The sequence below is a fragment of the Pallidibacillus thermolactis genome, assembly GCF_025660415.1.
GTDB classification, from domain to species: Bacteria; Bacillota; Bacilli; order Bacillales; family Caldibacillaceae; genus Pallidibacillus; species Pallidibacillus thermolactis.
The window spans coordinates 1-52,548 of the sequence record NZ_JAOUSE010000016.1 but is presented as its reverse complement, the minus strand read 5'-3'; the positions used below and the strand labels follow the sequence as shown (position 1 = coordinate 52,548).

43 protein-coding genes and 3 riboswitches are annotated in these 52,548 nt (G+C 34.7%); of the genes, 14 read left to right on the top strand and 29 right to left on the bottom strand.

Going from position 1 to position 52,548, the window contains the following annotated elements; genetic code table 11:
- Nucleotides 1–272: 272 nt before the first annotated feature.
- Together OEV82_RS07325 and OEV82_RS07320 are read right to left on the bottom strand one after the other, a co-directional pair.
- A complete protein-coding gene (locus tag OEV82_RS07325) occupies nucleotides 273–1,754 on the bottom strand; it encodes a UDP-N-acetylmuramoyl-L-alanyl-D-glutamate--2,6-diaminopimelate ligase (RefSeq protein ID WP_263061469.1) in 1,482 nt (493 codons plus the stop codon).
- Between the two features lie 235 nt (nucleotides 1,755–1,989).
- Nucleotides 1,990–2,457 (bottom strand): NUDIX hydrolase, encoded by a 468-nt coding sequence (locus OEV82_RS07320; RefSeq protein WP_263061468.1) that lies wholly within the window; start codon nucleotides 2,455–2,457, stop codon nucleotides 1,990–1,992.
- Nucleotides 2,458–3,090: 633 nt separating this feature from the next.
- Between OEV82_RS07320 and OEV82_RS07315 the strand changes: the two genes are divergently transcribed.
- Nucleotides 3,091–3,459 carry a DUF4368 domain-containing protein gene (locus OEV82_RS07315; RefSeq protein WP_263061467.1) on the top strand — a complete coding sequence of 123 codons (369 nt, stop codon included), beginning with the start codon at nucleotides 3,091–3,093 and terminating at the stop codon, nucleotides 3,457–3,459.
- Between the two features lie 193 nt (nucleotides 3,460–3,652).
- On the opposite strand, the gene OEV82_RS07310 is transcribed toward OEV82_RS07315, so the two are convergent.
- The 5 genes from OEV82_RS07310 to OEV82_RS07290 form a co-directional block, all read right to left on the bottom strand.
- On the bottom strand, nucleotides 3,653–4,780 hold the full coding sequence (locus OEV82_RS07310; RefSeq protein WP_263061466.1) for a hypothetical protein: 1,128 nt from the start codon (nucleotides 4,778–4,780) through the stop codon (nucleotides 3,653–3,655).
- 141 nt (nucleotides 4,781–4,921) lie between these two features.
- Nucleotides 4,922–6,670, bottom strand: coding sequence for an ATP-dependent helicase (locus OEV82_RS07305; RefSeq protein WP_263061465.1), 1,749 nt, complete (start codon nucleotides 6,668–6,670; stop codon nucleotides 4,922–4,924).
- Entirely contained in the window at nucleotides 6,667–8,712 is a 2,046-nt protein-coding gene (locus tag OEV82_RS07300; protein ID WP_263061464.1) for an ATP-dependent nuclease, read from the bottom strand. The genes OEV82_RS07305 and OEV82_RS07300 overlap by 4 nt, the downstream gene beginning before the upstream one ends.
- Nucleotides 8,713–8,823: 111 nt before the next feature.
- Nucleotides 8,824–10,194 carry a 23S rRNA (uracil(1939)-C(5))-methyltransferase RlmD gene (gene rlmD, locus OEV82_RS07295; RefSeq protein WP_263061463.1) on the bottom strand — a complete coding sequence of 457 codons (1,371 nt, stop codon included), beginning with the start codon at nucleotides 10,192–10,194 and terminating at the stop codon, nucleotides 8,824–8,826.
- 167 nt (nucleotides 10,195–10,361) lie between these two features.
- Nucleotides 10,362–11,297 (bottom strand): diacylglycerol kinase, encoded by a 936-nt coding sequence (locus tag OEV82_RS07290; RefSeq protein WP_263061462.1) that lies wholly within the window; start codon nucleotides 11,295–11,297, stop codon nucleotides 10,362–10,364.
- A 325-nt stretch (nucleotides 11,298–11,622) separates the two neighbouring features.
- On the opposite strand from OEV82_RS07290, the gene OEV82_RS07285 reads away from it, so the two are divergent.
- The 3 genes from OEV82_RS07285 to OEV82_RS07275 all read left to right on the top strand — a co-directional run bounded on the left by OEV82_RS07285 (nucleotide 11,623) and on the right by OEV82_RS07275 (nucleotide 13,791).
- Nucleotides 11,623–11,862: a hypothetical protein gene (locus tag OEV82_RS07285; RefSeq protein WP_263061461.1), complete on the top strand. Its 240-nt coding sequence runs from the start codon at nucleotides 11,623–11,625 to the stop codon at nucleotides 11,860–11,862.
- Between the two features lie 65 nt (nucleotides 11,863–11,927).
- Nucleotides 11,928–12,176, top strand: a complete 249-nt coding sequence (locus OEV82_RS07280) for a hypothetical protein (RefSeq protein WP_407672750.1) — start codon at nucleotides 11,928–11,930, stop codon at nucleotides 12,174–12,176.
- A gap of 166 nt (nucleotides 12,177–12,342) precedes the next feature.
- Nucleotides 12,343–13,791 (top strand): NAD-dependent succinate-semialdehyde dehydrogenase, encoded by a 1,449-nt coding sequence (locus OEV82_RS07275; protein ID WP_317634304.1) that lies wholly within the window; start codon nucleotides 12,343–12,345, stop codon nucleotides 13,789–13,791.
- 95 nt (nucleotides 13,792–13,886) lie between these two features.
- Here the strand turns inward: OEV82_RS07275 and OEV82_RS07270 are convergent, their stop codons facing one another.
- From OEV82_RS07270 to OEV82_RS07230, 9 genes are all read right to left on the bottom strand, one after another.
- Nucleotides 13,887–14,711 carry an aldo/keto reductase gene (locus OEV82_RS07270; RefSeq protein WP_263061460.1) on the bottom strand — a complete coding sequence of 275 codons (825 nt, stop codon included), beginning with the start codon at nucleotides 14,709–14,711 and terminating at the stop codon, nucleotides 13,887–13,889.
- A 319-nt stretch (nucleotides 14,712–15,030) separates the two neighbouring features.
- The gene (locus OEV82_RS07265) at nucleotides 15,031–15,588 is read right to left on the bottom strand and encodes a thioredoxin family protein (protein WP_263061459.1); all 558 of its coding nucleotides are present in this window, start codon (nucleotides 15,586–15,588) and stop codon (nucleotides 15,031–15,033) included.
- A 13-nt stretch (nucleotides 15,589–15,601) separates the two neighbouring features.
- Nucleotides 15,602–16,342, bottom strand: a complete 741-nt coding sequence (locus tag OEV82_RS07260; RefSeq protein WP_263061458.1) for a Bax inhibitor-1/YccA family protein — start codon at nucleotides 16,340–16,342, stop codon at nucleotides 15,602–15,604.
- 177 nt (nucleotides 16,343–16,519) lie between these two features.
- Nucleotides 16,520–17,947, bottom strand: a complete 1,428-nt coding sequence (gene gatB / locus OEV82_RS07255) for an Asp-tRNA(Asn)/Glu-tRNA(Gln) amidotransferase subunit GatB (protein WP_173660090.1) — start codon at nucleotides 17,945–17,947, stop codon at nucleotides 16,520–16,522.
- Between the two features lie 12 nt (nucleotides 17,948–17,959).
- Nucleotides 17,960–19,417, bottom strand: a complete 1,458-nt coding sequence (gene gatA, locus OEV82_RS07250; RefSeq protein WP_263061457.1) for an Asp-tRNA(Asn)/Glu-tRNA(Gln) amidotransferase subunit GatA — start codon at nucleotides 19,415–19,417, stop codon at nucleotides 17,960–17,962.
- Nucleotides 19,418–19,429: 12 nt separating this feature from the next.
- A complete protein-coding gene (gene gatC / locus OEV82_RS07245; protein WP_173662425.1) occupies nucleotides 19,430–19,720 on the bottom strand; it encodes an Asp-tRNA(Asn)/Glu-tRNA(Gln) amidotransferase subunit GatC in 291 nt (96 codons plus the stop codon).
- 230 nt (nucleotides 19,721–19,950) lie between these two features.
- Nucleotides 19,951–20,427 (bottom strand): YueI family protein, encoded by a 477-nt coding sequence (locus OEV82_RS07240; RefSeq protein WP_263061456.1) that lies wholly within the window; start codon nucleotides 20,425–20,427, stop codon nucleotides 19,951–19,953.
- A gap of 201 nt (nucleotides 20,428–20,628) precedes the next feature.
- The gene (pruA, locus tag OEV82_RS07235; RefSeq protein WP_263061455.1) at nucleotides 20,629–22,176 is read right to left on the bottom strand and encodes an L-glutamate gamma-semialdehyde dehydrogenase; all 1,548 of its coding nucleotides are present in this window, start codon (nucleotides 22,174–22,176) and stop codon (nucleotides 20,629–20,631) included.
- Between the two features lie 166 nt (nucleotides 22,177–22,342).
- On the bottom strand, nucleotides 22,343–24,394 hold the full coding sequence (locus tag OEV82_RS07230; RefSeq protein ID WP_263061454.1) for a peptidoglycan D,D-transpeptidase FtsI family protein: 2,052 nt from the start codon (nucleotides 24,392–24,394) through the stop codon (nucleotides 22,343–22,345).
- Between the two features lie 295 nt (nucleotides 24,395–24,689).
- Nucleotides 24,690–24,791: riboswitch (purine riboswitch) on the top strand.
- Nucleotides 24,792–24,945: 154 nt separating this feature from the next.
- Here OEV82_RS07230 and purE point away from each other — a divergent pair.
- The 10 genes from purE (at nucleotide 24,946) to purD (ending at nucleotide 35,960) form a co-directional block, all read left to right on the top strand.
- On the top strand, nucleotides 24,946–25,434 hold the full coding sequence (gene purE, locus OEV82_RS07225; protein WP_173657869.1) for a 5-(carboxyamino)imidazole ribonucleotide mutase: 489 nt from the start codon (nucleotides 24,946–24,948) through the stop codon (nucleotides 25,432–25,434).
- Entirely contained in the window at nucleotides 25,418–26,548 is a 1,131-nt protein-coding gene (gene purK, locus OEV82_RS07220) for a 5-(carboxyamino)imidazole ribonucleotide synthase (RefSeq protein ID WP_173657868.1), read from the top strand. The genes purE and purK overlap by 17 nt, the downstream gene beginning before the upstream one ends.
- Before the next feature lie 270 nt (nucleotides 26,549–26,818).
- The gene (gene purS / locus OEV82_RS07215) at nucleotides 26,819–27,073 is read left to right on the top strand and encodes a phosphoribosylformylglycinamidine synthase subunit PurS (protein ID WP_173657867.1); all 255 of its coding nucleotides are present in this window, start codon (nucleotides 26,819–26,821) and stop codon (nucleotides 27,071–27,073) included.
- Entirely contained in the window at nucleotides 27,070–27,756 is a 687-nt protein-coding gene (purQ, locus tag OEV82_RS07210; protein WP_263061453.1) for a phosphoribosylformylglycinamidine synthase subunit PurQ, read from the top strand. Before purS ends, purQ begins: the two co-directional genes overlap by 4 nt.
- The gene (gene purL, locus OEV82_RS07205) at nucleotides 27,740–29,953 is read left to right on the top strand and encodes a phosphoribosylformylglycinamidine synthase subunit PurL (protein WP_263061452.1); all 2,214 of its coding nucleotides are present in this window, start codon (nucleotides 27,740–27,742) and stop codon (nucleotides 29,951–29,953) included. Before purQ ends, purL begins: the two co-directional genes overlap by 17 nt.
- A complete protein-coding gene (purF, locus tag OEV82_RS07200; protein WP_263061451.1) occupies nucleotides 29,938–31,368 on the top strand; it encodes an amidophosphoribosyltransferase in 1,431 nt (476 codons plus the stop codon). The genes purL and purF overlap by 16 nt, the downstream gene beginning before the upstream one ends.
- Before the next feature lie 35 nt (nucleotides 31,369–31,403).
- Nucleotides 31,404–32,447: a phosphoribosylformylglycinamidine cyclo-ligase gene (purM, locus tag OEV82_RS07195; protein WP_263061450.1), complete on the top strand. Its 1,044-nt coding sequence runs from the start codon at nucleotides 31,404–31,406 to the stop codon at nucleotides 32,445–32,447.
- Nucleotides 32,444–33,010 carry a phosphoribosylglycinamide formyltransferase gene (gene purN, locus OEV82_RS07190; protein ID WP_173657862.1) on the top strand — a complete coding sequence of 189 codons (567 nt, stop codon included), beginning with the start codon at nucleotides 32,444–32,446 and terminating at the stop codon, nucleotides 33,008–33,010. Before purM ends, purN begins: the two co-directional genes overlap by 4 nt.
- A gap of 36 nt (nucleotides 33,011–33,046) precedes the next feature.
- A complete protein-coding gene (purH, locus tag OEV82_RS07185; RefSeq protein ID WP_407672751.1) occupies nucleotides 33,047–34,582 on the top strand; it encodes a bifunctional phosphoribosylaminoimidazolecarboxamide formyltransferase/IMP cyclohydrolase in 1,536 nt (511 codons plus the stop codon).
- 106 nt (nucleotides 34,583–34,688) lie between these two features.
- On the top strand, nucleotides 34,689–35,960 hold the full coding sequence (gene purD / locus OEV82_RS07180; RefSeq protein WP_263061448.1) for a phosphoribosylamine--glycine ligase: 1,272 nt from the start codon (nucleotides 34,689–34,691) through the stop codon (nucleotides 35,958–35,960).
- Nucleotides 35,961–36,274: 314 nt separating this feature from the next.
- On the opposite strand, the gene OEV82_RS07175 is transcribed toward purD, so the two are convergent.
- The 13 genes from OEV82_RS07175 to OEV82_RS07115 form a co-directional block, all read right to left on the bottom strand.
- Nucleotides 36,275–37,402 carry a CamS family sex pheromone protein gene (locus OEV82_RS07175; protein ID WP_263061447.1) on the bottom strand — a complete coding sequence of 376 codons (1,128 nt, stop codon included), beginning with the start codon at nucleotides 37,400–37,402 and terminating at the stop codon, nucleotides 36,275–36,277.
- An 18-nt stretch (nucleotides 37,403–37,420) separates the two neighbouring features.
- Nucleotides 37,421–39,427 carry an NAD-dependent DNA ligase LigA gene (ligA, locus tag OEV82_RS07170; RefSeq protein ID WP_263061446.1) on the bottom strand — a complete coding sequence of 669 codons (2,007 nt, stop codon included), beginning with the start codon at nucleotides 39,425–39,427 and terminating at the stop codon, nucleotides 37,421–37,423.
- 149 nt (nucleotides 39,428–39,576) lie between these two features.
- The gene (gene pcrA, locus OEV82_RS07165) at nucleotides 39,577–41,805 is read right to left on the bottom strand and encodes a DNA helicase PcrA (protein WP_263061445.1); all 2,229 of its coding nucleotides are present in this window, start codon (nucleotides 41,803–41,805) and stop codon (nucleotides 39,577–39,579) included.
- Between the two features lie 63 nt (nucleotides 41,806–41,868).
- Nucleotides 41,869–42,576, bottom strand: coding sequence for a heptaprenylglyceryl phosphate synthase (gene pcrB, locus OEV82_RS07160; RefSeq protein WP_173657961.1), 708 nt, complete (start codon nucleotides 42,574–42,576; stop codon nucleotides 41,869–41,871).
- Between the two features lie 186 nt (nucleotides 42,577–42,762).
- Entirely contained in the window at nucleotides 42,763–43,092 is a 330-nt protein-coding gene (locus tag OEV82_RS07155; RefSeq protein ID WP_173657962.1) for a YerC/YecD family TrpR-related protein, read from the bottom strand.
- Nucleotides 43,093–43,161: 69 nt separating this feature from the next.
- Nucleotides 43,162–44,187, bottom strand: coding sequence for a DUF3048 domain-containing protein (locus OEV82_RS07150; protein WP_263061444.1), 1,026 nt, complete (start codon nucleotides 44,185–44,187; stop codon nucleotides 43,162–43,164).
- 47 nt (nucleotides 44,188–44,234) lie between these two features.
- On the bottom strand, nucleotides 44,235–45,980 hold the full coding sequence (locus OEV82_RS07145; RefSeq protein ID WP_263061443.1) for an adenine deaminase C-terminal domain-containing protein: 1,746 nt from the start codon (nucleotides 45,978–45,980) through the stop codon (nucleotides 44,235–44,237).
- Nucleotides 45,981–46,222: 242 nt separating this feature from the next.
- Nucleotides 46,223–46,435 carry an NETI motif-containing protein gene (locus OEV82_RS07140; RefSeq protein ID WP_173658928.1) on the bottom strand — a complete coding sequence of 71 codons (213 nt, stop codon included), beginning with the start codon at nucleotides 46,433–46,435 and terminating at the stop codon, nucleotides 46,223–46,225.
- A gap of 121 nt (nucleotides 46,436–46,556) precedes the next feature.
- A complete protein-coding gene (locus OEV82_RS07135; protein WP_173658926.1) occupies nucleotides 46,557–47,846 on the bottom strand; it encodes an NCS2 family permease in 1,290 nt (429 codons plus the stop codon).
- 147 nt (nucleotides 47,847–47,993) lie between these two features.
- A riboswitch (purine riboswitch) is annotated at nucleotides 47,994–48,095 on the bottom strand.
- A gap of 189 nt (nucleotides 48,096–48,284) precedes the next feature.
- Nucleotides 48,285–49,805 carry a glutamine-hydrolyzing GMP synthase gene (guaA, locus tag OEV82_RS07130; protein ID WP_263061471.1) on the bottom strand — a complete coding sequence of 507 codons (1,521 nt, stop codon included), beginning with the start codon at nucleotides 49,803–49,805 and terminating at the stop codon, nucleotides 48,285–48,287.
- Between the two features lie 225 nt (nucleotides 49,806–50,030).
- Nucleotides 50,031–50,132: riboswitch (purine riboswitch) on the bottom strand.
- Nucleotides 50,133–50,229: 97 nt separating this feature from the next.
- Nucleotides 50,230–50,370: a hypothetical protein gene (locus tag OEV82_RS07125; protein ID WP_263061442.1), complete on the bottom strand. Its 141-nt coding sequence runs from the start codon at nucleotides 50,368–50,370 to the stop codon at nucleotides 50,230–50,232.
- A 289-nt stretch (nucleotides 50,371–50,659) separates the two neighbouring features.
- A complete protein-coding gene (gene fumC, locus OEV82_RS07120) occupies nucleotides 50,660–52,048 on the bottom strand; it encodes a class II fumarate hydratase (RefSeq protein WP_173658924.1) in 1,389 nt (462 codons plus the stop codon).
- Nucleotides 52,049–52,397: 349 nt separating this feature from the next.
- Nucleotides 52,398–52,548: class II fructose-bisphosphate aldolase (locus tag OEV82_RS07115; protein WP_263061470.1), on the bottom strand; the 151-nt coding region annotated here is incomplete at its 5' end.

Here is a 52,548-nt window from a genome sequence, read left to right as displayed (position 1 = left end):
GTCAAGTGCTTTCCTTGACAACCTATCCTACATCTAAGATAATACCGGTGGCAAACAAGGAAATGATAGAATCCTATGGGCACTGGTAACCTGTTTTTTCAACATTAAACAGCGAAGAGCCTTATTGTTTCTATAAGATCCTCCTCTGGATGAAACTTATAAGTCTATTTATTTCCAGGAGTGGCGTGATGGTTCGAATGATTTGGAAATTAACTCAGCTTTCCTACCTTTTTATATCGCATTAATTAGAAGCTTCCTTAAGACGTTCTTATTTATGCCTTCTTCACTATAACCTTTCTAGCTACTTCTCTATCGTCAAAATGTATCGTTTTATCTTTAAGAATTTGATAAGTTTCATGACCCTTTCCAGCTATTATAACAACATCATTAGAGGAAGCCATATTGATAGCTTTAGTAATAGCATCCTCTCGATCAACTATTAATTCGTATTCTATTAAGCTTGACTTAATAATCCCACTTTCAATCTCTTTTATAATTTTAACTGGATTTTCAGAACGAGGATTATCGGAAGTAACTATCACCATATCGCTGTATTTACTAGCAATTTCGCCCATAATTGGTCGTTTTGTTTTATCTCTATCGCCACCACAACCAAAAACAGTAATTATTTTACCTTTTGAGAACTCTTTAACAGTTTTTAATACATTTTCTAATGCATCTGGTGTATGGGCATAATCAATAAGAACAAGATAATCTTGTCCTTCATCAACTACTTCCATCCTGCCTCTTACACTTTTAATTTTCGATAAGCTACTTTTAATATTTTGTAGCGGAACATCTTCTATAAGAGCCGCTGTAATACCAGCTAAAGCATTATAAACATTAAAATAACCAATTAATTGCAATTCAATGTCTATTTCACCTTTAAATGATTTTAGTAAAAATTGAATACCTTTTGGTGTTACCCTAATATTCTTTGCTGAAACATCAGCAGTATTATTTATACCATAGGTTATAACTTCCGCTGCAGTTGCTTTTTGAAAATAAGATGAATTAGGGTCATCTGCATTTAAGATAACATATTTTTTATCTAATGAGTTATACGTATTTCCAAGTCTTGTAAATAAATGGCTTTTTATAAATCTATATTCTTCAAAGTTACCATGGTAATCCAAATGGTCTTGAGTAAGATTTGTAAATATAGCAGTTCTAAAGTTAACACCTAACACTCTTTTCATGTCAAGACCTTGAGAAGATACTTCCATTACACAATATTCAGTGTTTAAATCCCTCATTTTTCGTAAATTATGTTGTAGTATAGGTGGCTCTTGAGTATTAATATCAGTAGGGTAAACTTTATGATCAATTACTACCCCATTATTTCCCATTACTCCTGTATTAAAGCCATAATCACTTAATATTCTTTCTATAATATAAGATGTTGTAGTTTTTCCGTTTGTACCAGTTATTCCTATTAGTTTCATTTCATGAGAAGGATAATTATAAAAATGTGTAGCAATGACAGCCAATGCATGTCTAGCATCTTTGACGAAAATTTTTGGCACATCTACTTTTACATCTCGTTCCAGCACAAGAGCTACTGCACCATTCTTTATTGCATCTTCTACAAATAGATGTCTGTCCTCAAGAAAGCCTTTAATACCCGGTACGCAGACAAATAAATTACCTGGTTTAATTTTTCTAGAATCCATTTGTAAACCAGTAATTTCAATATCTAAATTTCCTGTTGTTTCTTTTACCATAAAAAGGTCTGCAATTTCTTTTAACTTCAAAAAAATCCCTCCTACGTAATCTGTTGATTTTCTCCAATTGCTCTCTTTTTCTTAGAAATTATATCATATATAGTAATGCATTAATATTATTTCTTATGATTGACGCTCCATTAACATATTCTGTAACTTAATTAATAATATTTTCCGCCGAGTATTTACAAGTGTGTTTATGAAAAAACGGAATAAATATATTATGGTGAATTTGAATGCAATAATTATATAAATATAAATACTTTTATCTACATGATTTGTAAAATTTAGATAGAAATTCATCCAAAATAATCTTGTGGGTTTTAACAATATTTTTGGGTAAATCATCTGGAAAAAAGAAATTAAAATTAATGGATTCAGATTTATCTATGTTTAGTTCTCCTTTATACCCTTTGGTATAGTAGGCAATTGTAACGAGAAATAGTTCATCTCGAATCTCTGTTTTTATATAATGTTGAGGTCCTGAATAAACATTAATCAGATGCAACTTTTCAACTATTAAACCAGTCTCCTCATAAATTTCTCTCCTTGCTGTATCTTCAGTAGATTCTCCTAGTTCCATTAATCCTCCCGTTATTCCCCAAGCACGTCTTGGTTCCTTACGTTGCTGGAGTAGCAACCTCCCCATATCATCGACAATTATTGTAACCGAACCTACTAATATAATAGGTCTATGACCAACCATCTCTCTTAATTCATCAACATATCCCAATTATTTCTCCTCCTTTAAGGTACAATTAGTACTTCAACAATAATTAGTATAATTCCTTTTTGATAGACTTTAGTGTATGATAGCCACAAACGATAGACATAGTAGTAAAGATATTACGTCAAAGTAATATAGATATAAACGTTATTATTCACAGCCTAAATAAAGGAAGGTGGCTCAATCAGTAATTACATTACAATGTTACTTTTTAATATATAGATGAATATGTATACTACGAAAACCAAAAGAACTCGATAAAGTGTCTCAGAACACGTTTGTTCAATTAAAATAGCGTCCTAAGTACCCGGACTTGTACAATGTATTGCAGAAAGTAACAAAAAATGGACAACGATTACTTAGAGTAATGTCAGTCTGTAACTGCTAAACTATAATTAACAGTTTTTGCCAGATAAAATTAAACACTTTTCCCCAATAATAACCTACGCTAAAATTTGATTACAATACATTATGATTAGCTGGAGGAATAAGAAAGGTGGAAAAAGGACAGTAAAGGACGTGCTTTGGACAATATTATCATAGAACGTTTTTGGCGCAACATAAAGTATGAAGAAGTATATTTAAAAGACTATGAAAGCCCAAGGGAGACCATGGTATAAAAGCAAGAAATAATCCTGAATGATATCAAGAGTATTACTCAACAGATGGATGCAAAATATTGAAAAGCTCAAAAAACAGAAAGTGCAGTTAACCTCATTGCTTGCAGATAACAGTATTAATATTGAAGAATACCGCTTAACAATTGAAGAAATCAATAAAAAAATTAATGATTTGATGTCCGATAAACTGAAGCTAGAAAAATCTAAAGATCAATCCAAACGGGAACGAAAGAATATGAAAATACTAAAAAATGAATTAAAAGAATATATACATTTCAATAAATTAACCCCTGAGATGCTTCACCGTTTGGTTGATCGAATCGAAATAAAAGAAGACGGTTCACCGAAAATTTATTATCGGTTTGCAAATGATTTTTTAAATGCATAAAGTATATAGGAAAAGCCCGTTTCATTGATTTTCAAAAACGAGCTTTTCCAAAGAATTATTTTTTTATAAGCAACGCACAACACTCCACATGCCTTGAGTGGCGATCGCAGACATTTTGATGTAGCAGTGTTTGCCTGAAACCACATTTTATCCAGAAAAATTAAATTTACTGTCCACTAAAATATTTTTAAATCTAATTTTCATTTTCTTTGTTGTAAATGACTATTTTTCCATTAGATGCAAACGGATAAATTTTCATTTTCGTTTTATTAAATACAAGTTCATAAAATTTTTTGTCATCAAGAATTACATTGTATTTTCTATAACTTTTGTAATTTTCATCTATTGGTTCTGCAGCTTCAGCATATCCAACAAAATTTTCTCCAGCTTTAATTAATACAAAATCATAATCATAATTAAATACTTCTATATTATCGTTTCTCACTTCAGCATATAGTAATTCAATTTGACTTGGAGTTTTTGATATATCCGTTTCATCAATTTCAATATAGACAACAAGAAAATCTGCATTTTTTAAATCAATTTCTTCATTAGTTTGAGTTGAATTTTTTGCAATTTGTCCATAAATATTTACTTTATTAAATCGATATTTATGGTTAACTAAAACCAATTCATTCATAATTGCAGAACATACATTATCAATACAATCTGACATAAAAGTGCAAATATTATTACATTTATCATTTATTTTTACATCTTTAAATTTCAAACCATTTTTTTCAAAACTGTTTATAAAACCTATCATTTTATCGTCAAATAAATTAAATTCAAAAGTTGTAGGAATATCCATAATATGTTTTATTCTATTATTTGATTTCCTTAAATATGAGAATTCTGAAGCATTACTAATATTTTCAAAAGCTTTTTCTACACTCTGAAGCCCTACAATTCTATTACTTTTATTAAGAAAACCAAAATCAACCTTATCTTTAGGATACTGAGGATATATTAATGCGCAATTTACTAATTGTGCTAAAGAATCTAAAATATTATTTGCATACTGTATTATATCCTTAATGTACTTTGAAATTAAAAATGGTAAATCAGTTGTTAATCCTAGTATTTCAAATGAATTATCTAATATAGTTATAGAGGCACTACCTCTATCTCGCAATTCATTATTAATTCTTGAATGATACTCCTTGATTCTTCGGTCATATTCTTCTGTCAACTTGTTTATAAAATTCCTACAATATTTTAGTGTTTCAAAATTAAATAAAACGTTATCCAAAAATTGAATTGAATCAGCTACTTTCTTATTTATTAATTCTTTTTTTAACTCATAAAAATCAGTTTGCATCTCTAAAAGATCTCCTTATCTACTTATTTAGTTTGAAAAACTTACTATCCTAGATAAAAAATCGCTTTCGGCAACATTGCTCTCATATAAGAAAGGCTGGAATCAATTTCTAAAAAAATATTAATAAGTTTATATTTGAATTCAATTAAGTTGTGGAATGTCCGACAGATCTTCTATCCGAATACTATATTTTTCTTTTATAAACTTCTGTTCCTTCTCTAATAACTTAGGAACTACAATGAATAACAGACTTATCGCTCTACTCATACCAACATAATAAATCCGATGTTCCTCTTCATTTTCTAAATCAGGACTAATTAAAAATTCATCAGATTCCGAAATTAATAAAACATTTTCAAATTCATCACCTTTTGCTTTGTGAATAGTACGATGATGACTAATATCATCTTTATAATTTATACAAATCGCAATGTGCTTATATAAATTTCTATTATAAAAATCTTTAGCAGCTCCTTTTCTAAATCCAGCCATAGATTTAAAGTATGGTTTTAAAATATTATAAAAATCCATAATAGGTTTATCTTTATAATTACTATAGTTACGTAATAACTCTTGAAGTAATATAATAGAGTTGTTTATTTTTTCTTTATTTGAATAATCACTAAACAACTCTTTCATTTTTTCCAATGCATTTTTATAATCACCAATTCGTGCAAATTCAACGGATTCAACCGAGTTTAAAATTATTTTATATCTCTTTGGATCAGTATCCGCCTCTTTAAATATTGTTAATAAGTTTGTATTCATTCCATCTAAAGTAATCATTGACTTCATCGCATTAGCTGTAAGATTATCCCTAGACAATGTATGAATAATAATATCTTCCCCATATAATTGCTTTATTCTATTAAAAGCATCTATAGGTTTTCCAATAAATAATATAGGTACATCATTATCAATATTTTTATATTTATTTTGTACAATATCCATTCGAACACTATTTAATAAGTCAATAATTTGATTTGAACTACGTCTATTTTCAAGAATTTGATATTCAACCATGTTTTCCAATTGAAAATTATTAAATTCTTTTAGACTTGCCCCTTGAAAGGAATAAATGGATTGTGCAGGATCCCCTATAATACCAACAATTGTTTCTTCTTCAGCAATTAACTTAATAATTTTTGATTGAATTGGGTTAGTATCTTGAAATTCATCCAAGAAAAAATATGGAAATTTCGCTCTTAAAACTTTTAATATAAATGGATACTTTGTAACTAATACGTAACTAAAAAATAAAACATCATCATGATCAATTTTGCCTTTTGCCCAACTTAGTTTTTTATAGCTAAGTAAATCATCTTCTAAGATTTCTACCACTTTAATGATAGAACCTGCTTTATCTCTATTACCAACTAATTTTAAATTACCATCAACATCAAACTTATATTGTAAATTCGAAAGCCATGACCATAAAGAATTTTTCTTAACCTCAACAAATTGTAACTGACTGATTGAATTTGGATGCTTTAAATCCGATTTACGGCTATGATTTTCTAGCCATTTTTCAACAATTCTTCTTTGGGGCAATACTATATCATGACCATTAACTTTTTGAAAGTTTACTTCAAATTCATCAGCGATTAGAAATAGGTAGGGTTTTACAACATGCATATATAAAAAACTATGAATTGTCGATACTTCTACTCTGTTGGCTACGCTAGTACCTAACCTTTTCATAATAGTCTCTACCGCAATATTTGTGTATGTAATACATGCTATTTTCCGAGTCTTTTCTAATCGTACAGAATTTTTAACAGTATTTTTTATATGGTTAACTAACCAATGTGTTTTTCCTGCACCTGGCCCAGCTATAATTTTAAAATGTTGTTCTATAGGAATTTGATCATTTGATGTAATAGTAATCAATTTTCACACACCCACTCTATAGCTTCTTTTATATAGTCTGGAACTACAAAATTCACATATTCTTTCGTACCTTTTTTTGTTAAATTTTCTTGCAAAACATGAGCTAATTCCAAAGCATTAACACCTTTGCCCACTGAATTTAAATATCTAGCAGCTATTAATGCTATTTTTTTGTCATTTTCAGCCCATTTCAAATTTGGGTTTTGAAGTGCCTCAATAATTCTATTATTTTCTTCAGATTTACTTATTCGTTCAAACATTTTATTTAAATCTTTACCTTTTTCATACAAATCCATGAGTTCTTTTATTTCTTCTTTATTCGACATTGAATTTGTTATTAAAATTTCAGCAGTAGGGTTAAAACGAATTAAATCATACTCTAAGGTTTTTCCATAAACCTCATCCTGTAAGAAAAATTCAATGTTTGATGAATAGTCTGCTTTTCGTTTATTACATTTATATTCATATTGTGTCGGTTCAATTTGCATTTCAAAAGGGTAGCATTTTTTATAGGAAGTTTTTTCTACTGAAAGATTTTTTCTTTCTGGATCTCTATCTGTAATACATGCAACTTTTTTATTAATTGCATATTTATTTTTAGTATTAAATAAATATAAAAAATGATCGAAGTATCTTCCACCTACATTGATAACTGCTACATGGTTATCTTCTAACAACTTTTCTAAATACTCAGCAAAAACAGACATAAGCAATTGTTCTGCCATTCCTTCTACTAAAATTATTTTTTCTGCAAAGAGCATATTGGATTTTGTAGCATCTAAAAATCTTTCTACATATTTCTTACTATCTTCATTATTTTCAAAAACTCTACCTGGATAACTAACGTGTGTTTCATTATTAACCTTATATAAACAAATCAATTCATCTAAACTTAATGATCCTGTTATATGAGTGGAATGTGTAGTTATAAATATTTGTCGCACCTTTTTTTGTTTTAAATTTTGTTTTAAAAACTTTAATAGTTGTCCTTGCATCGTAGGATGTAAATGTGCTTCTGGTTCTTCAATAATAAGCATTGGATATACTTTCGCATTACTTCCTAGATACGTTTCACTCGCATTTACTTGCATTTTTGCCAATAATAAAGACATAAAAATCAAATTATTATAGCCAAGGCCATTATGTGTTATAGGCAATTGAATTCCAGTTTTATTTTCTATAATTAATCGAAGTGCTGAATAAAGTTCAATATCTGTAATGCTGCCTGCAAAATTGGGTTCAGTATTATCAAAAGAAGCACCTATATCTTTTGAATACGATAAAATTTGTTTCTTGCCTTCTAGCATCCTTTCATTCAATAAATCCAGTAATAATTTAGCCTTTTCTTCAAATTGCATTTTTTTATTTTTTATTAGTTGTTCTTTTTCACTATCATCTATATTTTTAGACTTAATATCATAGTCCATAAAGAAATCTAAAACATTTTTTAAAAGTGTATTCTTCCCGCTAAACATGTCCCTTTCCACATCTCGAATAGCATCTAAAAACTGATAATCAAATTTCTTTAAATACTCTCCATCTGCTATAATTTGATTTTCTAAATTACCACCATAAATTTTGTATGTATATAGCCTTAAAAAATTTCTATCAATAATTTCCCAAGCCTCTACTTCAGATTTTGCTGAAGATAACATTCTTTTATAATCTTCATGGTGTTTTAATGGCAAGCAAAATTCATAATGTAATTTTGCTTCGTATGGCTCCTCCAATTTAGTCAACCATTGACTTACTATAACCAAATCATCTCCCATTAAATTTTCTTTATCTTCTTGACTAAAAGTTACTGAAATATTAATTTTAGGTGGTTGCAATTTTAGTTCTTCAAGTGAAATAGTCTTATTAAAATCATCAATAGATAAATTCTTTTTTTCAGAAGGGTTAAATATTAATGCCATAGCTCTTAATAAATTAGATTTACCTGAATTATTAGGGCCAATAATTACGTTAATTCCTTTGTTAAATTCAATAATATTTGACCTAAAATTTCTATAATTATTTAGTTCTATGCTCGAAATATACATTTCTTAAATCCCCTTTACATGATAATTAATTTGAATATAGTACATTAAAAAATATATGTTCCTCGAAAAAGCCTGTTTCATTGATTTTCAGAAACGAGCTTTTCCAAATATTTATTTTTTTATAAGCAACGCACAACTCTCCACATGCGCCGTCTGTGGAAACATATCGACTGGCTGAACTTCAATTGTTTTGTAACCTCCGTCTTCCAAGATCCGCAAGTCTCTTGCTAATGTGGATGGATTACAACTTACGTAGACAACCTTTTTCGGTTTCATTTTGATTATTGTCTTTAGCAAGGACTCATCACAGCCTTTACGGGGAGGATCAACTACAAGAACGTCAGCATGAATTCCTTTTTCAGCCCATATTGGTATTACTGTCTCAGCTTCCCCAACTTCAAATTCAGCATTGGTTATGTCATTTATCTGTGCATTTAACTTCGCATCTTCAATAGCGGCTGGAACTACTTCTACACCATAAACCTTTTTCGCCTTTTGCGCTAAAAATAGAGAAATCGTACCAATGCCACAGTACGCATCAATGACAGTTTCTTCTCCAGATAAATCCGCATACTCTAATGCTTTATCATATAAAACTTTCGTTTGGACAGGATTGACTTGATAAAAGGATAGTGGCGAAATTCGAAACATTACATTCCCAATTTTGTCATAAATCACATCTTCTCCCCAAAGTAGCTTCGTTTTTTTACCTAATATAACATTCGTCCGTTCCGAATTAATATTTTGAATAATAGACTTTACTTTCGGTAATCGAGCTACCAATTGATTAACTATCTTCTCTTTATTAGGCAACTTTTCTGTGCGTGTAATTAAGACTACCATTAATTCGCCCGTTTGTTTTCCATAGCGGACCATAATATTTCGTAGCATACCTGTATGATGATTTTCATCATAAGCAGATATATTGAATTCATTGCAAACTTCCTTAACCACTTGAATCGCTTCATTCACTTCTTCCATATGAATAACACTTTCATCCGTTGGGATAATTTCATGACTTCTCGGCTTAAAGAATCCAGAAATTAATTTACCATCTTTTTCACCTACCGGCTCTTGGGCCTTATTTCGATAATGCCATGGATTATCCATCCCAATAATCGGATGAACTGTAACATTCTCTAGTCCACCAATCCGAGCTAATACTTGTTCAACATGGTTTTGTTTGAATTTTAACTGGCCTTCATAAGTCATATGATGGATTTGGCAGCCCCCGTATTTATGCTCTTCCTCTTTTGAAATATCCACTCGATACGGACTCCGTTCTTTAAGCTCAATCAATTCTCCATGGGCATAATTCTTTTTTGCTTTCACCACTTTTATTCTTGCTTTTTCACCAGGTAATCCATTTGGAACAAAAATCGGATAGCCATCTAATTTAGCTACCCCTTGACCTTGATGAGTCAAATCAACAAATTCTATATCAATATAGTCATTTACCTTTACAGGCATCTCTTGTTTCATCCTATTCACCTTCATTTATTAAAAATCCGTTAAACAACTTACATTATACATTGTTTACTAAAATTAGAAAAAATTTCTTTTAATAAACAGAACGACATTAGGCTGAATTTTTAACAAAATAAAAAGGGCTTACCCATCACTAAGTAGTAAGGGAAAAAGCCCTTTTATCAATCCTCCAATTCTGGTTCTAAATCAATACGATCCTCTTTACGCAACTGGTCAATTGGAGCAAAAATATCAAAATGTCGATATAAGTTTTTAAATTCTACAGGCGTTTTCCCACCTAATTCACCATCTAAATTAATGAGTACGTCATCTTCTGAAGTTACTTTAACGTAGTTAGCTTTCGTATAGATAACGTTTGGATCTTTTATATGATCTCCACGAAGAGCTAGTGTAACTAACCGCACAAAATCTGCTAAATTTGTTTTCTTTAAAATCAATAATGTAAAATAACCATCATTAATTGAAGCATCTGGAGCTAGTTTTTCAAAGCCACCAACCGAATTTGTCAGAGCAATTAAAAACAACATTACGTCCCCTTCATATAGTTTTCCATCGTATTCCAAATGGAGTTTATAAGGTTTCAATGAAGGTAGCATTTCAATCCCTTTAATATAATAAGCTAGTTGACCGAGCATCGTTTTTAATTTAATCGGGACTTCATAGGTTAGCTCGGTAATTCGACCACCACCAGCAATATTGACAAAGTATTTATCGTTCATGCGACCTATATCGATTGGAATCGTTTGTCCATTAACAATGACATCTGTTGCTGCTAGTATATCACGAGGAATATGTAGGGCTCTGGCAAAGTCATTTGTGGTTCCTACAGGAATTAAGCCTAATTTAGGTCGATACTCCTGTTCAGCTAATCCATTGACCACCTCATTAAACGTTCCATCGCCTCCAGCTGCTATAACAATATCATACTTTCTTTCAACAGCAATTCGTGCCGCTTCTGTTGCATCACCTGGACCCGTCGTCGCATGACAAGATGTTTCATAACCAGCATTCTCCAGTTTAGCCAGAACATCTGGTAAATGTTTTTTGAAAATTTCTCTACCTGACGTCGGATTATAAATAATTCGAGCTCTTTTCATTCAACATCATCCATCTCAGATTAAAGTTTTTTACTATTAAACATCATACTCCAACAAAAATTTCAAGGCAAATTTATTTTATCTTTATTAACAGTATTGTTAACAAATCCTATTTATTACAAACTACAAACACAGTATTGAAAGAATCGAAAAACGATTAATCAAGATTTTACAGTTCATTATAAAACAAGTTTTGATACTTAAGGACATTTATCAAAACAGTTAAAGCAAAACTACTCTCTTAGACTAAAATAGGCTTTTACCTATACCCCTCCCGATATAGACACATACACTAAGGTGAATACACACATGAGGAGGTAATTACATGGAGAGACAAATGCTCGGTGGCCCTATGCCTTTTGGCGGATACCCTGGTTATGATGGATATTTTAATTTTGGTGGTTACGGCAGCAATCCATTCCAGCCATATTATGGATTTGGAGTTCAACCATTCCATCACGGACATCACCATGGACATCACCATGGTCATTACCAACATGGCTTTTATGGTTATCCGCAACAACCATGGTACGGACCTCGTGAGGAGGATTTTATACCGTACTAAAAAAAACATGCTTAAAAACATGAACATGACAAACGTATAAAAATCAAATTTAGGAGGAATGCCAATTGTATAATGAATATCTCCCTGTTCAAACACACATGACCGATGAGAGAAGAATTATCGGTAGGCCATTTGGTAGACCATGGGGATATGGACGTCCATGGGGGTTTGGTAGGCCATGGGGATGGGGGGTTGGATTTGGCCCGTTTTTAGGCGGCGTTGCAGGTGGATTACTAGGTAGTGCATTGTTAGGACCGTATGGCTATGGATTTGGCTCCCCATTCTACGGATATGGATACCCTTACTTCTGGTAAACGAAAAAATCGCCCAGTTATTAAGTACTGGGTGATTTTTATTTTTAGCTCAGATCAACTTACCCAATACTAGGCAACATCAGTTATTTTATAAATTCATTGAATCTCCTTCTAGTTTTCGTAAAATTTAGTATAATTAAAGTATAGAATTATTGGGGGTGGGAAAATGGCAGCTCGTACTGTTTTATTAAATCGGATGTATGTAAACGGTGAATGGATAAAAGCGATAGCCAATGAAACATTTTCTGTCACTAATCCGGCAGATGGAGAACAAATCGCCTCAGTTCCAAACGGTGGAAAAGAAGATGCTATCTTAGCTGTTGATGCAGCTTATGACGCTTTTAAAAAGTGGTCACAAAAAACAGCTGAAGAACGTAGTCATTTATTACGCTGTTGGTATGATAATATTTTAGATAGTAAAGATGAAATTGCAGAGACATTGACACTTGAACAAGGAAAACCGTTAAAAGAAGCATTAGGTGAAGTAACCTACTCAGCAAGTTTTATACAATGGTATGCTGAAGAAGCAAAACGAATTTATGGGGAAACCATACCAGCATCAGCAGTCGATAAACGTTTACTTGTTTTAAAACAACCCGTTGGTGTCATTGCTGCAATTACACCTTGGAACTTTCCCGCTGCAATGATCACACGAAAAGTTGCACCGGCTTTAGCAGCTGGCTGTACTGTTGTTATTAAACCGGCAGAGCAAACACCATTAACGGCTTTAAAATTAGCAGAAGCTGCAGAGCGAGCCGGTTTTCCAAAAGGGGTTATTAATATCGTCACCGGAGATGCCCAAGAAATTGGAAATGCATGGTTAAAAGATGCACGTGTTCGTAAAATAACCTTTACCGGATCTACGGAAGTCGGAAAACTTTTAATGCGCGGAGCAGCTGACACCGTCAAAAAAGTTTCTTTAGAATTAGGTGGGCATGCACCATTTATTGTATTCCCAGATGCAGACATTGATACAGCAGTCGAAGGTGTGATGCAATCGAAATTTAGAAATAATGGGCAAACTTGTGTATGTGCAAATCGAATATATGTGCATTCTTCCATTGTTGATGAATTTGTTGCAAAATTCTCTAAGGAAGCGCAGAAGTTAACGGTCGGATTTGGATTGGAACCAGATACCCAAATTGGTCCATTAATTGATGAACAAGCTTACATAAAAGTTGAATCACATATCCAAGATGCTGTAAGCAAAGGGGCAACAATTGAATGCGGTGGTCGTCGCATCGAAGATTTGGAAAGTGGTTATTTTGTCGAACCCACTGTTTTAAGTAGTGTGACAGAAGACATGCGAATTATGAATGAAGAAACATTTGGTCCCGTTGCACCAGTTATCACTTTTGATGATATACAAGATGTAGTTGAACGAGCCAATAATACTCCATATGGACTCGCTGCTTATATATTTACAACAAACTTAAAAACAGCCATCACAGTATCAGAACAACTGGAATATGGGATTGTCGGTATTAATGATGGTCTTCCTTCTGTTGCGCAAGCACCATTTGGTGGATATAAGGAAAGTGGATTAGGGCGAGAAGGTGGGCATCACGGTATTGAAGAATTTCTTGAAGTAAAATACGTTTCTATAAAAATTTAATGATAGGTAAGAGTAACTAATTCATAGTCGGACATGTAAAAAGACTCGTTTAATCATAAGCGAGTCTTTTTACTGTTGTGTAAATTTTTCTTATCTTATATACGATGATAAGCAGCCGGTTCATTATTAATTCTTGTGTTACGGTCAAGTGTAGAGATTTTCTCCATATCTTCTTTAGTTAATTCAAAATCAAACACATTAAAGTTTTCTTCAATTCGTGATGGTGTCACAGATTTTGGAATGACAATGGTTCCTTCTTGCAAATGCCAACGTAAAATTACTTGAGCCGCTGTCTTACCATGTTTTTCAGCAATACCTTTGATCACATCATCTTCAAGCACATCACGACCATTCATTAATGGACTATAAGCTTCAATATAAATATTATGTTTTGCACAAAATTCTTTCAGTTCTTTTTGTTGTAGATATGGATGGCATTCGACTTGGTTCACAACAGGAACAACTTCACATTCATTTAGAACTTTTTCTAAATGCTCAATGTTAAAATTCGAAACACCAATTGCTTTGACACGACCATCTTTATACAATTTTTCTAATGCTTTATACGTTTCTATGTACAAACCGAAATCTGGACATGGCCAATGAATTAAGTATAAATCAACATAGTCTAATCCTAAACGGTCTAAACTCGCCTCAAACGCACGCAATGCTTTGTCATAACCGTGGTCAGAATTCCATAGTTTTGTCGTGATGAATAATTCTTCTCGCGGAATTTGGCTATTTGCTATTGCTTTACCAACGCCTTTTTCATTTTCATATACTTTTGCCGTATCTATTAATCGGTAACCTACTTCAAATGCTTTTTCTACTGCTTGAGTAGCCTCTTCATCAGGTACTTGCCAAACACCAAATCCAAGCTTTGGCATGCGTAGGCCGTTATTTAATGTAACATATTCCATAGAAATCATTCCTTTCCTTTTATTCCATTTTAGTATAGCAAATTGGTGGGGAGTTGATAAATTAGGTGCTTTTAGGTGCTATACGATTTAAAAAACTTCTTCTAATTAAAGACATTTTAATCATTTTTTTAATCTCACTTGTCCTCGAGATCAGCTCTCAGAGACATTTCTACCTCTTTTTGTCCTCGAGACAACCTACCAATCAATCCATATCACTATTTATCTATACTTCCCTTAAAAAGCCAATTAATATAAAAATAAAGTTCCCTCAACGAGATCCATTGAAGGAACTTTACGCAAACAAAAACAATTCTATTCACTAATTGTCACAAATCCGTTCAACAATACTAGCCGCAATCTTCTCCCACAATTCTTCATCTTCTAAAAACCGCATTGACATTTTTCTATACATCTCTTTTTGCTTATCTGCAAATTCCGGCGCATCTTTATCTGGTAAAGCAGCCCTTTCTCGCTCAACAAATGCTTGAACTTCTGGTGCCCTCGGTCCCCACACTGCAACTTCTTTGCCATCTTTATCTATGAATATATAAATCGGAATTGAACGGGACTTCCCATTTGTTAAATATTGATCCATTAATTCTAAGTTTTGGTCACGCAACAAAAAACGAACTTCAATGTTAGCTGTTTCAGCAATTTTCATTAAGATTGGGTTGTTAACCATCGCATCACCACACCAATCTTCTGTAAGAGCAATGACACGTAAATTTTTCTCCTGTAATTCTCCAAGTTTTTTGACATGATCATCTTTCAAATGAAATCGTTCATAAATGGAGAGCATTTTTTCTTTATTTCGGGTCATCTGATCAACGTATTCGTTGTAGCTCATTGCTTTTTCAAACCAACCATGTAAATGCATCTTTTATCACCCCTTAATTACGATTTGCAAGTACTTTGTACAATAGTCGGAGAATTTCTAAATACAACCATACTAAAGTGACCATTATACCAAAGGCTCCATACCATTCCATATATTTCGGTGCGCCGAGTTCAGCCCCTCTTTCAATAAAATCAAAATCTAAAACAAGATTAAGGGCCGCGATAAAGACTATGACTATACTAACTATTATACCTAAAGTTCCCGTTTCATGAATGAAAGGGACCTGAATACCGAAAAAACCTAATATTAAACTTAATAAGTAAGTTAATAAAACCCCTAACGTTGCTGCCGCTACTCCTAAACGGAAATTATGAGTCACTTTAATAAGACCACTTTTATAAATAAGCAACAAACCTAAAAGAATTGAAAATGTTAAAGATACAGCCATGAAAGTGATGCCTTGAAATTGAGATTCGTATATTGCGGAAACTCCACCGATGACAAGTCCCTCTAACATTGCATAAATAGGAGATAAAACTGGTGCCATTCTTTTCACAAAAATGGTAACTAACGCGACAATTAAACTACCGATCACGCCTATAGTAATATAAGGTGAAACATTTTGACCCGCAAAATATTGTGTCCATGTGAAAATTGCACTAATGATTATAAAAACAAGTAAAATAAATGTTTTATTGACTGTACCTTGAATGGTCATTTGATCACTCGTATCAGCATTTCCGGCATAAGATTCAAAAGTATTATTCGTTAGACTCGGATTGCCACTTCGCATTGTTTCGCCTCCTTTATTTTCAATACGACCCTTCTCATATATTGTTTCAGAACTTTGTTTTTACAACAAACCAACTATTTCATAATATTATATTCTATTTTAATATATACTAGCTTTGTTTTTATAAAAAAAGGCAACCTAAAGTCACTAACACTTTAGATTGCCTACCATTCCTATTTAACGTTTTTTAATTTCTTCCAGTAAAATTTTATTTAGTAATTGTGGGTTAGCTTGTCCTTTCGTTTTCTTCATAATCTGTCCCACAAGGAAACCGATGGCACGATCTTTACCATTCTTATAGTCTTCAATCGATTGTGGGTTATTATCTAACGCTTCTGTAACCAGTTTCAATAGTGTTGCCTCATCAGAAATCTGAACTAACCCTTTTTCTTTTACAATTTTCTCTGGGTCGCCGCCTTTTTTGATTAGTTCACTAAACACTTTCTTCGCCATTTTGGAAGATAGTGTACCGTTATCAATTAACTTAATCATGCCTGCTAAGCTTTCTGGGGTTAAAGCAATTTCATGTAATTCTTTTTGTTCAGCATTTAAGTAAGCAGACACTTCACCCATTAACCAGTTTGATGCTTGTTTTGCATCAGCTCCATTCGCAACAGTTGCATCAAAGAAATCGGACATTTCTTTTGTCATCGTTAAAACTTTCGCATCATATTCTGGTAAACCTAATTCTTCAATATATCGTTTTTTCCGTGCATCTGGAAGTTCAGGAATCGATGCTCGAACACGTTCTTTCCATTCATCATCAATGTAAAGTTCAACAAGGTCTGGTTCCGGGAAGTATCGATAATCATCCGATCCTTCTTTTACACGCATTAAAATCGTTTCTCCAGTTGCCTCATCATAACGGCGTGTTTCTTGGTTAATGACACCGCCAGCAAGCAATACTTTTTCTTGTCGTTTAATTTCATACTCCAATCCTTTTCGAACAAAGTTAAAGGAGTTTAAGTTTTTCAATTCTGTTTTCGTGCCGAACTTTTCTTGACCGATTGGGCGAAGGGAAACGTTAGCGTCACAACGTAAAGATCCTTCTTCCATTCGAACATCGGAAACACCTGTGTATTGGATAATAGCTTTTAATTTTTCTAAATAAGCGTATGCTTCTTCTGGTGTACGAATATCTGGTTCTGATACGATCTCAATTAAGGGTGTTCCTTGACGGTTTAAGTCAACTAAAGACCCGTCTTCTGTATGAATTAGTTTTCCGGCATCCTCTTCTAAATGTAAACGATTGATACCAATTCGCTTAGTCTTGCCGTTCACTTCAATTTCTATCCAACCATTCCTACCAATTGGTTGTGCATCTTGCGTAATTTGATACGCTTTCGGGTTATCCGGATAAAAATAGTTTTTTCGATCGAAACTTGATTCTGTCGCAATGTCCATATTTAATGCCATTGCCGCTTTCATGGCAAAATTAACTGCTTCTTTATTTAATACAGGTAAAACACCTGGATAACCGAAATCAATGACGTTCGTATTTGTATTTGGTTCTGCTCCGAATTGGTTCGGGGATGGTGAAAATACCTTCGATTTTGTTTTCAATTCTACGTGTACTTCAAGTCCAATTACCGCTTCAAAATTCATTTATTTCACCCCTTACAATTGTGGTTTTTGTTTATGGAAATCTGTCGCTTGTTCAAAAGCATGGGCTACTCGATAAACTGTACCTTCATCGAAATGTTTACCAATGATTTGAAGGCCAATTGGTAATCCATTATTAAAGCCACATGGTACAGAAATACCTGGAAGACCAGCAAGGTTGACTGGAATTGTTAACAGATCGTTAACATACATCGTGACTGGGTCGTCAATTTTTTCGCCAATCTTGAATGCCGTCGTTGGATTTGTTGGTCCAATTACGACATCATAGTTTTCAAATACTTTTTCAAAATCTTGTTTAATTAATGTACGAATTTGTTGAGCCTTTTTATAGTAAGCATCATAATAACCTGAGCTTAAGGCAAACGTTCCGATCATAATCCTACGTTTCACTTCGTCACCGAAACCTTCAGAACGTGATTTCTTATACAATTCCATTAAATTTTTTGCATCTTTTGCTCGATAACCATAACGAATACCGTCAAAACGTGCAAGGTTTGCGGATGCTTCAGATGAAGCAATAATGTAATATGCAGCAACCCCATATTTTGAATTTGGTAGGGACACTTCATCCCACGTAGCACCTAATCCTTCAAGAACTTTTAATGCTTCAAGGACTGCATTTCTTACTGACTCGTGAACACCTTCACCTAAGTATTCCTTTGGAACAGCAATCTTCAAGCCTTTAACATCACCTGTTAATTGTTCTACATAGTTAGGAACAGGAACATTAGCTGAAGTAGAATCATGAGGATCCACACCGGCAATTGTTTGTAAAATATATGCATTATCTTCCACATTACGTGTAATAGGTCCAATTTGGTCTAATGAAGATGCAAAAGCTACTAACCCATAGCGGGATACACGACCATAGGTTGGTTTCATTCCAACAACACCACAAAACGACGCTGGTTGACGGATCGAACCACCTGTGTCGGAACCTAATGCGAATGGAATTTCACCGGCTGCAACGGCAGCTGCGGAACCACCGGATGAACCACCAGGAACATATTCTAAGTTCCATGGGTTATATGTTTTATGGAAATAAGAAGTCTCTGTGGAACTGCCCATCGCAAATTCATCCATATTTAATTTACCAATCATGACAGCTCCAGCATTATGTAATTTATTCATTACGGTCGCATCGTAAATAGGATCAAAATTTTCTAACATACGGCTAGCACAAGTTGTACGTACGTCTTTTGTAACGATATTATCTTTGATTCCAATAGGCATTCCAAAAAGAAGACTATTTGCTTCTTCTGCACTATGTTTTTCATCTAATTCTTTTGCCTTTGTACGGGCATTTTCCTCATCAAGAGTAATGAATGCCTTTACTTTATCTTCCACTTCATTTATACGCTTAAACGATTCATCAACTAAATCAGAAACTGTAATCTCCTTTTTATGAAGTAACTCTTGTAAATCTTTTAATTTATGATCAAATAGTCCCAAGGTTTTCCCTCCTTACTCAATAATCGATGGAACACGAATTTGTCCATCTTTTTGATCTGGTACATTTCTTAGTAATTCCTCACGTGGTAAACCTGGTTCAGCCACATCCTCACGCATCACATTTTTCATATCTAAAACATGAGACGTTGGCTTCACATTTGCAGTATTAACTTCATTTAACTGTTCTGCTAAACCAATAATCTCATCTAACTGTGTTGTAAATTTTTCAATCTCCTCTTCAGTAAATGTAAGACGAGATAAATGCGCCACATGTTGAACATCATCTTTAGAAATTCTAGACACTTAATTCACCTCCAAAATAATTAAACAACGTAGTCTGTTACATACTATTGCTTTTAAGCAAACTAATTTATATTTTATCATGTTTTGGCTGTTTTCAGAAATACTGTAGTGAAAATCTTTTATTTTCCTATAAAAATTTAAGAGAATGCCGATTATGTAACTGCAATTTAAAACGACTGAGACTTCCTTAATAAAAAAAGAAGATCGCTTTTTTCTAGCAATCTCCCCTCTTATCTTCTCAGTTTACCTTTTAAAAAAAGTTTTTTTAGAATATTCTCTTTTTGAGATTTCGAACTTACTTTTTTCTGTTTTGGCGATTCGGGTGCTTCTGTATCTTTAACGTAAATTTCATCTTTTTCAATAGCATAATGATCATAAGTTAATACGAGACCAATATCTGTATCACTTTCTTTATTTTCGACGATGGTAAAAGGAATATTGTTTTGATTTGCAACTTTAATATATTTTCTTAAAGTATCATAGGGAATAGCTCCATTTAACAGTAATTTTGTCTTAGGATGAGCAATCATTTCCTTTTCCACTTCACTGTATACTTTTGACTCGTATACTTGATGAATTGTCAGAGCAATAACAATTCGTTCACGAATGGTTCCTAAAAACTTCTTTCGTTCGGCAGGGTTAATTTCCTTTTTTCCATATATCCCCTGTTCTAAATACTCATCTAACTTTGATTTTCTTTGTGACATGTAATTTATTCACCCTTACACAGTATTATATCTTTTGTAGTATATGCAAAATTTGGATACAATAAGCTTCTCCATGTGAAAAACATTACGTTCACAATTTCACAATTACAGTTTACCATAATTTGAATCTATATATAATTCTTCTCAATGAAAAACAGGCTGATGTTCATAAATTCTCAGCCTGTTTTTTACTCAATTTAATTAAAACTGTTCCGCAATTGATTTAGCTTGCATATGAAGAAGTAAGTAATCAGGCCCCCCTGCTTTCGAATCGGTTCCAGACATATTAAAGCCACCAAATGGCTGATATCCAACAATTGCACCTGTACAACCACGGTTAATATACAAGTTTCCAACATGGAAGTCTTCTTTCGCTTTTTCAATATTATAACGGTTATTAGATATAACCGATCCTGTTAAGCCGTATTCAGTATTATTCGCAATCTCAATTGCTTCTTCAAAACTTTTTGCTTTTGTAAAGGCAACAACTGGACCAAAAATTTCTTCCTGCATGATTCTTGCTTCTGGATCAAGATCTGCAAATACTGTTGGCTGTACAAAATAACCTTTTGAATCATCGCCTGTACCGCCCACAATTAATTTCCCTTCTTGCTTACCTATTTCGATATATTTTGTTATTTTATCAAAAGCCGCTTGATCAATAACAGGGCCAACAAAAGTTTCACGTTTTGCCGGATCACCAACAATTAACTCCTTCGTTAGTTCAACCACTCGGTTTAATACTTTATCATACATATCTTCAACGATAACCGCTCGAGAACAAGCGGAACATTTTTGCCCAGCAAAGCCGAAAGCAGATTTTACAATCGATTCAGCTGCCAATTCTAAGTCGGCGTCACTATCTACAACAATCGTATCTTTTCCACCCATTTCCGCAATGACGCGTTTTAACCAAATTTGTTCTGGATGGACAATGGAAGCCCTTTCATATATTCTAGTACCAACTTCCCGTGAACCTGTAAAACTAATAAATCTTGTTTTTGGATGATCAACTAAATAGTCTCCTATTTCTGATCCACTACCAGGGATATAATTTACTACCCCTGCAGGAAGACCTGCTTCTTCTAACACTTCAACAAATTTAGCAGCAATGACTGGCGTTGCTGAAGCTGGTTTCAATAATACTGTATTTCCAGTTACAATAGGCGCTACTGTTGTGCCGACCATAATTGCAAAGGCAAAATTCCAAGGTGGAATGGTCACACCAACACCTAGTGGTATATACCCATATGTGTTATTTTCACCAGGTCTTGACAGTACTGGTGCACCATCTTTTAATTCTAACATTTGCCGTCCGTAATACTCCATAAAGTCAATTCCTTCAGCAATATCCGCATCGGCTTCATGCCAAGGCTTTCCCGCTTCTTTAACTAATAAAGCACTAAATTCATGTTTTCTATTACGAACGATATGGGCAGCTTTAAATAATATTTCAGCGCGCATTTCAGGTTTTGATTTACGCCATGTTTCAAATGCTTTTAAAGCAACTTGCATTGCTTCTTCAGCATGTTCTTTCGTTGCCTTACCGACATATCCAATGACTTCTTCTTTATTTGCTGGGTTAATTGAAACAATTTTGTCGTTTGTTTCAACTCGTTTTCCACCAATAATTAAGTCATAGGTTTCCCCTAAATAGCTTTCTACCTTTTTTAATCCTTCTAAAAAAGCCGCTTGATTTTCCTTTTTCGAGAAGTCTGTAAAAGGTTCGTGTGCATATGGTTTCATCATGTCTCCCCCTTGTGTAACATTTTGAATAGAAGGACTATTCACTATTTATTTTACCTTCTTTACAATTGACCTTCAAATTATTTACTAGTTTCATAGAGGTAAATGCACAAATGGTTTGTTTTTTAACAAAATCAGCTAACATTGATACAACCTAACATTTCATATGCTACTTAAAATAAGCCTGAAATACCCGTTGAGCAATATGGGATCCAATCGTATAACTAAACGGTTGACTTCCGTAAAATGCATGGGGAACAATGACAGAAATTGCAATTTCTGGGTCATCATATGGTGCATAACCAACAAAAGAGGAATGATTTGTTTCTACTCCCTTTTCAAAACGACCATTATCGACATAATAGGACTGAGCCGTTCCTGTTTTACCTGCAACATCATAGGGTTCATCAGAAAAATATCTTCTTGCTGTTCCTTGTGAACCATGGGTAACTTGCCAAAAACCCTGCTGTACTCGTTCAATCCATTCTTGTTTCATATCAACACGGTTTAATATTGTCGGTTGAAACTCCTTAATCACGGTACTTATTCCATCTTTATCTAAATCAGCTGAACGAATTTCTTTGACTAACATTGGCTTTACTCGATATCCGTCATTAGCAATGGTGGCAACATACTGAGCTAACTGTAAAGGAGTATACGTATCAAACTGACCAATGGCAATATCCAAAAATGCAGCTTGTTGTGCAGGATCTGGGCTTGCTTTCATTCCTTCAATCTCTTCTTTAAAACCAATTCCTGTTGTCGTTCCAAGTCCGAATTGACTGAAATAATAACGAATCGTATTCACTTTCTCAGGATTAAGCGAGAAAAGACTTCCTGGAACATAACGTCCTTCCATAACATCTAATGCGATTAACCACATGTAGACGTTTGATGACCGTTCAAGCGCCTTTAATTCATCTATTACACCTAAAGCATTACCTCCAAATGAAGACTTTGTATTACCTGGAAAGATAAGCGGTGTATCGTTCTTTTGCTCTCCTGGTTTAAGAACTCCAGTTTGGTAGCCTGTTAGAACCATTGCCCCCTTTACCGTTGACCCTGCTTCAAATGCTTGTGTAAATGTTCCGTGTGAAAACTCTTCAAATTCCTTTGTTTCCCGATTATACCGTTTGCCAGCAAGAGCTAAAATTTCACCGGTTCTTGGATCCATAGCAACTACGAACATTCGATCTAATGTTTCGGTTCTTGGAAATTGAATTGCGCGCAATAATTCCTCTTGAATAATTTGTTCAATTTCTTGTTGGAAATTGATATCAATAGTTAAAAATAAGTCTCTACCCGGTTCACCTTCAGATATGATTTCAGAACTAACCACTTTCCCACGATTATCTGTAATAACTTTTTCTTGAATTTTTGAACCACTTAACACATCTTCGTAAAGCTCCTCTAAATAACTTGCTCCATAGCGATCATTCAAGGCATAACCTTTTGCAGAATAATAATCTAACTTCTCTGGAGGAAGACCTTCTTTCATTCGTCCAAGCACACTTTGAAACACTTGCCCATAAGTATAATCCCTTTGCCAATCAGTCGTTGTTGAAATGCCCGGTAAGTTATCTAGATTTTCACTGACACTAGCAAATTCTTCATCTGTCACTCCTTCATTTTTTATAATCGATGGGGTTAATGCGACAGCAGATCTCATATTTTGATAAATGGCAGCAACGTTTCCATTAATAGTTTCGATTTCTTCCTCTGTTATACGTTCTAGTATTTTCTTATATAACTCCTGTTCAGATAATTCTTGTTTCTTAATTAAAGCTTCCTCTTCTTTTGTAATTTTCTCATTTCCATTATGATGTTTTAAAATCCATATTTCTTTTTTGACCCAGACAGGAACGTTTTCAATGTCTTCTTGATTCATTTGAATGTATTCGGAAAGTTGTTCAGCTGTATTTAATATATCTATTGGTTGTGGATTTTTAGGAGGCGTATAAGTTATCGCTTTTTGAGGCACATTATAAACTAATGCATGACCATTCCGGTCATAAATTTCTCCCCGTGGGACCGGGTGATAAATGATGTGATCGTCCGTCCGTTCAATTTGCTCTACATAATCCTTACCTTGTACCATTTGCACATAACCTAGACGAAGAACTAAGATTGAAAATAAAAAGAATACAACAACAAACAATAAATTAGCACGTAATAGCATTGTACGATTTTGTTTCTTTTTCTTTCTTTCCATTTCACCCATAGGCACTCTTCCTTTTTTAGTAATCACTAAAACTATTCATATGTTTTAAATAGAATTGTATGATGATAACAATAGATTTACAATCTAACTTAAGAGCATGTTTATTAAACTATCTATTCTACACTTTTCGCTTAATTCCTTTTTTAAACTTTGTTCTTCATTTAAACTAATAAATAATAACAATGGTTAACAACCTAGATCTTCCTTAAAACCCGAACAATAATTAATTAAATATAATATTATGTTCGATTTTTATATTGACAATAACTTGTATTAGTTGTTAATATGTAGTTACAAAATCAAATACATTTTCTCTCATATAATTTTGGGAATATGGCCCATAAGTTTCTACCCAATAACCGTAAATTATTGGACTATGAGAGAAAGTAGTAAACCAGTCATTGGCAATAGTAGCAAAAACATTAGCTACTTTAATGTCATATTGTCCTTAACAGGTTTGGACTGCTTTCTCTCATTGGAGAGAATCAGACCAAACCTTTTTATTTTGCTTATTTATATGTAAAGAAAGGAAATCAAAGTGAGGTTTAATTATGAGACCACAAGTTGCCGTAATTATGGGAAGTACCTCAGACTGGGATACAATGAAAAATGCTTGTGAAATTCTAGAACAATTTGAGGTCCCATACATTAAGAAAGTTGTTTCAGCACATCGTACACCAGATTATATGTTTGAATTCGCTGAAAATGCTAAAGAATTAGGATTAAAAGTGATCATTGCTGGAGCTGGAGGAGCAGCTCACTTACCTGGCATGGTCGCTGCAAAAACTACGCTCCCTGTTATTGGTGTACCCGTTCAATCAAAGGCATTAAATGGTTTAGATTCATTATTATCCATTGTGCAAATGCCCGCTGGTGTACCTGTTGCAACAGTTGCCATTGGTAAAAGTGGTGCAAAAAATGCCGGACTATTAGCAGTACAAATGCTTGCAACATCCGATGAAACATTAGTTAAAAAATTAGAACAATTCCGTGAAGATAATAAAAACCGCTCTATAGAAAGCAGTGATCAACTTGGCTAAAGTCGTCCTTCCTAATCAAACAATCGGTATTATCGGGGGAGGCCAACTTGGTAAAATGATGACCTTATCTGCCAAGGCAATGGGGTTCCGTGTAGTAGTCCTTGATCCGACACCAAATTGTCCATGTGGTCAGGTTGCTGATGAACAAATTGTAGGAACATATAACGATATTCATGCAATTCAAGAATTGGCAAAAAGAAGTGATGTTATTACTTATGAATTTGAAAATATAGATGCAGATTGTCTTGAATGGTTAACAAACAATGCCTATGTCCCACAAGGAACTGAAATTTTACGGATAACACAAAACCGTATATTAGAAAAAGCGGCCATCCAAAAAGCAGGTGCACCTGTTGCTCCTTATCATGTTATAGAAAAACAAGAAAATCTTGTACCTGCCTTTAAAGATCTTGGATTTCCAGCCGTTTTAAAAACAGCAACTGGCGGATATGACGGTAAAGGGCAAGTGGTTATTCAGTCTAAAGAAGACATTGACAAGGCTCTGCCATTAATAAAACATGGCCCGTGTGTTTTAGAACAATGGGTACCATTTCAAAAAGAAATTTCCGTAATTATTGTGAAAAACCTGAACGGTGAAACAGCTGTTTTACCTATTGCAGAAAATATTCACAAAAACAATATACTTCATATGACGATTGCCCCTGCTCGAATTAATAAAGATATAAAAGAAAAAGCAATCTACGCAGCAAAACAAATTGCCGCATCTTTACATTTAGTCGGCACATTAGCAGTAGAAATGTTTTTAACCAATAATAACAAAATTTATATTAACGAACTTGCTCCTCGGCCGCATAACTCTGGTCACTATTCAATAGAAGCATGTGTCACCTCACAATTTGAACAACATATTCGAGCCATTTGTAATTGGCCATTAGGGTCAACGGAAATCGTCAAGCCAGCTGTGATGGTCAATATTCTAGGTCAACACGTTGAACCACTCACATCCAATATAAAAAACTATAAAAATTGGAAAATTCATCTATATGGAAAAGATGAAGTGAAACACAATCGTAAAATGGGACATATCACTTGTTTAAGTGATAATCACGATCAAGCTTTATCTGAAATCCAACGTTTTAACATCTGGAATTGATTCATTTTCTGTGCAAACATGGAATTTTAATAAATTTTTTCTAATTTATTAGGTTATATTCTAAGGATTTGTGCGAAATATGGTCAAATGTGTTCGATTTTTAGTAAAATATGTGCGAAAAATAAAAATATTGTGCGAAGAGACTCACAAATCGTGCGAATTCTTATAATTTTGTGCGAAAAACCTATTTTTCGTGCGAACCCCAAAATACAAAAGGAGTTAATTAAAAATTTTTATATATACCAAAAAAAATATTTAGGAGGTTGCACCATGTACAAAGTAAAAATTTATGTCACACTAAAAAACAGTGTTATTGATCCACAAGGTTCTGCTGCCAAACAAACACTTGAAACTATGGGATACAAAGAGATTGAAGAACTCCGAATTGGAAAGTATATCGAAATTACAATCGACGAATCCGTAAAAAATGTGGATGAAATGGTCAATGAATTTTGTCACAAACTTCTAGTTAATCCCGTAGTCGAAAACTATCGCTATGAAATTGAGGCAGGTGTTAAACAGTGAAATTTGCCGTCCTCGTTTTTCCAGGAACGAATGGTCACCTCGACATGTATCATGCTGTGAAAGATAAACTGGGTGAAGAGGTTGAATTCGTTCAACATGACACTAAAAATTTAGATGAGTATGAAGCTATTCTGATCCCGGGAGGCTCTTCTTACGGTGACTATTTACGTGCAGGAGCCATCGCTCGACAAACTCCAATTATGAAAGAAGTAGCAAGAGTAGCAAAAGAAGGAAAACCGATCCTCGGTATTGGTAACGGATTCCAAATTCTTCTTGAAGCAGGTCTTCTACCAGGGGCTATGCTCCAGAATAAAAGTTTGAAGTTTACTTGCCAAACTGTACAAATTGTTGTTCACAATAACGATACTATTTTTTCTAGACAATATACAAACGGTGAAGTAATCGATCTCCCAATCGCTCATAGTGTAGGAAACTATTATTGTGATGAAAAAACTCTACAAGAATTAAAGAATAATAACCAAATTGTTTTTACTTACAATGGTACAAATCCAAATGGCAGTATTGAAAACATTGCGGGGATTACAAATAAACAAGGGAATGTACTTGGCATGATGCCACATCCTGAACGGGCCGTTGACAAACGCTTAGGCAGCAATGATGGATTAAAATTATTTAAATCGATTGTACAACAATGGAGGGAAGCAAATGCAGTTAAAGCATGAACCAAGTCCAGAACAAATTAAACAAGAGAAAATATACAAAGAAATGAATGTAACCGACGAAGAATTCGAACTTATTCAAAAGCATTTAGGTCGACTACCAAACTATACAGAACTGGGCCTATTCTCTGTTATGTGGTCTGAACATTGTAGTTATAAAAGTTCAAAACCAGTATTGAAAAAATTCCCTACTTCTGGCCCACAAGTATTACAAGGACCTGGTGAAGGGGCAGGAATCGTTGATATTGGTGACAATCAAGCGGTTGTTTTCAAAATCGAGAGTCATAACCATCCATCTGCTGTCGAACCTTTTGAAGGTGCGGCGACTGGGGTTGGAGGAATTCTCCGTGACATTTTCTCAATGGGTGCACGACCAATTGCCGTACTTAACTCTCTACGGTTTGGTGAGTTAACTTCTTCTCGTACAAAATATTTATTAGGACAGGCAGTCGCAGGGATTGCAAGTTACGGAAATCGGATCGGTATTCCTACAGTCGGTGGAGAAGTTCAATTTGATCCATGTTATGAAGGAAACCCGTTAGTAAATGCAATGGGCGTTGGTTTAATCAACCATGACGATATTAAAAAAGGGCTAGCCCACGGTATCGGTAACACAGTGATGTATGTTGGAGCCAAAACAGGACGAGACGGTATTCATGGTGCAACCTTTGCCTCCGTTGAATTGACAGAAGAGTCTGAAGAAGGAATGGCAGCGGTGCAAGCTGGGGACCCATTTTTAGAAAGTCTCCTTCTTGAAGCTTGTCTAGAAGTAGCTCAATCTGATGCACTAGTCGGTATTCAAGATATGGGGGCAGCTGGACTTATCTCTTCAAGTTCCGAAATGGCTTCAAAAGCTGGCACAGGAATTGAAATGAACCTAGACCTTGTTCCTCAACGGGAAGCTGATATGACACCGTACGAAATGATGCTTTCTGAATCTCAAGAACGGATGCTTTTAATAGTAAGAAAAGGTCATGAACAAGAAATTATTGATATCTTTAACCGTTATGGATTAGAAGCTGTCGCTATCGGTCAAGTAACCGACGACAAAATCCTTCGCCTCACACATAAAGGAGAAGTTGTAGCGGAAGTGCCAGTTGATGCACTAGCGAAAGATGCGCCGGTTTACCATAAGCCATCAAAGGAACCTGCCTACTTCCGTGAAAACCAACAGCTAGAAATAAAAGTTCCTACAATTAAAGATTATGAAGGTACATTATTAGACTTACTAAAACAACCAACCATTGCAAGTAAAGAGTGGATCTATCATCAATTTGACTCAATGGCACGAACAGATACAATTGTTACACCTGGTTCCGATGCAGGTGTTGTTCGAATTCGCGGTACGGAAAAAGCACTTGCTATCACAACAGATTGTAACGCTCGTTATATTTACTTAGATCCAGAAACAGGTGGTAAGATCGCTGTTGCTGAAGCTGCTCGAAATATTGTTGCTTCCGGCGCTAAACCGCTTGCTGTTACTGATGGTTTAAACTTTGGTAGTCCTGATAACCCAGAAGTATACTGGCAATTAGAAAAAGCAGCCGACGGAATCAGTGAAGCTTGTCGAAGTTTAAAAACACCTGTTATTAGTGGAAATGTATCACTCTATAATGAAACTGACAATACAGCCATTTACCCAACTCCTATTATTGGCATGGTTGGTTTAGTAGAAAATCTTAACCATGTGACAACCCAATCGTTTAAAAACGACGGAGATTTAATCTATCTACTTGGTGAAACAAAACCAGAATTCGGTGGTAGTGAACTACAAAAATTAATGGACGGCAAAATCTATGGTCGAGCACCTTCCATCGATTTAGATGTCGAAGTGCAAAACCAAAAACAAGTATTACAGGCAATTCAACAAGGGCTAATCACATCTGCTCATGATGTTTCTGAAGGTGGGGTTGCTGTAGCACTAGTTGAATGTTTGATAGATACACCATTTGGTGCGAAAATTGAACTTGACGGAGAAGCTGTAACAGCTTTATTTAGTGAATCTCAATCTCGCTTTATCTTAACTGTGAAAAAAGAACACCAAGCAGAAATTGAAAAATTAACAAACGCTAAATTAATTGGTCTAGTTACCGATACACCTAAACTTACAATTAACGTAAACAAGGAAACTATCATTGATTTAACGACTAAACAATTACAAGAAGCTTGGAAAGGAGCAATCCCATGCTTGCTGAAATAAAAGGGCTAAACGAAGAATGTGGTTTATTCGGCATTTGGCAACATCAAGATGCCGCACACATTACGTATTATGGCCTGCAAAGCTTGCAACACCGTGGGCAAGAAGGTACAGGAATTGTTATCAATGATGGGATAAATTTAAAAGCGCATAAAGGAGAAGGCCTCGTCACAGAGGTCTTCTCGAGAAATGATATCGAAGAAATGAAAGGTTATAGCGCCATTGGTCATGTCCGATATTCAACAAAAGGTGATCGAAACTTTGAAAATATCCAACCTTTATTATTTCATTCCCATACAGGAAATCTTGCATTAGCCCATAACGGTAGCTTAATTAACGCTAAACGGATGAGAGCCCTTTTAGAAGCACAGGGGAGCATCTTTCAAACTGCATCCGATACAGAAATACTTGCCCATTTAATAAAGCGGAGTAAACAGCCTTGTTTTATTGCCAAAGTGAAAGCTGCTTTAAATATGTTAATTGGTGCTTATGCATTTTTAATAATGACCGATGATGAATTAATTGCAGCTTTAGATCCAAGCGGAATCCATCCACTATCCATTGGCAAACTGGGTAACTCTTATGTCATCGCTTCGGAAACATGTGCCTTTGATATTATTGGTGCAGAATTTATTCGTGATGTTCAACCCGGTGAATTGATTATTATAAATAAAGATGGCATACATTCGGACATATTCGCTCCACAAAGAAAAATGGCAATGTGTGCCATGGAGTACGTTTATTTTGCAAGACCTGATAGTAATCTCCGCGGCATCAACGTTCACACAGCTCGCAAAAATCTGGGCAAACAACTGGCTATCGAAGCTCCGATTGATGCTGATGTTGTAACAGGTGTTCCAGACTCGAGTATTTCAGCAGCCATTGGTTATGCAGAAGAATCAGGCATTCCTTATGAACTCGGACTAATTAAAAATCGCTACGTTGGTCGAACATTTATTCAACCAACACAAGCTTTACGGGAACAAGGAGTGAAAATGAAGCTTTCTCCAGTCCGGGGCGTTGTGGAAGGTAAGCGTGTCATTATGGTTGATGATTCTATTGTCCGAGGTACCACGAGTAAACGAATTGTGAAAATGTTAAAGGATGCTGGAGCTAAAGAAGTACATGTGGTCATCTCCTCTCCTCCAATTGAATACCCTTGTTTTTACGGAATTGATACAACGGAACAAGATGAATTAATTGCAGCTGGAAAATCAGTTGAAGAAATTAGGCAATTGATTGGGGCGGATACATTAACTTTTTTAAGTAAAGAAGGTTTATTAAAAGCCTTAAATCGGAAGGAATGGGATCAACAAAACGGATCTTGTCTCGCTTGCTTTACCGGGGAGTATCCAACAATCACGAATGATGAAATACAAAACGATAAAGATCTTATGAGAGCAGTCTCCATTGACTAATAAAGCTCGATTCCTAATTGATTGGGGGTAAAAAAATGGCAGACGCCTATAAAGGAGCTGGTGTCGATATTGAAGCCGGATACGAGTCAGTGAAACGAATGACAAAACATGTTGAACGAACTAATCGACTCGGACTCCTAAGTGGTCTCGGTAGTTTCGGTGGAATGTTCGATCTATCGAGTTTAAATATGAAAGAACCGGTTTTAATCTCTGGAACAGATGGGGTCGGCACGAAACTTCTGTTGAGTTTTTTTATGGAAAAATACGATACAATAGGAATTGATGCCGTTGCAATGTGTGTAAATGATATCGTTGTTCACGGTGCCGAACCGTTGTATTTTCTCGATTACCTTGCATTAGGAAAAGTAATACCGGAAAAAGTTGAAGCAATTGTAAAAGGTATTGCTGAAGGATGTGAAATGGCTGGATGTGCCTTAATCGGTGGAGAAACAGCCGAAATGCCGGATATGTACAAAGAAGAAGAGTTTGATATCGCTGGTTTTGCTGTTGGTGCTGTTGAAAAGAAAAATATAATAACGGGTGATCATATACAGGTAGGCGATGTGCTTATTGGTTTATCTTCTAGCGGTATCCATTCCAACGGTTATTCTCTTGTTCGAAAAGTGCTTTTAAAAGAAGGTAATTTTTCACTCGATACTTACATCCCTGAACTAAATGGTATCCTTGGGGAAGAACTCCTACGACCGACAAAAATTTATGTAAAACCCATTTTAGCGGCATTAAAAAGATTTAATATTAAAGGTATGGCTCATATTACCGGAGGCGGCTTCATTGAAAATATACCACGTATGATGCCAAAAGGGTTAGGAGCCAGTATTCAAGAAGGTACGTGGAAGGTTCCTCCTATTTTCCAATTGCTTGAAAAGGAAGGCAATATTGAACACACTGAAATGTTTAATGTTTTCAACATGGGTATCGGAATGGTTCTCGCAGTTCAACCAGACGAAGCAGACCAAATTGTTCAATTTATGAACAAGCAAGGAGAAGAAGCCCAAATTATTGGTAACGTAACAAATCAATCTTCCATTATCATTGAATCCTTTGGAGGAAAATCATGAAAAGAATTGCCATTTTTGCATCAGGAAACGGGAGTAACTTCCAAGCCATTGTCGATGCAGTTAAGACTGGAGAATTAAAAGCAGAAATTTCACTGCTCGTTTCTGATAAACCGGAAGCTTACTGTGTAAAGCGTGCAGAAAAGGAAAACATTCCGTGTTTCACCTTTGATCCAAAGAGGTTTAAAAATAAAGAAGTGTATGAAAAAATGATTTTAAAAAAACTGGAAGAATATAATATCGATTTTATCGCTTTAGCTGGTTACATGCGACTAGTTGGACCAACATTATTAAATCCTTTTGAAGGAAGGATCGTCAATATTCACCCTTCTCTTCTACCGAACTTTCCTGGAAAAGATGCTATCGGTCAGGCACTAGCAGCAGGAGTTTCAAAAACTGGAGTTACCGTTCATTACGTAGATGAAGGAATGGATACTGGACAAGTCATTGAGCAACGTTCAGTTGAAGTCGTTGATGGAGAAACACATGACTCTCTACAACAAAAGATCCAAAAAATTGAACATCAATTATACCCTTTTGTATTAAATAAACTATTAAACACTTAATTTATCCAACTTTATAACTAGGAGGCTTTTACATTGATAGCAAAACGTGCACTGATTTCCGTATCTGATAAAACAGGTATTGTTGACTTTGCAAAACAACTAGTCGAACTCGATTTTGAAATTATTTCAACAGGCGGAACTTTCAAAGTCCTTAAAGAAGCTGGTATTCCAGTTACCGGTATTAGTGAAATGACTAACTTTCCAGAGATTCTTGATGGACGTGTAAAAACATTACACCCTCATATTCATGGTGGATTACTTGCGAAATTAGATGATGAAAAACATTTAGGACAAATAGCGGATCTTTCTATTCAACCGATCAGTCTTGTTTGTGTCAACCTTTATCCATTTAAACAAACAATCGAAAAGCCAAACGTCACTGTTGAGGAAGCAATAGAAAATATTGATATCGGTGGACCATCAATGTTGCGTTCAGCAGCAAAAAACCATAAGTTTGTCACTGTTGTTGTTGATCCTGCTGATTATGAAACAGTCATTCATGAAATTTCGCATAACGGGAATACAACCTTTAAAACACGTCAAAAACTTGCGTCTAAAGTATTCCGCCACACTGCTTCTTATGATTCATTGATTGCTGAATATATGACGAACTTAACTGGTGAAGAACTGCCAGAAAAATTAACAGTAACCTATGAGTTACAACAATCTCTTCGTTACGGTGAAAATCCACATCAAAAGGCTGCTTTTTATAAAAAGCCACTTGGTTCGAAATTTTCTATAGCTAATGCTACCCAACTTCACGGGAAAGAATTATCCTATAACAATATTAATGATGCGGCAACGGCTTTACAGATTGTTAATGAATTTGACGAACCCGCTGCAGTTGCAATTAAGCATATGAATCCATGTGGAGTTGGTACAGGAAAAACGATTTTTGAAGCCTATGCAAAGGCATTCGAAGCGGATCCAGTTTCCATTTTTGGTGGTATTGTTGCTCTAAACCGAGAAGTCGACAAAGCAACCGCTGAGAAATTACACGAAATCTTTTTAGAAATTATTATTGCTCCTTCTTTTAGTAAAGAGGCATTCGATATTTTAACTCAGAAAAAAAATATTCGCTTACTAACGGTTCCATTTGGCGAAGTAGATGAAAAGGAATTACGTTTTACCTCAATTGAAGGTGGCATGCTCGTTCAAGATTATGATCGCTATAATTTAGATCACGCTGAAGTCACAGTTCCTACAAAACGTAAACCAACTGAAGATGAATGGAAAGCATTGAAATTCGGTTGGAAAGTTGTAAAACATGTAAAATCTAACGCAATTGTTGTTAATGGAATAGATCAAACTTACGGTGTTGGTGCCGGTCAAACGAACCGGGTTGGTGCAGCAAATATAGCCTTAGAGCAAGCAGGAGATAAAGCGAAAGGTGCCGTTTTGGCATCAGATGCTTTCTTCCCATTTAATGATACAGTAGAAACTGCAGCAAAAGCAGGTATTACAGCGATTATCCAACCTGGTGGATCCATCCGTGATGAAGACTCAATTAAATTAGCGGATGAATACGGAATTGCCATGGTCTTTACAGGTATTCGTCATTTCAAACATTAATTTTTAGTCAAAATTGTTAGGTGTCAGTATTGACACCTAACATTCAAATGTCTGACTTTTTGCAATAAAAGATATCTTCACACGAACATAGGAAGGTGTACATGAGATGAAAGTTCTTGTTGTTGGCCGCGGTGGTCGTGAACATGCAATTTGTCAAAAAGTAAGTGAAAGTCCCCTTGTAGAAAAAGTTTTCGTTGCACCTGGAAATCCAGGAATGATCAATTGTGCAACACCAGTAGCCATTGATGAAAGCAATCATGAAGAATTAGTTCAATTTGCAAAAGATGAAAATATCGGTTTAACGATTATCGGGCCAGAAGCCCCACTCCTTGCTGGAGTTTCTGATCAATTTCGAGCTGCCGGATTAAACGTTTTTGGTCCAAGTCAGTTAGCAGCTGAGATTGAAGGTAGTAAGTCCTTTGCTAAAGATTTAATGAAAAAATATAAAATTCCAACAGCAAAATATGGAGTATTTACAGATTATGAATCAGCAAAAGCGTTTGTTCTCAAAAAGGGTGCACCTATTGTCCTTAAAGCCGACGGTTTAGCATCCGGTAAAGGTGTGATCGTAGCAACTACATTACAAAGTGCTTTATCAGCCCTAGAAGATTACTTTATTAATCATAAGTTTGGCAATGCTGCATCAAAAGTAGTTATCGAAGAATTTTTAGAGGGCGAAGAGTTTTCCCTAATGGCCCTTGTAAACGGAACTACTGTACTTCCTTTAGAAATTGCGCAAGATCATAAACGTGCCTTTGATGGTGATCAAGGACCAAACACCGGGGGGATGGGGGCTTATTCGCCTGTACCATTTATAAGTGATGATATCGTTCAAACAGCTATTAGAACAGTTTTACAACCGGTTACCGAGGCACTTAAACAGGAGGGTCGTTCATTCACAGGAATTCTATATGCTGGTTTAATTCAAACAAATGAAGGTCCAAAAGTAATTGAGTTTAATGCGCGTTTTGGTGATCCAGAAACACAAGTCGTCTTACCACGTATGAAATCTGATCTTGTAGAGGTTATTTTACGTTTATTGAATGGTGAAACACCTTCGATTGAATGGAGTAAAGAAGCTATGCTTGGCGTTGTTATTGCTGCTTCTGGTTATCCGGAAAATTATGAAAAAGGCTTTGCATTAACCGGTTTAGAAAATGTAACTGAACCTGTAAAGGTATTCCATGCTGGCACTAGCTTAAATGAAGAAGGAAAATATATCGCAAATGGTGGACGATTATTTCTAACTGCCGTTAAAGCACCTTCTTTAGAAGAAGCTCAAGAAAAAGTTTATGATGAATTAAAGAAATACAGTTGGAATAAAACTTTTTACAGAAAAGATATTGGCTATAAAGCGGTCAATCGTGTGTATAGTTAAGAAATAGCAAACTGCAAAGTAGTTGATAATGGCCGGGCAGTCTATGCTCGGTATTTCTTTTATGTTGATTCCATTTGCTACTATTATTGTTTAGACGAAAAATCACCCTCGTGAGTTCCCTGTTACAAGTGCCTTTACAAACAACATAAAAATAGTTGCACTTCAACCTTCTCCTGTATGCCCTTTTTTATAAATCTAAAAAACAGCCCAAGAGATGAACGGCAAAAAAAGAGAGTACGTAATCAAACTCATATTATTACATACTCTCTTAATTCAAATAAAATCAATTGTTTATCCCGACAAACATTTTTAACTTAATATATATGCACAAACGGTTCTTTCATATCAGGTTTTTTCAATATCATTGCTTCCTGTCCAGCTACTGATTTTACATTGATCTCAAGAATGACATAGTCAGGATAAGCTTCAACAGCTAAACCAGCTAAATATTGAGTAAAACCGATAACTTCCGTCTTACCATAAAATTGGAAATCAATATCGATGGATATTTTTTGTAATTCATTATTAATATACAATCCTCTACCAACAATCCCGTTATGATTTGGAAAATATGTACTAATATCTTCTTTAAAACGCGAAAACCGTTCCGCATCATCACGATATTGATCAGTCGCATGTTTTGATGGGAATAGAACATACTTCTCATTCACATTATTCCATTCCAATGAACGACTACCACTTTTGACTGTTGCATATGCAAAATAGTTTCCGGGGATGATCGAAGTTTTGGCTTGCTGTTTAAACAATCCGATCGTAATCGGTACTTCTTCTAAACCTTCAACTCCCCTTATAAGTTGTACAACTTCTTCAGCAATCCGTTTACCTTCTTTTTCGATTGTATTATTTGATATAGGTGTTTCGAAGCGATTTCCTTCAATATTAAAATAATAGACAGAATTTAATGCTAATCCGATTGAAATTCCTTCTAACTTAACTTTATCATCTTCCTGTACAAGATAATTTTGTTCTAAAATATGAGCTAGATATTTTGGTGCATTTTCCTTAGCCTCTTTTTTCTCATCGATACTCGCACCGTCATCTACATCAGGTTCAGTTGGATTTAAACTTCTTAACCATTCATTAATCGTTTCACTGTCTAAATACTGTCCTTCTTGGAAAATATATTGATCGGTACTGAAGTTCTTTTGTGAAATTCGTAATAATCCCTCTTCAAATTCATCACTATCAAACCTTGAATTCAAGTAACTTGCAGCTTGCCCCCTTGCACCTGAAGGTCTAAAAGGTGTTAACGTACGATAGTATTCTTCGGAAATTTGATATTTCGGAACGATCGCTTTTTCTTCGTTTTTATTATTGTTATTTTCTTCTTGAACAACCTCGTCTTGTGCATCTAAGTTTGGTAAACATCCTGATAAGGCAAATATAAGGAGTATACTTAACAATAAAAGTTTCTTTCTCACCCCTACACCTCCTTTTCTTTAATCATTTAGTACTTCAACTAACTGTTCTTCATTCCAAACTTCGATACCGAGATCTTGTGCTTTTTTCAGTTTCGAACCCGCATCTGTTCCAGCTATCACAACATCTGTATTCTTACTAACACTACCTGTAACTTTGGCACCTAATTGTTCAAGTTTTTCTTTAGCTTTACTTCTTGAGTATCTTTCTAGCTTCCCAGTTAATACAATTGTTTTACCCGCTACGGCAGACTCTATTTGTTCACTTCTAGATACTTTAGGTCCTTTATATGTGACATTAACCCCTAGGTTTTTTAATTCCGTAATCAATTCTTTGACTTCAGGTAATTGGAAGTAAGTCACAATGGAGTTTGCCATTTTCTCACCGATCTCATTAATGGATTGTAATTCTTCCTCAGTCGCTGCCATTAATCGATCAATATGTTCATAATGTTCAGCTAAAATTCGAGCAGCCTTCGCTCCGACATGTCGAATCCCTAAACCGAATAATAATCGTTCTAATGAATTATCTTTGGATGCTTCAATGGCGCTTAACAAATTGTTAACGGATTTATCACCCATTCTTTCTAATGCAATTAACTGGTCATATTTAAGTTTATAAAGATCGGCAACATTAGATACAAGATTCTTATCGAATAGTTGCGTAATCACTTTTTCGCCTAACCCGTCAATATTCATTGCATTTCTTGATACAAAGTGAATTAGACCTTCGCGTATTTGTGCAGGACATTTCGGATTTATACAACGTAGAGCAACTTCCTCATCTAAGCGCACTAATTCACTGCCACATTCTGGACATTGTTCTGGCATCGCAAAAGGCTGCTCCTCACCAGTCCGTTTTTCAGGTAAAGGACGAACAACTTCTGGAATAATATCTCCTGCTTTTTTAATAATGACAAAGTCACCCACACGAATATCTTTTTCTTTAATTAAATCCTCATTATGTAAGGAAGCACGTTGAACAGTCGTTCCTGCCACACGAACAGGCTCTAAAATTGCGGTCGGTGTCACCACACCTGTTCTTCCAACACTTAATTCAACATCAATAAGTTTTGTTTCAACTTCTTCTGCTGGGAATTTATATGCTATAGCCCAACGTGGAGACTTGACGGTATAACCTAATTTTTTCTGTTGATCAAATCGGTCAACTTTTATAACAATCCCATCAATTTCATATGGTAATTCTGGCCGTTTGCTTTCCCATTCCTCAACATATTTTAATACATCATCAAGCGTAGGACAGACTTTCCTTTCTTTATTTGTTTTTAAACCAATTTGATCAAGGTAATCCAGAAACTCACTATGTTTTTCAATGTGAGATACATGATTTTCACCTATCGAATATAAAAAGACATCTAAATTTCTTGATGCCGCTATTTTTGGATCTAGTTGACGAAGGGAACCTGCTGCTGCATTTCGTGGATTAGCAAATAACTCTTCACCTTTTGCCTCTCTTTGTCTATTCAATTCAACAAAGGACTTTTTCGGCATAAAACATTCGCCACGCACTTCAATCGTAACATTTTCCTTTAATTTTAATGGGATCGACTTAACCGTTCTTAAATTGACTGTAATATCTTCACCAACGGTACCGTCACCACGTGTTGCACCTTGAACAAATTTCCCATTTTCATAACGCAAAGAAATTGCTAGTCCATCAATTTTTAATTCACATACATATTCGTAGTCTTCTCCCAGTGCTTGTCTTACTCTTCTGTCAAAATCACGTAAATCCTGTTCGTTAAAAGCATTGCTAAGGCTAAGCATCGGAACACGATGTTCGACCTTTTTAAAACCTTCTAATACTGCACCACCGACCCGTTGTGTTGGTGAATCTGGTGTTATAAATTGTGGAAATTGATTTTCTAATGATATCAGCTCTCGTAATAATTGATCATATTCATGGTCTGATATCGTCGGTTTGTCTAACACATAATATTCATAACCATATTGTGTTAATACTTCTTGCAATTCTTTTATTCTTTTTTCTGCTTGTTTCATATCCATAAGAATCACCTATACGATTATTAAAGTTTTAGGCTATTTTCATTTTCTACGTAAAAATTGTGCTCAATCCAAAAATGATCGTCGTTTATTAAACATTTTAGTAATGAGCCGCAACGTGTACTATTACAAAGAATTATCCGAATCTTATTTTATTGTTTTTCAATCGGTGCAAATTTCGCTAGGAGGCGTTTAATTCCAACAGGACTTGGAAAGGCAATATCAAGTTCCATATTTTCACCTTCACCACGTACACTAACTACAGTACCAATCCCCCATTTTTTATGAACAGCTTTGTCGCCGGCTTTCCAATCCATACTTTCTCCACCTGTCGTCGTAAACACAGGTCGATTCATACTTGTTTGGACCGATCGTGTTTGTCTTGTTCCAGTTGAATTTATACGAAATGCCGATTTCCGTTCTTTTTTCAATTGTTCATTTTCATAATCGATTAATTCTTCTGGAATTTCGTCAATAAAACGGGATGGTGGATTCATATTTCTACGTCCAAATAAAGTCCGCATTTGTGCATTTGTGATATACAATTCTTCCTCAGCTCGCGTGATCCCCACATAGGCGAGGCGACGTTCTTCCTCCATTTCGGACTCTTCCATTAAGCTGCGAGAATGCGGAAAAACACCTTCTTCCAAACCGATTAAGAAAACGACTGGAAACTCCAATCCTTTCGCAGAATGTAGCGTCATTAGAACAACTGAATCGTTACTTGTGTCCTCTTTATCCATTTGATCAATATCAGCAATTAACGCTAAATCCGTTAGAAAGGCAACTAACGTTTTATCATCATTTTGCTCTTCAAAGTTTTTTGTAACGGTTAAAAATTCCTCAATATTCTCAAGTCGACTGGCCGCCTCTAGTGTTTTTTCTCCTTCTAACATTTCACGATAACCAGAACGTTTAATCACTTCTTCAGTTAACTCCGTTACAGATAAATAATCCTGCATTTGGTTTAAATCAGTAATTAATTGATAAAATTCTTCACAAGCTTTCAGAGCTTTTCCAGATAATCCTATTAAAACCGCGTCACCTATCGCTTCATACATCGACATATCATGTTGGGCGGCAAATTGAGCGATGCGTTCGACAGACGTAGCACCAATACCTCGTTTTGGCACATTTATAACTCGCGTTAAGCTAATATCATCATCTGGATTGGACACTAATCGTAAATAAGCAAGCAAATCTCTAATTTCTTTACGATCATAGAACTTTGTACCACCGACAATATTGTATGGAATATTTGATTTCACTAACACTTCTTCTAATGCACGAGATTGCGCATTTGTCCGATAAAGAATAGCAATATCACTATATTTTCTGTTTTTCTTTTTTACAAGATCTTGAATTTTCCCCGTTACAAACATCGCTTCATCTTGTTCGGTATCAGCACGATAGTAACAGATTTTATCCCCTGCATCATTTTCAGTCCATAATTTTTTCGGTTTTCGTTTCATATTGTTTGAGATAACGCCATTGGCTGCTTGTAAAATCGTTTTGGTTGAACGATAGTTTTGCTCAAGTAATATGACTTTGGCATCCGGATAATCTTTCTCGAAGGATAAAATATTCGAAATATCCGCACCACGCCATCCATAAATGGATTGGTCAGAATCACCAACAACACAAAGGTTTCTAAACTTTTCTGCCAATAATTTAACTAGTATATATTGCGCTTTATTTGTATCTTGATACTCATCAACATGAATATATTGAAATTTATTTTGATAATACTCAAGCACTTCCGGAACCCGTTCAAACAATTGAATTGTTTTCATTATAAGGTCATCAAAATCGAGGGAATGATTTTTTAATAGACGTTTTTCATATTCCTCATATACTTCACTAACAATTCTTTGAAAATAATCTCCAGCATATTTGGAAACATCACTCGCACTTTTAAGTTCATTTTTCGCATGACTGATTGAACCTAAAATACCACGAGGATCAAATTTTTTCGGATCAAGATTTTTATCTTTTAAGATTCCTTTTATAACCGACAACTGGTCGGATGAATCAAGAATGGTAAAGTTACGATTAATACCGATTCGGTCAATATCTCTCCGTAAGATCCTTACACACATCGAGTGAAAAGTTGAGATCCAAATATCTTCAGCAGCCCCACCTAAAATACCATTAATCCGTTCTTTCATTTCTCTTGCTGCTTTATTTGTAAATGTAATAGCTAATATATTGTACGGGTTAACAGCTTTTTCTACTAAAATATAGGCGATTCGATGAGTTAGAACTCTCGTTTTCCCACTACCTGCACCTGCCATAATTAATAGTGGTCCATCTGTTGTTTTAACCGCTAACTGCTGTTGATTATTTAATCCATTTAAAAGCCGATCCTTCAAGTATTGCACAATTTATCACCCTTTTATCAAGAACATTTGTTCCTGTTATTACATTCATTATACCGTTAATTTTCACTTTTCTATATTATTTTCAAGATTTTTTACTACTTTAACCGTCCGTAATGCTTCTTTTAAATTTTCATAAATAATATTTCCTACAACAATGCAATCCGCATACTGTTTCATTTCTTTTGCTTGTTCAAGCGTCTTTATTCCACCACCATAGAAAATCTGCGTTTCCTCTAGTACATTTTTCACATGTTTTACAACTTTTGGATCACCGTATGTACCGCTGTATTCAATATAAAAAACAGGTAGATGAAACATCTTCTCTGCCATTAGTGCATATGCTTCAATATCGTCTATTGTTAAATCACAATTAGCCTCAGTTAACTGGGCTACTTTACTATTTTCATTTAAAATACAATACCCTTCAACTACCATTTCTTTCCAGTCAATCATATGAACGAATTCCTTTATAGCCTCATGATGGTTCCCTAAAATCCACTCTCGTTTCGGACTATTTAGTACTGTCGGAATAAAGTACAAGTCAAATCCTGGAGTAATGGCCTCGATGTGTGATACTTCCAAGGCACAAGGTACTGTATAACGACGTACCCTTGACATTAAATTTAATACTTTTTCAAGTGTTACACCGTCTGTTCCACCGATGATAATGGCATCCGTACCTGATTCACAAATTTTTTCTAACGATGTATCATCTATTTCCTTATTCGGATCTAATTTAAAAACATGTTCCCATTCCCGAATATTTAGCATGAATCTTCCTCCAATATATATTCCATTTCTCAATTATACCATTCAATTATGACTAGTAAAAATAGGACTTACAACAAAATACATGTTTTTTATATTCCTTATAGCAACTCAAAAATTGAAAAAATCCCTTTATACAGTGTTTAACTGTAGAAGGGATTTTCACACTTTGTTTCCATTATACCAATCTTAAACATTCATTTCTTTCTCATTTGTCTCTGGCGGAGTTTGTTCTTCTAAACGTTCTAAGACCATTTTATAAGCATCATTGCCATAGTTTAAGCAACGTTTTACACGGGAAATGGTAGCTGTTGATGCACCAGTTTCTTTTTCAATCTCATGATATTTTCTTCCCTTTTGTAATAGTCTTGCCACTTCTAAACGTTGGGCTAACGACTGTATTTCATTTATTGTACATAAATCATCAAAGAATCGATAACACTCATCTAAATCATTCAAAGTTAAAATGGCTTCAAATAACTGGTCTAATTCTCTTCCTCTTAACTTTTCAATTTGCAAAGTGACTGCCTCCCATTGTTAATAATTAATCTTCAAATATCTACTTCAATGAATGTTATAAGTTTATTGTTAGAAGTTTACCATTTTATCAATATTTGGCACGATGTTAATCCATGTCTTTCCTGGAACGAGTCGGATTTCTACACCATTGAAATACGGGACAATTCTTCCGTCTACATTTTTCCATGAAACTTCCCGCATTTTTCCTTCTTGCAACAATAAAGCTTTACCTCCGGATGTAAGATCAATTTTCCTTCTACCCGAATCATCAATAACGAAATGATCCATTTGTACTATAAAGATATTATTTAATAATACGGGATCATTCGTATCATAATCTACAGTTTGCACATCACCTGAAAACCGCTTATATTTCTTTATAGATGAATCATATTCATAGCGAACTTCAAAATTTTGGTTTGAATAAGAAATCGTAATGTCCTTTTGTAGCTTTCCTTCTACCTGGTCATCTTCAGCTAAAAACTTATAACTTTTCGGAGCGCCCTCCATTGAATAACCGTTTTGTTTTGCACCTTTTCTAATATTTTCAAAGGAAATATAGGAATTGTGTGGAGCCTTTCTAAAGGTAACTCTATTAAACAGAGTACCATCATAATACAAACCATTTAAATGGTCAATATACCCTGATTGAATAATTTCTTGTGCTTCCGGACTCCAACCGTGAAAAATATATATAGCATTTAATCCCTTTGCTAATTCAATATAATAAGGACGAGCACTACGGACAGGGCCCACTTTTTTAGAGAATTCACTTTGAAAGACGGCTAATAATCTCGTAATTCCACCTTCTGCTAGTGCTTCAAAAACAAGATCGGCCTTATTTAAACCAGATTGGGGTCTAGCAGCCGGGTGATTATTAACCATGACACTAATAGCACGATTTGTTGGTTCGACTTCAATAGGCTCACCAGTTAAAGGATAGTGATATAAATATCCTGGTGATTTTTCACCCACTGTATCTTGTTCTATATTTTCAACAGGTTCAGGTTTTGGTTCAGCGTTTTTATTACAACTGACTAAAAGAAAAATAATCATAAACATCGTCATGACTTTCCAATACCGCTGTTTATACACAAGTAAACCTCATTTCATTGTTTGACTACCACATGCTCTTTACTATTTTAACGCATTATAGCAGGGAACAAAACTTTTTTTTGCATAACATCAAATAACCCTAACGGAGTTAATCGTATATACGGTAAATGTGTCGATGTCAAAAACAATAAAGTATATATTGGGTCATTAAACCGATAACCAAATTTGGTCATGATTTTTTTAAATTCTTTATCTTTCTCAATTAACGATTCAAAATCTAATTCACTTGAATGCCCACTAAATGTCAATGGTAATTCGTAAATAATATTACCATTTTTAGAAATAACAATACCGCCACCTATCTCCTTCATACGTTCGAAAGCTGTACACATATCTTTTTTATTTTTACCAATTAATAGTATATCACCTGTATTTGTAAATGTGGTAGCAAGGCCATCAAGATTTTTTGCGAACCCTTTCAAAACAGTGTTGATTCGAAGTTCCCCATTGCGTTGAATATACGTAAAGAAACACTCGTCAACATCATCATCCAGTTTATCCCGATATAAATCGGTCGTGATTGAATACGGTTTTGTAATAACAGAGCTATCTAAACTGATTCCAACTGGCATTGAATATTGTAGATCTTCATTATTTAAATTCCAATCAATGGTCAGTGGTTGAAACCCATATTGATCCATATTTATTTGGTATCGATTATCTAACTCTTTTCCATCTCTTTTCACCCATTTCCCCTTTGCTAAAACGGAAACCGGTGTTGGATTATCTTCTGATGTGATAAAATTAATATCTGCTACCCTTCCCGTCGCAATTTGACCATGTAAATGTTCAAGATTAAAATATTTTGCAGGATTTAATGTTGTCATTAAATATGCTTCAATAGCTGATATCCCATGCTCAATGCAAATTTTTATTAGATGATCCATAACCCCGTTTTCATAAAAAGATGGAGTTGATCCATCTGTTGTTAACATCAATTGACTGTAATTCGGAATATTTTCCTCTTTTAACTCTTCAAGTATTTGTGGTAAATCTGGACGTATTGATGAATGTCTTAATCCAACCATGTAGCCTTGTAATAATCTTCTCATAACTTCTTTACCATTAATAGACTCATGATCGCTATCTGCTCCAAGAAGCTTTAACTTTGCCAACGTTTTTTCCGATGCCCCTGGAAAATGTCCTTCCACTTTTTTATTCAATCTTTTCGCTTCTTGAATCCAGTAAAGTTTTAAATCATCACCCTCTAATAGCTTGGGCCAACCTGTTAATTCTCCGGCTTGTATGACTGATTCATGTTCAAGCCATTTCTTAACTGAAGCATTTGAGAAAACGACTTCCTCATCTATAATTTCTGTTTGACTATCTAATCTTCCCCACCAATACAATGTTGTTGGAAGCGATTTCAAATCATCAATAAAAGAAAACGCTTTCTTTTTATTGGTAAATAAACAGAGCTGTAAGTTATCATTGATTAAAACTGTTGTTCCAAATTTAGATGCATATTGTGCAAAACTTACTGGATTGTATAGTTGGAATGGATGGGCATGGGGTTCAATATACCCTGGTACGAGTAAACTATTTTTACAATCAACAACCTCACAAGTTTGGTCGACTTTGTCAGGCAGCTTTTCTCCAACATAGACTATCCGATCATTGTAAATCCAAATATTAGCCTGCAGCCATTTTTTAAAAATAGCATTTAAATATGTTGCGTTTTTTAATAAAATAGTAGGTGATCTTTTTCCATCCAGTACTTCTACTTGTTCCCTCAATTCTCGATTTCTCCAGCGATACTTCGACTCAACCATTCACCTTCACCTTTTTGTTCTTATTTTTTATCTATCTCAAAAGCTGAACGAATGTAGCAAATTGAACAAAGTTTCATAATTCGTATAAAGTATAACACACTTTATTTATTAAAGCACTAAAGAAGGTTTGACATTTCTGAAAACCGTCCACTACACTTCCATTTTTAATAGTTACTAGTTACATTCTAACAATGATAATCCTTTTTGAATAAAATATCTGGTGTTACAAAATACAATACATTTTATTTGTCGTTCATTAATTTACCTTCAAATACAATTTGCTGTCTTATCGGTTCATACGCAACCTTCCCATCCTCTTTTATCACTTCTTTAAAAATCGGCTTTTCATATTTCCCAACCGGAACATAGCCCTCTTGTTTCATACGATTTAAACATTCATCAATTGTTTCATTTTCTTGAAGCTCAAAACGAACTTTATTCTTCTTTTTACCCATTATGAATACCTCCAAGTTACTTGTTATTTATATTTTATCCCAAAAATATAGGAAAAAGGATCATTTATTCCGAATTATATCATCATATAAAAAGGCCGTCCCAAAAAGACAGCCTTAACGTCTATACGATCGTTTCAAATATGAAGTATAAGATGAATAATATACCGAGTACATACATAACCGGATGGATTTCTTTTGCACGACCTTTAACTAACATGGTAATCGGATAGAAAACAAACCCTACGGCAATCCCTGTTGCAATACTACCAGTAAGTGGCATCATTAAGAACGTAAAGAAAGCAGGTACAGCAGTTTCAAAGTTCTCCCATTCTATTCCTTTCAATTGAACAGCCATCAAGATACCAACAATAATTAATGCAGGTGATGTTACTGCACTTGTTACAATACTTAAAACAGGTGAGAAGAATAATGCGATAAAAAACAAGATAGAAACAACCACTGCTGTAAAACCAGATTTACCACCAGCACCAACTCCGGCTGTAGATTCAACATAAGATGTTGTACTAGATGTCCCTAAGATCGCACCAATGACAGTTCCTGAAGAATCTGAAGCTAGAGCTCTTCCTGCCCTTGGTAGTTTTCCATTTTCCATAATTTTTGCTTCACTTGCAACCGCTACTAATGTTCCTGCTGTATCAAAGAAGTCAATAAACATGAAAGTTAAAATAACGATTAAAACGTCTAATGTGAAAATATTCCCTAAGTTCACAATCGCTTGACCAAATGTTGGTTCTATACTTGGCGGTGCTGAAACAATTGAATCAGGAAATGGAACTAACCCAAAGATCATTCCAACTATAGCAGTAATAACCATCCCGTAGAAGATTCCAGCTTTCACACCACGAACTAGAAATAAAATGGTTACGACTAATCCAAAGATCGCTAACAAGGTTTGTGAATTTGATAAATCACCAAGTAAAGCTTCACCAGTTACGATTCCAGCATTTTTTAAACCAATAAATGCAATGAATAAACCAATCCCCGCTCCCACGGCAAGTTTTAAATTTTCAGGAATTGCATTAATTACAATTTCTCGAATACCAGTTAATGTAAGAATAACTAAAATAACACCAGAAACGAGAACACCAGATAATGCTGTTTCCCAAGGTATTCCCATACCTAAAACCGCCGTGAATGTAAATGCCGTGTTAAGACCCATACCTGGTGCTAGAGCGACAGGGTACTTGGCCACAATTCCCATTACTAATGTACCTAAAGCTGCCGCAAGACATGTAGCGGTAAAAATAGCCCCCCAATCCATACCTGTTTCTGATAAGATCATTGGGTTAACAGCTAATATATAAGCCATTGATAAGAACGTGGTTAAACCTGCAATAATCTCAGTTCTATAATCTGTTCCAAGTTTATCAAACTCAAAGTACTTTTTCATGAAAGTTCCCCTTACCTTTCTATAATGTGTTTACATTACATTCGAAGCATTCCAAGAATGGAAAAATACTTCTAAAAAAAGAAAAAAGCTCATGTTTCCACAGAGCTTTACGAAAGGTATAGGTTTATAAGAAAATAAAAAAATCCTTACAATCCAAGTACCTCTCGTAGTCAAGCTATTTACGGTAGCTCGGTAGAAACTCACAGGCCATATCCCTGTAATTATACGAGAAAAAAATATTTAATTATTACAAATACATAGTATCAATAAAAAACAAAAACGTCAATACAAAATACGAATATTTTTTTTAAAAAAATAAATCTTGTTCGTGTTTAATGTTAAAATCCCTTGAATTTTTTGTTTATTTATCTATAATATCCGTAAAATGCCTGTTTCAAGCGTTTGACACTGAAACAGGCAATCTTTGAACAGATTCTATTATTCCCATTCAATTGTTGCAGGTGGTTTACTTGTAATATCGTAAACGACCCGATTCACATGGGGAACTTCATTCACAATTCTACTGGAAATTTTCTCTAAAACATCCCATGGGATCTTTGCCCAATCGGCAGTCATTCCATCAATAGATTGAACGGCACGAATGCCAACTGTATAATCATATGTCCGGGCATCACCCATTACACCTACACTACGTATATTTGTAAGCACAGTAAAGTACTGCCAAATTTCACGGTCTAAACCAGCATTTTTAATTTCTTCCCGTAAAATATAATCTGATTCCCGAACAATTTCAAGTTTTTCCTCTGTAACATCACCTATAATCCGAATACCAAGACCTGGACCTGGGAATGGTTGTCGCCAAACAATTTCATCCGGAATTCCAAGAGCAGATCCAAGTTCACGAACTTCATCTTTAAATAAAGTTTTTAACGGTTCAATCAGCTCAAATTCCATATCTTCAGGTAGTCCACCGACATTATGATGTGATTTAATTGTTTGTGCCGTTGCCGTTCCACTTTCAATGATGTCCGTGTAAAGCGTTCCTTGAGCAAGAAATTCAATGCCTGCTAATTTTGCTGACTCATCATTAAAAACATAAATAAATTCATTACCGATGATTTTACGTTTCTGTTCTGGATCTGTAACACCTGCTAATTTATCTAAGAAACGTTTTTTCGCATCAATTTTAATTACATTCATTTGGAATTTTTCAGCGAAAGTCTCCATTACACTTTCTGCTTCACCTTTTCGTAGCAAACCATGGTCAACAAACATACATGTTAATTGGTCACCAATGGCTTTATGAATGAGAACAGCCACAACAGAAGAGTCTACTCCACCACTTAACGCACATAAAACTTTTTTATCTCCAACTGTTTTTCTGATTTGTTCAATTTGTACATCAATAAAATGCTCCATTGTCCAATTTGCTTCACAACCACAAACATTAAACACAAAATTTTTCAATATATCATTTCCATAGACAGAATGGCGAACTTCTGGATGAAATTGAACACCATATAAATTTTCAACTTCATTACTCATTGCCGTTATTGGGCACGATGGACTTTTTGCATCAATACTAAAACCTTCTGGAACTTCTGTCACAAGGTCACCGTGACTCATCCAGACAACTTGTTGTTCCGGTAAATTGCGGAACAATGTTGCATTCGTTCCTACATTGATTTCCGCTTTGCCATATTCACGATGTTTCGCTTGTTCTACTTTTCCTCCAAAATGTTTAGCCAAAAGTTGCATTCCATAACAAATACCAAAAATTGGTATACCTAATTCAAAGATTTTTTCATCGCATGTAAATGCATTTTCATCATAAACACTGTTTGGTCCGCCAGAAAAAATAATCCCTTTAACATTCATTTTTTTTATTTCTTCTGCGGAAATTGTATGAGGATGTAACTCACTATATACACCGAACTCACGAATCCGTCGAGTAATTAATTGATTGAACTGACTTCCAAAATCCAAAACTATAATCATTTCTTGGTTCTTTGATTGTTGTGTCAAACTATTCACCTCTTTATATTATTCCATTCAAAAAAATGAAACTTTTATATGTATATCTTTACCTAATATAAAGCATTTGTACAATAATGTTTTAATAAATAATAAAAAAACTAGAATACTACCATAAAGGCAGCGTTCTAGTTTTACACATGTCAACAAGATAACTATTAAAACATTACATAATCGTTCGTACTGTGTAAAGTAGAAAACCGCCTTCATAGTCAGGCTATTTACGGTAGCCTGGTAGAAACTCTCGAACCATATTATCGAGGATATATGAAGGAAATTATTTTTTATTGTAAAATGAATCTTTCAGTTGGTCAAGTCTGTTTTTCATTAAACTTTACACTAATTTTTTCCAACTATATGACGGAGATTCATTTTAGTAAAAAACTGTTCACAATAATTCAGTGATGTATCCATATTCAATGTCTGTTGATACATTTTGAAATAATGTTAAAGCAAGTTCATTAATTGTAAATAAGTCTCTTGTAAAAGAATCCACATCTTTCATAACTCTGAATTGAATGTGGAGCATATGCACTCTTCAATTTTTTGTCTAATAGTAGCATCATTTATTCGACTTGGTAAATTTTCTGAAGTACTTTTGTCCATAAAGCCTTCTCTCGAAGACAATTCTCTTCTGAATCTTCCTTCTTTTGTCCGCGAGCATATATAAGAATAGAATTCTCATTTAAATTATTAAAACCTGAATTTGAAACTATATAATCGATTATCAAAATAACAAATTTAAGTTTTTCCGCACAAAAAAAAGCCCTCCCACATGATTCACACCATATAAGAGGACTAACATCGTAAATGACAGACTATGCATTCGGATGAACCATTTCTTCCGGTCTTACATATTGATCGAACTCTTCACTTGTTAACAAGCCAAGTTCAAGAGCAGCTTCTTTCAATGTTGTTCCTTCTTTATGAGCCTTCTTTGCAATTTTTGCAGCATTTTCATAACCGATATGAGGATTTAATGCTGTAACAAGCATTAAAGAATCTTTTAAAAATTTTTCAATTTTTTCACGATTTGGTTCGATACCAACTGCACAATTATCATTGAAGGAACGAATTCCATCAGCAAGTAATCTTGCGCTTTGCAAGAAGTTATAAAGAATAACTGGTTTAAAGACGTTTAGTTCAAAATTACCTTGGCTCGCAGCAAATCCTATTGTTGCATCATTACCCATCACTTGAACAGCTATCATGGTTAATGCTTCACTTTGTGTAGGGTTTACCTTACCTGGCATAATGGAAGATCCTGGCTCATTTTCAGGAATGGTAATCTCACCAATTCCACTACGTGGGCCAGACGCTAACCAACGAACGTCATTAGCAATCTTCATGACATCTGCTGCTAATGCCTTCAATGCACCATGAGCATAAACTACTTCGTCGTGGCTTGTTAATGCATGGAATTTATTTTCTGAAGAATAGAAGTCAATACCTGTAAGCTGTTTAATTTCTTCGGATACCATCGCGCCAAACTCAGGGTGAGTGTTGATTCCAGTACCTACAGCTGTACCCCCAATAGCTAATGCTTTCATTTTATCTGTACTTTCTTTAATGAATTCAATATCACGATCAAGCATATGTACCCAACCACTAATTTCTTGGCCAAGTGTTAGTGGTGTTGCATCCTGTAAGTGTGTTCTACCAATTTTAACAATATCTTTAAATTCTTCAGCTTTTCTTTCTAATGTTCCTTTAAATCTTAGAACTTCTGGTAGCAAAGTATTTTCAACATAGCTTGTTGTAGCTACATGCATGGCGGTTGGGAATGTATCGTTAGAACTCTGACCCATGTTCACATCATCGTTTGGGTGTAATTTCTGGTCAGAACCCCATTCCTTTAAAAGTTGATTTCCACGGTTAGCAATCACTTCATTTAAGTTCATGTTGGATTGTGTACCGCTTCCTGTTTGCCAAATTTTTAATGGAAACTCACCACTATGTTTTCCTTCAATAATTTCATCAGCTACCGTTACAATGGCCTTTGCTTTATCATCATGCAATTTACCTAACTTATTATTAACAATCGCACAGCTTCTTTTTAATATTGCAAATGCTTTAATTAACTCTTCTGGCATTGTTTCAGTGCTAATCGCAAAATTTTGCAAACTACGCTGCGTTTGTGCACCCCAATATTTGTTTGCCGGAACTTTAACTTCACCCATAGTATCACGTTCGATACGATATTCCATGAATAATCCCCCTCCTGTTATTTTTCCAGAAAAGCGTTTTCAACAATTCTATTATAGTAAATTCAGTTTAATTAATCTATTAATTTAGAATAAAATAAGCGTTTTTACACGTGAACACGATAAATCTTAGCAATTTGAAAGATATTACTCTAAGTAATAGACTCATTAGAGCGTAAAAAATTATTTATACCGTTAATGCATAAAAAAGACTACTTCCTATATACAGTTTTGTTACAAGGAAGTAGTCTTTCCATTTATTTAGAACATCTTGATGAATAGTTTTAGTATTTTAGTATAAGTCCGAATTTAGGTTTATAAAAATTCGTACCTTAAAACTATTCTCTCATGATCACGCTTTGCCTGAAGAACCGAATTCACGCATTTTTGTAATCACAGTTTCTTTAATGGCTTCACGTCCTGGGCCGATAATTTTACGTGGGTCGTATACTTTACTATCATTAGCTAATACTTCACGAACTTTTTTCGTAAACGCAATTTGA

Excerpts from the sequence above, each read along its gene's own strand:
- OEV82_RS07275 (WP_317634304.1), top strand. The coding sequence starts at position 12,343 with ATGGCAGCTCGTACTGTTTTATTAAATCGGATGTATGTAAACGGTGAA.
- purM (WP_263061450.1), top strand. The coding sequence starts at position 31,404 with ATGGCAGACGCCTATAAAGGAGCTGGTGTCGATATTGAAGCCGGATAC.
- OEV82_RS07230 (WP_263061454.1), bottom strand. The coding sequence starts at position 24,394 with ATGGGTGAAATGGAAAGAAAGAAAAAGAAACAAAATCGTACAATGCTA.
- purE (WP_173657869.1), top strand. The coding sequence starts at position 24,946 with ATGAGACCACAAGTTGCCGTAATTATGGGAAGTACCTCAGACTGGGAT.
- OEV82_RS07145 (WP_263061443.1), bottom strand. The coding sequence starts at position 45,980 with ATGGTTGAGTCGAAGTATCGCTGGAGAAATCGAGAATTGAGGGAACAA.
- OEV82_RS07310 (WP_263061466.1), bottom strand. The coding sequence starts at position 4,780 with ATGCAAACTGATTTTTATGAGTTAAAAAAAGAATTAATAAATAAGAAA.
- OEV82_RS07260 (WP_263061458.1), bottom strand. The coding sequence starts at position 16,342 with ATGCGAAGTGGCAATCCGAGTCTAACGAATAATACTTTTGAATCTTAT.
- rlmD (WP_263061463.1), bottom strand. The coding sequence starts at position 10,194 with ATGAAACAAGAGATGCCTGTAAAGGTAAATGACTATATTGATATAGAA.
- OEV82_RS07240 (WP_263061456.1), bottom strand. The coding sequence starts at position 20,427 with ATGTCACAAAGAAAATCAAAGTTAGATGAGTATTTAGAACAGGGGATA.
- OEV82_RS07270 (WP_263061460.1), bottom strand. The coding sequence starts at position 14,711 with ATGGAATATGTTACATTAAATAACGGCCTACGCATGCCAAAGCTTGGA.
- purD (WP_263061448.1), top strand. The coding sequence starts at position 34,689 with ATGAAAGTTCTTGTTGTTGGCCGCGGTGGTCGTGAACATGCAATTTGT.
- purS (WP_173657867.1), top strand. The coding sequence starts at position 26,819 with ATGTACAAAGTAAAAATTTATGTCACACTAAAAAACAGTGTTATTGAT.
- pcrB (WP_173657961.1), bottom strand. The coding sequence starts at position 42,576 with ATGCTAAATATTCGGGAATGGGAACATGTTTTTAAATTAGATCCGAAT.
- purN (WP_173657862.1), top strand. The coding sequence starts at position 32,444 with ATGAAAAGAATTGCCATTTTTGCATCAGGAAACGGGAGTAACTTCCAA.
- purL (WP_263061452.1), top strand. The coding sequence starts at position 27,740 with ATGCAGTTAAAGCATGAACCAAGTCCAGAACAAATTAAACAAGAGAAA.
- ligA (WP_263061446.1), bottom strand. The coding sequence starts at position 39,427 with ATGGATATGAAACAAGCAGAAAAAAGAATAAAAGAATTGCAAGAAGTA.
- purF (WP_263061451.1), top strand. The coding sequence starts at position 29,938 with ATGCTTGCTGAAATAAAAGGGCTAAACGAAGAATGTGGTTTATTCGGC.
- fumC (WP_173658924.1), bottom strand. The coding sequence starts at position 52,048 with ATGGAATATCGTATCGAACGTGATACTATGGGTGAAGTTAAAGTTCCG.
- gatB (WP_173660090.1), bottom strand. The coding sequence starts at position 17,947 with ATGAATTTTGAAGCGGTAATTGGACTTGAAGTACACGTAGAATTGAAA.
- OEV82_RS07300 (WP_263061464.1), bottom strand. The coding sequence starts at position 8,712 with ATGTATATTTCGAGCATAGAACTAAATAATTATAGAAATTTTAGGTCA.
- OEV82_RS07315 (WP_263061467.1), top strand. The coding sequence starts at position 3,091 with ATGATATCAAGAGTATTACTCAACAGATGGATGCAAAATATTGAAAAG.
- OEV82_RS07140 (WP_173658928.1), bottom strand. The coding sequence starts at position 46,435 with ATGGGTAAAAAGAAGAATAAAGTTCGTTTTGAGCTTCAAGAAAATGAA.
- OEV82_RS07285 (WP_263061461.1), top strand. The coding sequence starts at position 11,623 with ATGGAGAGACAAATGCTCGGTGGCCCTATGCCTTTTGGCGGATACCCT.
- pruA (WP_263061455.1), bottom strand. The coding sequence starts at position 22,176 with ATGATGAAACCATATGCACACGAACCTTTTACAGACTTCTCGAAAAAG.
- OEV82_RS07125 (WP_263061442.1), bottom strand. The coding sequence starts at position 50,370 with ATGCTCCACATTCAATTCAGAGTTATGAAAGATGTGGATTCTTTTACA.
- OEV82_RS07290 (WP_263061462.1), bottom strand. The coding sequence starts at position 11,297 with ATGAAAAGAGCTCGAATTATTTATAATCCGACGTCAGGTAGAGAAATT.
- OEV82_RS07135 (WP_173658926.1), bottom strand. The coding sequence starts at position 47,846 with ATGAAAAAGTACTTTGAGTTTGATAAACTTGGAACAGATTATAGAACT.
- OEV82_RS07265 (WP_263061459.1), bottom strand. The coding sequence starts at position 15,588 with ATGCATTTACATGGTTGGTTTGAAAAAGCAATGAGCTACAACGAATAC.
- guaA (WP_263061471.1), bottom strand. The coding sequence starts at position 49,805 with ATGATTATAGTTTTGGATTTTGGAAGTCAGTTCAATCAATTAATTACT.